This is a genomic window from Photobacterium sanguinicancri, from assembly GCF_002265265.1.
Classification (GTDB): Bacteria; Pseudomonadota; Gammaproteobacteria; order Enterobacterales; family Vibrionaceae; genus Photobacterium; species Photobacterium sanguinicancri.
Map to the genome: position 1 here is coordinate 1 of NZ_NOIF01000011.1, position 51,772 is coordinate 51,772.

The 51,772-nt window shown below is 45.3% G+C and carries 43 protein-coding genes, 1 tRNA gene and 1 pseudogene; 20 read left to right on the forward strand and 25 right to left on the reverse strand.

Annotated features, from left to right (window positions below; translation table 11 throughout):
* The first annotated feature begins 101 nt into the window (after positions 1-101).
* The 6 genes and pseudogenes from pyrB (at position 102) to ASV53_RS03335 (ending at position 5,544) form a co-directional block, all read left to right on the forward strand.
* A complete protein-coding gene (gene pyrB / locus ASV53_RS03310; RefSeq protein ID WP_094956100.1) occupies positions 102-1,031 on the forward strand; it encodes an aspartate carbamoyltransferase in 930 nt (309 codons plus the stop codon).
* Between the two features lie 16 nt (positions 1,032-1,047).
* The gene (pyrI, locus tag ASV53_RS03315) at positions 1,048-1,512 is read left to right on the forward strand and encodes an aspartate carbamoyltransferase regulatory subunit (RefSeq protein ID WP_062691827.1); all 465 of its coding nucleotides are present in this window, start codon (positions 1,048-1,050) and stop codon (positions 1,510-1,512) included.
* A gap of 233 nt (positions 1,513-1,745) precedes the next feature.
* Positions 1,746-2,822: a S1C family serine protease gene (locus tag ASV53_RS03320; RefSeq protein ID WP_094956101.1), complete on the forward strand. Its 1,077-nt coding sequence runs from the start codon at positions 1,746-1,748 to the stop codon at positions 2,820-2,822.
* A 240-nt stretch (positions 2,823-3,062) separates the two neighbouring features.
* Positions 3,063-3,557, forward strand: a complete 495-nt coding sequence (locus ASV53_RS03325) for an arginine repressor (RefSeq protein ID WP_094956102.1) — start codon at positions 3,063-3,065, stop codon at positions 3,555-3,557.
* A 153-nt stretch (positions 3,558-3,710) separates the two neighbouring features.
* Positions 3,711-4,097, forward strand: a complete 387-nt coding sequence (locus ASV53_RS03330) for a RidA family protein (RefSeq protein WP_094956103.1) — start codon at positions 3,711-3,713, stop codon at positions 4,095-4,097.
* Between the two features lie 123 nt (positions 4,098-4,220).
* Positions 4,221-5,544, forward strand: a pseudogene (locus tag ASV53_RS03335) (IS4 family transposase).
* 58 nt (positions 5,545-5,602) lie between these two features.
* On the opposite strand, the gene idi reads toward ASV53_RS03335, so the two are convergent.
* The 8 genes from idi to nudF all read right to left on the reverse strand — a co-directional run bounded on the left by idi (position 5,603) and on the right by nudF (position 14,058).
* Positions 5,603-6,136: an isopentenyl-diphosphate Delta-isomerase gene (gene idi, locus ASV53_RS03340; protein WP_062691819.1), complete on the reverse strand. Its 534-nt coding sequence runs from the start codon at positions 6,134-6,136 to the stop codon at positions 5,603-5,605.
* Positions 6,137-6,238: 102 nt separating this feature from the next.
* On the reverse strand, positions 6,239-6,961 hold the full coding sequence (locus ASV53_RS03345) for a 1-acylglycerol-3-phosphate O-acyltransferase (RefSeq protein WP_062691817.1): 723 nt from the start codon (positions 6,959-6,961) through the stop codon (positions 6,239-6,241).
* 153 nt (positions 6,962-7,114) lie between these two features.
* The gene (gene parC, locus ASV53_RS03350; protein ID WP_094956104.1) at positions 7,115-9,382 is read right to left on the reverse strand and encodes a DNA topoisomerase IV subunit A; all 2,268 of its coding nucleotides are present in this window, start codon (positions 9,380-9,382) and stop codon (positions 7,115-7,117) included.
* Positions 9,383-9,488: 106 nt separating this feature from the next.
* Positions 9,489-11,372 carry a DNA topoisomerase IV subunit B gene (gene parE / locus ASV53_RS03355; protein ID WP_094956105.1) on the reverse strand — a complete coding sequence of 628 codons (1,884 nt, stop codon included), beginning with the start codon at positions 11,370-11,372 and terminating at the stop codon, positions 9,489-9,491.
* Positions 11,373-11,455: 83 nt separating this feature from the next.
* Positions 11,456-12,052, reverse strand: coding sequence for an esterase YqiA (yqiA, locus tag ASV53_RS03360; protein WP_239928715.1), 597 nt, complete (start codon positions 12,050-12,052; stop codon positions 11,456-11,458).
* Positions 12,052-12,876 carry a 3',5'-cyclic-AMP phosphodiesterase gene (gene cpdA / locus ASV53_RS03365; RefSeq protein ID WP_094956107.1) on the reverse strand — a complete coding sequence of 275 codons (825 nt, stop codon included), beginning with the start codon at positions 12,874-12,876 and terminating at the stop codon, positions 12,052-12,054. Before cpdA ends, yqiA begins: the two co-directional genes overlap by 1 nt.
* 106 nt (positions 12,877-12,982) lie before the next feature.
* Positions 12,983-13,429 (reverse strand): DUF1249 family protein, encoded by a 447-nt coding sequence (locus ASV53_RS03370; RefSeq protein WP_083541011.1) that lies wholly within the window; start codon positions 13,427-13,429, stop codon positions 12,983-12,985.
* Positions 13,414-14,058: an ADP-ribose diphosphatase gene (gene nudF, locus ASV53_RS03375; RefSeq protein ID WP_094956108.1), complete on the reverse strand. Its 645-nt coding sequence runs from the start codon at positions 14,056-14,058 to the stop codon at positions 13,414-13,416. The genes ASV53_RS03370 and nudF overlap by 16 nt, the downstream gene beginning before the upstream one ends.
* Positions 14,059-14,346: 288 nt before the next feature.
* On the opposite strand from nudF, the gene tolC reads away from it, so the two are divergent.
* A complete protein-coding gene (tolC, locus tag ASV53_RS03380) occupies positions 14,347-15,648 on the forward strand; it encodes an outer membrane channel protein TolC (RefSeq protein ID WP_094956109.1) in 1,302 nt (433 codons plus the stop codon).
* Positions 15,649-15,760: 112 nt separating this feature from the next.
* Here the strand turns inward: tolC and hldE are convergent, their stop codons facing one another.
* The 3 genes from hldE to ASV53_RS03395 form a co-directional block, all read right to left on the reverse strand.
* The gene (gene hldE / locus ASV53_RS03385) at positions 15,761-17,191 is read right to left on the reverse strand and encodes a bifunctional D-glycero-beta-D-manno-heptose-7-phosphate kinase/D-glycero-beta-D-manno-heptose 1-phosphate adenylyltransferase HldE (protein ID WP_062691807.1); all 1,431 of its coding nucleotides are present in this window, start codon (positions 17,189-17,191) and stop codon (positions 15,761-15,763) included.
* A gap of 86 nt (positions 17,192-17,277) precedes the next feature.
* Positions 17,278-20,160, reverse strand: coding sequence for a bifunctional [glutamate--ammonia ligase]-adenylyl-L-tyrosine phosphorylase/[glutamate--ammonia-ligase] adenylyltransferase (glnE, locus tag ASV53_RS03390; RefSeq protein WP_094956110.1), 2,883 nt, complete (start codon positions 20,158-20,160; stop codon positions 17,278-17,280).
* A 212-nt stretch (positions 20,161-20,372) separates the two neighbouring features.
* Positions 20,373-21,974 (reverse strand): methyl-accepting chemotaxis protein, encoded by a 1,602-nt coding sequence (locus tag ASV53_RS03395; protein ID WP_094956111.1) that lies wholly within the window; start codon positions 21,972-21,974, stop codon positions 20,373-20,375.
* 168 nt (positions 21,975-22,142) lie between these two features.
* Between ASV53_RS03395 and ASV53_RS03400 the strand changes: the two genes are divergently transcribed.
* Entirely contained in the window at positions 22,143-22,973 is an 831-nt protein-coding gene (locus ASV53_RS03400; RefSeq protein ID WP_094956112.1) for a potassium channel family protein, read from the forward strand.
* Positions 22,974-23,082: 109 nt separating this feature from the next.
* Here the strand turns inward: ASV53_RS03400 and ASV53_RS03405 are convergent, their stop codons facing one another.
* Entirely contained in the window at positions 23,083-24,597 is a 1,515-nt protein-coding gene (locus tag ASV53_RS03405) for a CYTH and CHAD domain-containing protein (RefSeq protein WP_062691805.1), read from the reverse strand.
* Positions 24,598-24,783: 186 nt separating this feature from the next.
* On the opposite strand from ASV53_RS03405, the gene ASV53_RS03410 reads away from it, so the two are divergent.
* The 3 genes from ASV53_RS03410 (at position 24,784) to ASV53_RS03420 (ending at position 27,498) form a co-directional block, all read left to right on the forward strand.
* Positions 24,784-25,464: a TIGR00153 family protein gene (locus tag ASV53_RS03410; protein ID WP_062691800.1), complete on the forward strand. Its 681-nt coding sequence runs from the start codon at positions 24,784-24,786 to the stop codon at positions 25,462-25,464.
* Between the two features lie 32 nt (positions 25,465-25,496).
* Complete coding sequence (locus ASV53_RS03415; RefSeq protein ID WP_062691798.1) at positions 25,497-26,765, forward strand: inorganic phosphate transporter; 1,269 nt, start codon at positions 25,497-25,499, stop codon at positions 26,763-26,765.
* Positions 26,766-26,880: 115 nt separating this feature from the next.
* Positions 26,881-27,498 (forward strand): TIGR04211 family SH3 domain-containing protein, encoded by a 618-nt coding sequence (locus tag ASV53_RS03420; protein WP_094956113.1) that lies wholly within the window; start codon positions 26,881-26,883, stop codon positions 27,496-27,498.
* Positions 27,499-27,609: 111 nt separating this feature from the next.
* Here ASV53_RS03420 and ASV53_RS03425 read toward each other — a convergent pair whose 3' ends face one another.
* Positions 27,610-28,515: a general secretion pathway protein GspB gene (locus tag ASV53_RS03425; protein ID WP_094956114.1), complete on the reverse strand. Its 906-nt coding sequence runs from the start codon at positions 28,513-28,515 to the stop codon at positions 27,610-27,612.
* Positions 28,515-30,194: an ExeA family protein gene (locus ASV53_RS03430; protein ID WP_094956115.1), complete on the reverse strand. Its 1,680-nt coding sequence runs from the start codon at positions 30,192-30,194 to the stop codon at positions 28,515-28,517. The genes ASV53_RS03425 and ASV53_RS03430 overlap by 1 nt, the downstream gene beginning before the upstream one ends.
* A gap of 75 nt (positions 30,195-30,269) precedes the next feature.
* Between ASV53_RS03430 and ASV53_RS03435 the strand changes: the two genes are divergently transcribed.
* A complete protein-coding gene (locus tag ASV53_RS03435) occupies positions 30,270-31,508 on the forward strand; it encodes a multifunctional CCA addition/repair protein (RefSeq protein WP_094956116.1) in 1,239 nt (412 codons plus the stop codon).
* A 114-nt stretch (positions 31,509-31,622) separates the two neighbouring features.
* On the opposite strand, the gene ASV53_RS03440 is transcribed toward ASV53_RS03435, so the two are convergent.
* Genes ASV53_RS03440 through folB form a run of 3 tightly spaced genes read right to left on the reverse strand, consistent with a single transcriptional unit; the run spans position 31,623 to position 33,266 of the window.
* Positions 31,623-32,426, reverse strand: a complete 804-nt coding sequence (locus ASV53_RS03440) for an undecaprenyl-diphosphate phosphatase (protein ID WP_094956117.1) — start codon at positions 32,424-32,426, stop codon at positions 31,623-31,625.
* The gene (folK, locus tag ASV53_RS03445) at positions 32,413-32,916 is read right to left on the reverse strand and encodes a 2-amino-4-hydroxy-6-hydroxymethyldihydropteridine diphosphokinase (RefSeq protein ID WP_094956118.1); all 504 of its coding nucleotides are present in this window, start codon (positions 32,914-32,916) and stop codon (positions 32,413-32,415) included. Before folK ends, ASV53_RS03440 begins: the two co-directional genes overlap by 14 nt.
* Positions 32,913-33,266, reverse strand: coding sequence for a dihydroneopterin aldolase (folB, locus tag ASV53_RS03450; RefSeq protein WP_062691788.1), 354 nt, complete (start codon positions 33,264-33,266; stop codon positions 32,913-32,915). The genes folK and folB overlap by 4 nt, the downstream gene beginning before the upstream one ends.
* Positions 33,267-33,526: 260 nt before the next feature.
* Here folB and plsY point away from each other — a divergent pair, with 260 nt between their 5' ends.
* Positions 33,527-34,168, forward strand: a complete 642-nt coding sequence (plsY, locus tag ASV53_RS03455; RefSeq protein ID WP_062691787.1) for a glycerol-3-phosphate 1-O-acyltransferase PlsY — start codon at positions 33,527-33,529, stop codon at positions 34,166-34,168.
* 75 nt (positions 34,169-34,243) lie between these two features.
* Here plsY and tsaD read toward each other — a convergent pair whose 3' ends face one another.
* A complete protein-coding gene (tsaD, locus tag ASV53_RS03460; RefSeq protein WP_062691785.1) occupies positions 34,244-35,272 on the reverse strand; it encodes a tRNA (adenosine(37)-N6)-threonylcarbamoyltransferase complex transferase subunit TsaD in 1,029 nt (342 codons plus the stop codon).
* Positions 35,273-35,466: 194 nt separating this feature from the next.
* On the opposite strand from tsaD, the gene rpsU reads away from it, so the two are divergent.
* The 5 genes from rpsU to ASV53_RS03485 all read left to right on the forward strand — a co-directional run bounded on the left by rpsU (position 35,467) and on the right by ASV53_RS03485 (position 40,247).
* On the forward strand, positions 35,467-35,682 hold the full coding sequence (rpsU, locus tag ASV53_RS03465) for a 30S ribosomal protein S21 (RefSeq protein ID WP_062691783.1): 216 nt from the start codon (positions 35,467-35,469) through the stop codon (positions 35,680-35,682).
* Positions 35,683-35,709: 27 nt separating this feature from the next.
* Complete coding sequence (locus ASV53_RS03470) at positions 35,710-36,153, forward strand: GatB/YqeY domain-containing protein (RefSeq protein ID WP_094956119.1); 444 nt, start codon at positions 35,710-35,712, stop codon at positions 36,151-36,153.
* Between the two features lie 151 nt (positions 36,154-36,304).
* Complete coding sequence (gene dnaG, locus ASV53_RS03475; RefSeq protein WP_094956120.1) at positions 36,305-38,053, forward strand: DNA primase; 1,749 nt, start codon at positions 36,305-36,307, stop codon at positions 38,051-38,053.
* A gap of 93 nt (positions 38,054-38,146) precedes the next feature.
* Positions 38,147-39,991 carry an RNA polymerase sigma factor RpoD gene (rpoD, locus tag ASV53_RS03480; protein WP_094956121.1) on the forward strand — a complete coding sequence of 615 codons (1,845 nt, stop codon included), beginning with the start codon at positions 38,147-38,149 and terminating at the stop codon, positions 39,989-39,991.
* Between the two features lie 180 nt (positions 39,992-40,171).
* Positions 40,172-40,247 (forward strand) — tRNA-Ile (locus tag ASV53_RS03485).
* 193 nt (positions 40,248-40,440) lie between these two features.
* Here ASV53_RS03485 and ASV53_RS03490 read toward each other — a convergent pair.
* Entirely contained in the window at positions 40,441-40,812 is a 372-nt protein-coding gene (locus ASV53_RS03490) for a hypothetical protein (RefSeq protein WP_062691779.1), read from the reverse strand.
* A gap of 385 nt (positions 40,813-41,197) precedes the next feature.
* Positions 41,198-42,199 (reverse strand): hypothetical protein, encoded by a 1,002-nt coding sequence (locus tag ASV53_RS03495; protein ID WP_094956122.1) that lies wholly within the window; start codon positions 42,197-42,199, stop codon positions 41,198-41,200.
* 615 nt (positions 42,200-42,814) lie between these two features.
* Here ASV53_RS03495 and pykF point away from each other — a divergent pair.
* Positions 42,815-44,227, forward strand: a complete 1,413-nt coding sequence (pykF, locus tag ASV53_RS03500; protein WP_062691776.1) for a pyruvate kinase PykF — start codon at positions 42,815-42,817, stop codon at positions 44,225-44,227.
* A 287-nt stretch (positions 44,228-44,514) separates the two neighbouring features.
* The gene (locus tag ASV53_RS03505) at positions 44,515-45,168 is read left to right on the forward strand and encodes a GntR family transcriptional regulator (protein WP_062691774.1); all 654 of its coding nucleotides are present in this window, start codon (positions 44,515-44,517) and stop codon (positions 45,166-45,168) included.
* A 37-nt stretch (positions 45,169-45,205) separates the two neighbouring features.
* Here the strand turns inward: ASV53_RS03505 and ASV53_RS26095 are convergent, their stop codons facing one another.
* The 5 genes from ASV53_RS26095 to leuO form a co-directional block, all read right to left on the reverse strand.
* A complete protein-coding gene (locus ASV53_RS26095; protein WP_048899495.1) occupies positions 45,206-45,337 on the reverse strand; it encodes a hypothetical protein in 132 nt (43 codons plus the stop codon).
* A gap of 306 nt (positions 45,338-45,643) precedes the next feature.
* Entirely contained in the window at positions 45,644-46,141 is a 498-nt protein-coding gene (gene ilvN / locus ASV53_RS03510; RefSeq protein WP_062691772.1) for an acetolactate synthase small subunit, read from the reverse strand.
* Complete coding sequence (locus ASV53_RS03515) at positions 46,141-47,859, reverse strand: acetolactate synthase 3 large subunit (RefSeq protein ID WP_094956123.1); 1,719 nt, start codon at positions 47,857-47,859, stop codon at positions 46,141-46,143. The genes ilvN and ASV53_RS03515 overlap by 1 nt, the downstream gene beginning before the upstream one ends.
* A 651-nt stretch (positions 47,860-48,510) precedes the next feature.
* A complete protein-coding gene (locus tag ASV53_RS03520; protein ID WP_094956124.1) occupies positions 48,511-50,322 on the reverse strand; it encodes an AMP-dependent synthetase/ligase in 1,812 nt (603 codons plus the stop codon).
* Between the two features lie 290 nt (positions 50,323-50,612).
* On the reverse strand, positions 50,613-51,566 hold the full coding sequence (leuO, locus tag ASV53_RS03525) for a transcriptional regulator LeuO (RefSeq protein ID WP_094956125.1): 954 nt from the start codon (positions 51,564-51,566) through the stop codon (positions 50,613-50,615).
* Positions 51,567-51,772 lie beyond the last annotated feature (206 nt).

Below are 51,772 nucleotides of genomic sequence, written 5' to 3' on the forward strand. Positions count from 1 at the left end.
AGCCTCCTTTTTTAAGGGGGCTTTTTTTTGTCTGCTTTTTACTAAAAAGAGAGCAGACAGTGTTTCGTTCGTATATTGAATCAACAGAAGGGAAGAGAGCCATGGCGAATTCGCTGTTCCAAAAGCACATCATTTCCATACCGGAATTAAACCGCAGTGAACTAGAACTGATTGTTGAAACCGCAGGTAAATTGAAGGCAGAACCAAATCCAGAGCTACTGAAAAATAAAGTAGTCGCAAGCTGCTTCTTCGAGCCTTCAACCCGTACTCGCTTATCATTTGAAACCGCAGTACAGCGTCTTGGTGGTACAGTCATTGGCTTCGATAACGGTGGTAACACATCGCTAGCGAAAAAAGGGGAGACACTGGCTGACTCAGTGCAGGTTATTTCTTCATACGTTGATGCATTTGTTATGCGTCACCCACAAGAAGGGGCAGCACGCCTAGCCTCTGAATTCTCTAACGGTGTGCCTATCGTTAATGGTGGTGACGGTGCAAACCAACACCCAACACAAACCCTACTAGACTTGTTCTCTATCTTTGAAACACAAGGTCGCCTAGACAATCTTAATGTCGCCTTCGTCGGTGATTTAAAATACGGCCGTACAGTGCACTCGTTAACACAGGCATTATCGAAGTTCGATAACATCAACTTCTTCTTCGTCGCGCCAGAAATTCTAGCGATGCCAGATTACATCTGTGAAGAATTAGATGAAGCCGGTATCAACTACAGCCTGCACGCCACCATGGAAGAAGTGATTCCTGAGCTTGATGTGTTGTACATGACTCGCGTTCAAAAAGAGCGTTTCGACGAATCTGAATACGCACACATGAAAGCCGCGTACATCCTAACGGCAGAAATGCTGAAAGAAGCGCGCGACAACCTGAAAGTGCTGCACCCACTACCACGTGTGGATGAAATCACGGTTGATGTTGATAAAACCAAACACGCTTATTACTTCCAGCAAGCAGAAAACGGTGTGTACGCCCGTGAAGCCTTACTGGCACTTGTACTAAACGAACAACTTTAAGCAGGAGAGCGCAGTCATGACTAAAGAAACTCAACTACAAGTTGAAGCAATCAAGAACGGTACTGTTATCGACCACATCCCTGCGAATGTTGGCATTAAAGTACTGAAACTGTTCAAAATGCACAAAACAAACCAACGCGTTACCATTGGTTTAAATCTGCCGTCTTCAGCGCAGGGTGCAAAAGATTTGATTAAAATCGAAAACGTCTTCATCAGTGAAGACCAAGCTAACCAGCTTGCGATGTACGCCCCTAAAGCGACCGTTAACCAAATCGAAAACTACGAAGTGGCGAAGAAGCTACACCTAACGCTACCAGAGCAAATCAATGGCATTTTTGAATGTCCAAACAGCAACTGTATTAGCCACGGTGAACCCGTAGACAGTAGCTTTAAAGTGATAACCAAAAAAGAAGACATTCAGCTCAAGTGTAAATACTGTGAGAAAGTATTCTCACGTGAAATCATGACTGAACGTCGCTAAGACATTTTTGCAACGCTAAGCCTTGTATTAACTCTGGGCTTTGCTGCTTAAATACTAAGAAAGCCTGCTCACTTATGAGCAGGCTTTTTTATTCTCATTTCTACCGCACTGTCCCTTTACGCCTATAGCTAGCTTGTTAAAAGCAGCCTGTGATTATTTGAACCACAACGCCTAAGTATTAATAAGCGTTGATACACCGGCTGCCCATAATAATTATTAATAGGCAGACAGCAATGGCACAATTTACATCACCAACAATCAGGCACATTGCCAGGGTCGCTCTTGGTACACTCATCACACTCTCACTGACTCAGTGTATTGCGAGCAATGGCAAGATTGAACATACCGCCTCGCACGAGGCCAACAATATGGTCATTATTGGTGTCCCCATGCTACTCGGGGGGTTCGGTTCTTCCGTCCCCATTAACGAGCAATATCATATTACTGCGAGGCATGTCGCGCAGTTGTCATGGGATCTCGATGTTATTCATCACCCCTATTGTGACTTATCTTTAGTGCGTTCTCGTACCCCTCAAGAATCGATTCCACAATGGGGCTTGATCTACCCAGATCAAGCCGTCAGCCATCAAGGACACTCGCTGCTTGGCACGACAATAAAAGGCGAAGGGAAATACTTACAAGACGTACTGGATACCAATAGTAAATGCTTATACTCCCTGAGCGATGCGCCCAGTATGTCAGGGATGAGCGGCGGCCCGGTCTTTAATGCGCAAGGACAAATCGTTGGGATCACTGTCGCGATACTCGATAACCCTGAAGATATTCAAAATTTACGACAAGCAGATCGGTATACCCAATTTGTTCCTGCCACGTTAATCTTTGATTGGTTAACCCAATTAGGGGTTAGTACCTCATACGCCAGCCCCGAATTAGCGAACATCCGAGTCGCCCCTTACATCGAGAACATTAACACCCCTCATTACCGACTAGGTGTCCAATCACAACCAGCCTCACCGCAAAATGCCTCAGCATTTCAGCTAAGCTCTCAGCCACAAACAACACGTCAGCGTGTGATAGGCCAAACGAATAACCGTGAAGAAAACACCAGCGCGACCATCTCTATTTTCAATCACTACGCCGTCGTACAACATCCTTTATCGTCATCATTAACATCGTCGTCAATCAAACCATTATCTCCCCAAAAAACACCGTATACAGGCACGCATGAAGCAATCATCAATTCACAACAAAAACAAGGAGATAAAGCACAAAAAAGACAAACAAAAACACAACAAGAGAAAAACAGCAATCTCATAAATGAAATAGGGTATAGACCTTCATATTGGTAATGCAACCAGTTCATTATTTTGGTGACTAGCGTCAAACAAACGATGTTATCTAACTGGTATGATTCGTATGCAAGATTATGCAAGGCTTGAATAATCTCGCACACAAAACCTCATAACAAATAAAAGTAACGATTCAGCTCGCTAATGCTGTTGAACTTGCTACACCAACAGAATAACGCTCTGCGCTGAATAGCTACAAGATACGATCTTTGTACCTACTAAAATAATAAGGAGTTGCCCGTGAATGGATACGAATTACACGGCGCGCTAGAGTTGAGTGCATCTGACGAAGACATCATCACAGCATGTAAACGTCTACTGCAACAGCAAAGCTTTTCTACCCAAGATGATATTCGCCAAAGTTTAATCGACATGGGCTATACCGATGTCAGCCAATCAACCGTTTCACGCCTGCTTTCTCGCATGGGTGTAGCAAAAGTACCGAATGCCTACGGCAAGAAAGTCTATTGCTTAACGGTTGAAAACGAACCCGTTCAAGTGGGATCTTCAATCGCATCACAGATTGAATTTATCACCCATAACCAACTGGTCGTGGTCGTAAAAACACACCCAGGTGGCGCGCAGTTAGTCGCACGTTTAATTGATGTTCAACCGCATGCTGAAATTCTTGGCACTGTGGGGGGCAACGATACCGTAATGGTGGCGCCAAAAGATATCAACCGCATAGATGAATGTGAGAAAGTCGTTAAAACACGTTTAGGTATTCCTGCTTAAATTCTCTTTCTCGATTGAAAATCTTTGACCTCAAGCAGTGAGAGTTGCTAGCCTCTAGACTCTCAACTGCTCAATACCAAGTTGATCACACACCAGCTCTGCTGCAATGACATTTCGCTTGGTATTACTTTGATATTTATTTAAGGATTTTCAATGACTCAAGTTCTACATACCGAACAAGCACCAGCAGCAATTGGCCCTTACGTACAAGGTGTTGACCTAGGTAATATGGTGCTAACCTCTGGCCAAATTCCAGTAAACCCAGAAACAGGCGAAGTGGCAGATGGCATTGCAGAGCAAGCACGCCAGTCACTAGACAACGTCAAAGCAGTCGTTGAATCATCTGGCCTGAAAGTCGCTGACATTGTAAAAATGACAGTCTTTGTAAAAGACCTCAATGACTTTGCAGCAGTAAATGACGTGTACGGTGCGTTCTTTGATGAGCACAATGCACCATACCCAGCGCGTTCTTGTGTAGAAGTTGCACGTCTGCCAAAAGATGTGAAAATCGAAATTGAAGCAATTGCGGTTCGTAAATAATTACGACTTCAGCATTCAATAAAAAAAGCTGCCAATGGCATAATGCCGATCAGTTAAGGATCAGTTGAACGATCCTATGAGGCTGACATAATCCGGAATCAGTTACTGATTCCGGATTTTTTTATGCAACTTTCAGACGCTCTTGCTTCCGTTTCCCTTAACAGCCGAACTGACTTTCAAAGTCTTGCTGACGTTCTCGATCCAGCTCTAATCGAACAAGGGTTGAATCAAGCTGGAGTTGCAACTATTCGTAGACGAAAGCTACCGATGGAGTCCATGGTTTGGGCTGTAATCGGCATGGCTCTCTTTCGTAAATTTCCTATGCGTCAGCTACTTAATCAACTAGATATTATCCTTCCTGATGGTAAACCTTATGTTGCTTCAAGTGCCGTAACTCAAGCGAGACACAAGCTTGGCAGTGATGCTATCAGATATACTTTTGACCTAACTCAGTCTCATTGGCACGCCCAAGTTAATCACCCAACATGGTGTGGGTTGACATTACTTGGAGTTGATGGAGTGGTATGGCGAACTCAAGATACAGAAGATAATACTCAAAGCTTTAGCCGCACCTCAAACCAGTCCGGGAAAGCTACATATCCGCAAGTTCGTATGGTGTGTCAGATGGAGCTGACAAGCCACCTTCTTACTGCTTCTTCATTTGATAGTGTTTCAGTTAGCGAAATGGTCTTGGCTGAAGATTTGATTGAGAAAACACCAGACCATAGCTTAACTTTGTTTGATAAGGGTTTTTACTCATTAGGACTATTATCCCGATGGAGAAATACAGGTACAGAACGACACTGGCTGTTGCCTTTAAAGAAAGGAACTCAATACCAAGTTATTCGCAAGTTGGGTCGACAAGATGCATTGATTGAGTTGACTCCTAGCCGACAAGCTCAGAAGAAGTTTCCAGATTTAGAAGAAACGGTTCAGGCTCGTTTAGTAACAAGAACAGTCAAAGGGAAAAAAGTCGAAATATTAACGTCTATGACTGACCCTTTACGCTTTCCATCATCAGATTTAGTTGATTTATATAGCCATCGGTGGGAAATCGAACTTGGCTACAGAGAGATGAAGCAATACATGTTAGACAATAAGTTCACGCTACGAAGCTTGCAGCCGGAATTAGTAAGACAGGAACTTTGGGGGATCCTTCTAGCGTATAACCTCCTGAGATATAAGATGGTATTGATGGCTAGTAGTTTAAAAGGAGTCTTCCCCAATCAACTCAGTTTTCATGGAGCGGCATTGCATATTGTTCATGAGTTAACACAGCTGCCATTTGTGACACCTGGGAACATACCGAAACAAGTAATGGTACTAGAAAAGATCGCGAAGCAGTTTATTTTACCTGCAAGAAGGGAACGAAGTTACCCCTAGAGTACTGAAGTGCTCAAAAAATCGATATCCCGTTAGAAAAAACAATGCCGCTCACGTTAAGTGAACGGCATTAGCCAATGGCAGCTTTTTTATTATTCTGAATAACGGTACCTTCAGCACCACTAAGCGGCATGCGCTAAGGTTAATTGCCATACTTGCGAAAACCATGCAGTGAAGATCGAAGGCGTATTATCTAATGCCGCAATCACATCCGACTCAGGCCACCAGCGATATGCCATGACTTCATCCTCACTGGGATCAAGTTGGATTTGGCCACACTTCGCAATCAAGACATGATCCAATTCATGCTCGACCAATCCATTATCAAGCTCGGCACGGTATAAAAACGTCGCCACATCTTGCAATGGGATCGACCCTACCACTCCCATCTCTTCCCGAAGACGGCGAAGGCCCGCATCGATGAAGGGCTCATTTTGGCGTGGGTGAGAACAACAGGTATTGGTCCATAGCCCGCCGCTATGATACTTCCCCATGGCTCGCTGGTGCAGTAGGTATTCTCGCCCTTGCTCACCATCACGATACAACAGAACAGAGAAAGCTAAATGTAATTGGCCATCATAGTGGGCCTGCATTTTCTCTTGCAGCCCTATTGGTTCACCTTCAGGCGTTACAAGTACCACTCGCTCTTTCTTCATTCTATAGCCTTAGCAAATCTTTACGTTTCTTTCTTATTTTAAGACAAAATAAAAAGGACAAGCCGAAGGCTCATCCTTTTAATTGTTTGTATGCGCTGAAAATTACGCTGAACGTTGTGCGATCTCTGCATTCAACTGTTCAATTTTATCTTTCATTTGATTACGGCTGGTCTCAGAGAGATCACGTACATCTTCTTTCGACAGACCGTCTGTGGAAATAGGAGGCATGACTTCAACAATCACAACACCGTTATTCCAACGATTCAACTTAATGCTTTCCGTCGAACTACACACAACGGGCACAACAGGCACATTCGCACCTATCGCGGCATGAAAAGCACCAGTTTTAAATGGCAGCAAACCACGGCCACGAGAGCGAGTTCCTTCTGGGAACATCCAAATTGAAACATTTCTCTGTTTGATCTTTTCAACGATCTGACCAATGGTGCCCACCGCCTTGCTGCGGTTTGCGCGATCAATCAGAATATTACCGGTGATCCAGTAAAGCTGACCAAACAATGGCATCCACACTAAGCTCTTTTTACCCACAGTCACGGTGCGCGGCATAATCGCGCCAGACACAGTAAAAAGATCATAGTTATTTTGGTGGTTAGCAATATATACGCTGGATCCTACATTTTGAGCACCGTCAGCATAACGGATCTCAAGTTTAATCCCTAAGATACGTGCCATTTTGCTAAATTGGCGGCCACAGGTATATACGTGTGTTGGATTACGAGGGCTTAATAGGCAGTAGCCACAGCCAAATACAAACATGAATACGGCAAAAAGTGCCATGGCGATCATGCGGAACAACAATATCATTGATATCTCCTCAGCGTACAAGCGTTCGCTAGTATACTTAGGCAACAGGAAATTACACCCCTTTTCAGCACCAATCAGAAAAAACAAAGCCCTCATCACTGAGGGCTTTATTGTCATTGCAAAACGCGTATCGATATTACATCGCGGACACGATTACTCGCCGTTATTATTGGTTTCTGGCGCAGAGATTTCCATCTCAGTCACGCGCTGTAAACCACGTGGTAGCATCGCACCACGACGACCACGTTCACCACGGAAGTTATCTAGATCCGCGGGCTTCAAGCCAAGCTTACGCTTACCTGCATGCAACGTAATATGGCTATTCGCAGGTAAGATAATCATGTGTGCCACCATTTCCTCACGTGCTTTCGAACGCGCAGCTGGAATGTTGATGATCTTATTACCTTTACCCTTGCTAAGCTGTGGTAAATCTTTCACTGGGAACATCAACATGCGCCCTTCATTGGTAATCACCAATACATCGTCGCTATCAAGATCTGTGACGGGCTGTGGCGGTAACACCAGTGAATTCTCAGGCACAGTCAGTAGCGCTTTACCATTACGGTTCTTCGATACCATGTCGCTGCCTTTACAGATAAAGCCGTAGCCTGCATCTGAACTCATCAGCCACATCTGATCATCTTCCGACATCAAGACTTGGCGCACATGGCTACCCGCTGTCAGGTTCAAACGTCCGGTGATCGGCTCACCTTGACTACGTGCCGATGGCAATGAATGCGATTCCAGTGCGTAGCTTCGACCGTCAGTCCCCATAAAGATCGCTGGCTGGTTACTCTTACCACGTGTATGTGCGAGGTAATTATCACCCGATTTATAGCTTAATGTTGATGGGTCAACATCGTGGCCTTTCGCGTGACGGATCCAACCTTTTTCAGACAGCACTACAGTGATGATTTCACTTGGGATCAAATCACGTTCGGTCAGTGCTTTTGCTTCTTCACGCTCAACCAATGGCGAGCGACGATCATCACCGTAATGCTCTGCATCGGCAATAATTTCTTTTTTAATCAGGGTGTTTAAACGGCGTTCTGAACCTAGCAGTTTTTCTAAGTAATCACGCTCTGTCGCTAATTCGTCTTGCTCAGCCCGAATTTTGATTTCTTCTAACTTCGCCAATTGACGCAGTTTAATTTCTAAAATCGCATCCGCTTGGATTGCTGACAAATCAAAGCGCGACATAAATTCCGCTTTGGGATTATCTTCGGTACGGATAATCTCAATCACTTCGTCAATATTAAGGTAAGCGGCTAATAAGCCTTCCAGAATATGTAGGCGAGCGAGTACCTTATCTAGACGGTACTGTAAACGACGGCGTACTGTCGAGCGACGGAACTCCAGCCACTCACCCAGAATCGTCACTAACCCTTTCACGCGTGGACGACCATCAAGACCCAGCATGTTCAAGTTCACACGGAAACTTTTCTCAAGATCGGTCGAGGCAAACAAGTGATTCATCAACTGCTCACAATCGATACGGTTAGAGCGTGGAACAATCACGATACGCGTTGGGTTTTCATGGTCAGACTCATCACGTAAGTCTTCAACCATAGGGAGTTTCTTAGCTCGCATCTGGTTTGCAATCTGCTCTAGCAGTTTTGCGCCAGAGGTTTGATGCGGCAATGCGGTGATCACAATGTCACTGCTTTCTTTATGCCATACCGCACGCATCTTGATGCTACCACGGCCAGTACGGTACACCTTTTCCAGATCGCTCTGGGGGGTGATAATTTCCGCTTCGGTTGGGTAATCAGGGCCTTTCACAAACCCCATTAGCGCATCCAGTTCCGCTTTTGGATTATCAATCAAATGCACCACAGCATTCGCCACTTCACGGGCATTATGCGGTGGAATATCGGTCGCCATACCCACGGCAATCCCCGTCACACCATTCAGTAAGATATGAGGTAAACGTGCAGGCAGCATTTTAGGCTCGTTCATGGTGCCATCAAAGTTAGGCACCCAATCGGCTGTGCCTTGGCCTAATTCAGCCAATAGCACTTCAGAAAAACGAGAAAGGCGTGATTCGGTATAACGCATTGCAGCGAAAGATTTCGGATCATCCGGCGCACCCCAGTTACCTTGGCCGTCAACCAGCGGGTAGCGGTATGAGAATGGCTGCGCCATCAATACCATCGCTTCGTAACATGCCGAGTCACCATGTGGGTGGTATTTACCTAATACATCACCGACAGTACGTGCCGATTTTTTATATTTAGCGGTCGCTGACAAACCAAGCTCAGACATCGCATAAATAATACGGCGCTGTACGGGTTTAAGGCCATCACCAATGAAAGGTAAAGCACGATCCATGATTACGTACATGGAGTAATTAAGGTAAGCGTCTTCAGTAAACTTCCTAAGTGGAAGCTGTTCAACGCCATCCATTGAGACATCAGTCATCGTCGGTAATCCGTTTAAATCTTACTTTGAAGGCCAGTAAGCACAATGCCACCAGCCTCCATAAATCGTTATTGTGGGTAACCCCATCTGAAAGCAACGCTATCCGTTACACTTCAGCCATATCGCCTTTGTCTTGCAACCAGTGACGACGGTCTTCTGCACGCTTTTTGCCCAGCAGCATATCCATCATTTCATTGGTTTGGGTATCGTCATCAATGGTTAATTGCACCAAGCGACGGGTATTTGGATCCATGGTGGTTTCACGCAACTGCAATGGGTTCATTTCGCCCAGACCTTTAAATCGCTGGACGTTAACCTTGCCGCGCTTACTGCTCAGACGCTCTAGAATGCCGTTCTTCTCGCCTTCATCAAGGGCGTAATACACTTCCTTGCCTAAATCGATACGGTACAGTGGCGGCATCGCTATGAAGACGTGACCAGCACGTACTAGCGCTTCAAAGTGCTTCATAAACAAGGCACACAACAAGGTCGCAATGTGAAGACCATCGGAATCCGCATCGGCAAGAACACAGATCTTACCGTAGCGTAAGCCACTTAAATCATCGCTATCTGGGTCGATACCCAGCGCAACAGAAATGTCGTGCACTTCTTGCGACGCCAAGACTTGGTCAGCAGAGACTTCCCAAGTATTCAGAATTTTACCACGCAGCGGCATGATCGCTTGGAACATACGGTCACGGGCTTGTTTCGCAGAACCGCCCGCCGAGTCACCTTCCACTAAGAAAAGTTCGGTGCGGTTTAAATCTTGCTGCGAACAATCGGCAAGCTTACCCGGCAAGGCAGGACCTGATGCGATTTTTTTACGGACCACTTTCTTGCTGGCACGCATGCGGCGGTGAGCATTAGCAATACACACTTCCGCTAACTGTTCTGCAATTTGCGGACACTCGTTCAACCAAAGGCTAAAGGCATCTTTGACCACACCCGATACAAACGCGGCACATTGGCGTGACGACAAGCGTTCTTTGGTTTGACCGGCAAACTGTGGGTCTTGCATTTTTACCGACAGTACGTAAGCACAACGTTCCCAAATATCATCGGCTGTCAGTTTTACACCACGCGGTAGCAAGTTACGGAATTCACAAAACTCACGCATGGCATCAAGCAAGCCTTGGCGTAAACCATTTACGTGCGTACCGCCTTGAGCCGTTGGGATCAAGTTGACGTAACTTTCGGTGATCAGTTCACCACCTTCAGGTAACCATAATAGCGCCCAATCAGCCGCTTCTGTTTGTGCACTGAACACACCAGTAAACGGTTCTTCTGGCAATAAAGTGTAACCTTTTACACCTTCTGCTAAGTAATCTTTTAGGCCATCTTCGTAACACCAACGAATGGTCTCGTCGGTATTTTTATCGGTGAAAACAATCTCCAGCCCTGGGCACAAAACGGCCTTGGCTTTTAAATTGCTTTTTAAGCGAGTGGCTGAGAATTTAGGGCTATCAAAGTAGCTGCCATCAGGCCAAAAGTGGACACTTGTCCCTTTTGCGCGGCGGCCACAAGTACCAATGACTTCCAGCTCTGAAACTTTATCACCATTTTCAAAGGCAATTTGATACACCTGACCATCACGTTTAACCGTGACTTCCACGCGCTTCGATAAGGCGTTTACTACCGAGATACCTACCCCGTGCAAACCACCTGAGAACTGATAGTTCTTGCCAGAGAATTTACCACCGGCATGGAGCTTACAGAGGATTAACTCAACCCCTGACACCCCTTCTTCAGGGTGAATATCGACAGGCATACCACGCCCATCATCGGTAACTTCTAAGGATTGGTCCGCATGGAGAATGACTTCAACTTTGCGGGCATGGCCGGCTAATGCTTCATCGACACTGTTATCGATAACCTCTTGACCAAGATGGTTAGGGCGTACCGTATCAGTGTACATGCCGGGACGGCGGCGTACTGGCTCAAGGCCATTTAGAACCTCTATGGCTCCAGCGTTATAGCTTTGATCTGTCATATCACGGAAGTTTACGAGAAAATTTTGGCAACAATAGTCAGTAACCCCAGCTCAGTTGTCAAGCTGAGGTCGTTATAATCGGCTCAAAGGCCAAGAAATTGAATGATGTCGGCAGGAAAGCGTTCAAATCCAACGAAGCTATGATCTCCGTCAGGTTCAATCGTTTGTTTACAGTCGGCATATTTAGTCACGGCTTGGCGATAATCAAGTACTTCATCGCCTTCTTGCTGTAGCAACCACAATTGTTGTGGCTGTACTACACGCGCAACGTCTATCAAGCGTAGTTCATCCATATGATGAGGCTCTAAGTAATAGCGCTCATCGGTGTACGGGTTCACTTGCTCACCTAAAAAGTCAGCTAATAAATCATACGGGGTCACCGCAGGGTTCACCAACACCGCGGGGTATTGGTAACGATCATTCAACCAAGTGGAAATATAACCCCCCAATGAACTACCCACCAAACCAATACGATAGTCTTTCGCTAACGCTTGCACCGTATTATCGATGAACTCAGCGGCTTGCGCGGGGTAACACGGCACCTGAGGGATCTCTACTCGAATATCAGGACGATACTGACGGCAGTAATCCAGCATTTGCTGTGCTTTCAACGATTTTGGTGAACTGTTAAAGCCATGGATATACAGCAACAACGGCTTTTTTTGTGGTGTTTCCATCATTAGTATCCTGCTTCGTCGAATTGTGGCGCAAACTGCGGCCCCTGCACGCGAGACACTTCTGTACGAATATCACCGTTAGCGTAAAGCTCTAAATAACGCCAACCTGGGTTGACTTGGTCAAGCGCAAAGTCATTCGAATCTGGCAAAAATTGAATACACGTAGATGGCGTTGCGAGCACGCGTACATTGCGATACATACGATCAAGTTCTTGATGAATATGACCACACAACACCGCTTTCACTTGTGGGTACTGATCTAATACATACCACAGCGCTTCGTTATTATGTAATTGATGTTGATCCAACCAGTAACTTCCCGCTTCTAACGGGTGGTGGTGCAATAATACCAACGCATGACGCTCTGGGTGGGCACTTAATGCGCTGTCTAGCATTTCAAGTTGTGCCGAGCTCAAGGCGCCATGTGGTACACCTGGTACTTGGCTATCGAGTAAAATAACTTGCCAATACTCGCCCGCAAGTACCTGCTCGCAAGGTTTAATCTGCGGCGAAGGCAACACGGAGCGCATGGTCGGTTGGTAATCATGATTACCTGGAAGCCAAAAACAAGGTTGTGTCCAACGGCTAATGCCGTCAGCAAAGCGTTGGTAGGAGTTTTCGCTGTGATCTTGAGAGATATCTCCCGTTGCTATAATCGCATCAAATGGACGCGCAGCATCGTCTACAGCATCTAACACTGCATGAAAACTTTTCTTTGTTTCTATGCCTAATAAGCTTCCTGATATGTCATTAAATAAATGCGTATCAGTAATTTGAAGCAAGACAACCTTATCTGGACCTTGCTGAGGCAACGTATACGTCTGCAAAATCGTTTAAATCCTGTAATGTCTCAATGTATGTACGGGTAACCACGAGAGGAGCTGCCACTCATTGTCCCAATCTAATTTTTTAATGGTAGCAACCAATAGAATATCAACAAACCGATCGTTTGCTGATGCCGTTTTTCAGGCAATAAGCTAACCAATCCCCAAGAAAGCGGTTAACTTGATGTTTTTCATCTTGTTGATGCATTCGCATATTGGGGTAATCATACCTTGGCTTCAAGCGCGAAATCTGCTGCGCTGAACACACTTCTGCGACTCGCGCATCGTGATATAAACGAATAATTAGGTGCGGATGCATATAAACAGGAAGGGATGCTTCGTCGTGTTGAAGCAGCTCAATCACCGTGGTATAGCGCGTTGACTCAGTAATGGTTATCGAATATTCATGACCAAACACGCGGTACACACAGCAGTCCCCTACCTCATCAGATTTTGGTAGTAATGGAAGCAGCTTCGCATAGTTGGTTTCATACAAGCGCATGATACCCGCGAGATCAACGGTATAACGGTTCTTCAAACTTAATCCTTGCACCATTGCTGTTGGAGACGTAAATGATTCAGCTGCAACCATTGTAGCGCAATGATAGAAGCTGCATTTTCTATTTTACCAGATTCTACCCATTGATAGGCTTGCTCACGCGAAACAACGTGGACACGAATATCTTCACCCTCTTCAGGTAAACCATGAATACCCGATGCAAGCTGGCTTTCAACGCGGCCAACAAAGACATCAAGAGTTTCAGAACAACCACCAGAACTGGCAAGATAGCGGGTGATTTTCTCCACCTCATGTACCTCGATGCCTGCCTCTTCGTGGGCTTCACGACGGGCAACGTCTTCTGATATTTCGTTTTCTTCAATCATGCCTGCAACCATTTCAAGTTGCCATGGTTCACAATCAGCGGCTAATGCACCAATACGAAACTGTTCGACAAGCACAACCTGATCATGTTTCGGATCATACGGTAATAGCACCGCAGCATGACCGCGTTCAAACATTTCACGATTGAGTTCTTCACTCCAACCGCCAGAAAAGAGTTTATGTTTGAAGGTGTAAGACACCATTTTGAAGAAGCCCTGATAAAGCGGCTTTGTTGACAAAATTTCGACATCATCCTTGGTATACACTACCTGCGCTGACACTTTTGTGGAATCTTTGCTCATGTTTGTGTTCTCCTTTAGCACTATTTTTCCACTCAAGTTGAATATCAGCAATGATTTTATTCAACATTTTTGATAATTATTGTGATTTTATTTAAGTCGTATAAATTTTTATATCGCTTACAATCTTATACAGTAATATCAATGATGTGATTCAAGCTTTAAACCAGCAGTTTCACACTAAAATAATGATTCTAAGTAAAATAGCGAATTGATCAGTTTACTGTCAGCATTCTTTCGTTACACTGATCGCTTGCACTATTTTGACTGTCAGGACCAGGAAAGGCATCCATGAAAAAATTGCTCCCACTCTTTATGAGCGTAGCCCTAGGTAGCATCAGCCACTCTGTATTGGCCGATGACCTTGCTGAAATTTACCAACAAGCAAAACAAAATGATCCGCAACTATTAAAAGCAGCGGCGGATAAAGACGCATCATTTGAAGCAATCAATTCATCGCGTAGTTCTTTACTGCCACAGATCAATTTGAATGCGGGTTACAATGCGACTGAACTTTCAGATAATAGCGCGTCAAATGATAACGGCTTTAATGCGGGTGTAACCCTTAGCCAATCCATTTACAACCGTGCTAGCTGGGTAAACCTCGACATTGCTGAAAAGCGTGCGCGTCAAAGTGATGCATCGCTAGCCGCAACACAACAAGGTTTAATCCTGCGTGTTAGCCAAGCATACTTTGATGTGCTTAAAGCTATGGACGATCTAGAATTTGTTCGAGCTGAAAAAGCAGCCGTTGGCCGCCAGCTAGAACAAACAAAACAACGTTTTGAAGTAGGCCTTTCTGCTATTACTGATGTACACGATGCGCAAGCACAGTACGATACAGTACTTGCCGATGAGATCTTGAAAGAAAACGCGTTAACCAACAGTTATGAAGGTTTACGTGAAATCACAGGTCAAGAGCACACTAACCTTAATATTTTGGATACTGCACGCTTCTCAGCTAGCCGTCCACAATCTAAAGTGCTGCAATTGATCCAAGACGCTGAAAAAGAAAACCTATCACTACTTACTGCGCGTATCTCACAAGATATCGCACGTGATAGCATTTCATTAGCTGAATCTGGTCACCTACCAACGCTTGGTTTTGATGCAGGTTACAACTACAACGAACTTGATCCGTCTTCATCTGATAACGGTAAATTAACGGCGGGTATTCGCCTTGATCTACCGGTGTACAGCGGTGGCAAAACAAGTTCTGATGTGAAACAAGCACAATTCTCGTACGTGTCAGCAAGTGAGCAACTTGAAGGCTCTTACCGCAGCGTTGTTAAAGATGTTCGTGCATTCTACAACAACATCAATGCCTCTATTGGTGCACTTCGTGCTTACCAACAATCTGTTATTTCAGCGCAATCTGCACTGGAAGCAACAGAAGCAGGTTTTGAAGTCGGTACCCGTACCATTGTTGATGTACTTGATTCAACACGTCGTCTATACGATGCGAACCGCCAACTAGCGAACGCTCGTTACGATTACATCCTAAGCCAACTTCAGCTAAAACAAGCTGTCGGTTCGCTTAACGAGCAAGACGTGACTGATATCAACACAGGTTTGATCAAAGCAAAGAAGTAATTCTGAGCTTATAGCCGCCACTTTTTGGCAGCGATATCGAGATACAAAAAAAGCGCCCATCGGCGCTTTTTTATTCCCCGCAAATCAGCCTATCTCAATAGGCCAGCGGCGATTAACCTCGACCACCACGGATCGCTTCAATAATTTCAGTGGTTGAACAACCATCTTCGAAGTTCAGCACTAGCACTTCACCACCTGCCGCAATCACTTCTTGACCACCCGCAATTTCTTCAGGTTTGTAATCGCCACCTTTCACTAAGCGTGTCGGTAGGATTTCACTGATTAAACGCTGTGGGGTTTCTTCGGTAAAAGGAACCACCCAATCAACCGCACCTAAACCCGCCAGAACAGCCATACGACGATCTTCTGGGTTGACTGGACGACCTGGGCCTTTCAGCGCTTGTACCGAAGAGTCTGAATTCACCGCTACAATTAGGCGATCGCCCAATTTTGCCGCTTCGTTCAAGTAAGCAACATGGCCGGCATGAAGAATATCGAAACAACCATTGGTCATTACCACTTTCTCGCCACGTGCACGTGCAGTCAGTACCGCTTGTTTTAGCTGATCTTCTGCAATCACACCAAAACCGCTATCTTGGCTTCCATGGATTGCATCGGTAAGCTCAATCGTCGACAACGTAGATGTGCCTAGCTTAGCAACCACAACACCTGCCGCTGCGTTAGCAAGCTTACATGCATCAGACAATGATTTCCCTGCGGCAAGCGAAGACGCTAGTACCGAGATAACGGTATCACCAGCACCTGTCACATCATAAACTTCTTGCGCTTGGGTTGGCATATGCAGCGGCTCTTGGCCACGCTGTAGCAAGGTCATACCGTGCTCACTACGCGTTACCAGTAGCGCTTCAAAATCGAATTGCTCCATCAAGGCAAAGCCTTTCTCAACGATATCGGCATCGCCATTTACTTTACCGACAACCGTTTCAAACTCAGATAAGTTTGGTGTCAGTAGTGTTGCACCGCGGTAACGTTCAAAATCAGCCCCTTTCGGATCGATAAGAACAGGTACACCCGCTTTACGTGCCATTTGGATCATGGTTTGCACATGCTCCAGGGCGCCTTTGGCATAATCAGACAAAATCACTGCTTTCACTTGCGACAGTGATTGTTCAAGGCGTGGCATAATCAAATCAGGGTCCACATCATGGAAGCCTTCTTCGAAGTCTAAACGGATCAGCTGTTGACCACGGCTCATCACTCGTAGTTTGGTGATGGTTGGGTAATCTGGTAGCGAAACAAAGTCACAACGTACTTTGAGTGACGATAACTTTTCAGTTAGCGCTTTCGCTTGCTCATCGATCCCGGTTAAACCCACTAAACGTGCGTGACCACCCAGTGCTGCAATATTCATAGCAACGTTAGCTGCGCCACCTGGACGTTCTTCAATCTGATCGACTTTTACCACTGGTACTGGCGCTTCTGGCGAAATACGCCCTGTAGGCCCATACCAGTAACGATCTAGCATGACATCACCAACAACGAGCACATCTGCTTGATCATAATCAGGAAGAGTCAATTTCATTTTTATCTCCGGGAAAGTGAAAACTGCGAAATAGTATCACAAAGCAAAAAAAGCAAACACTCACCCAGTGCTTGCTGATCATTAAATTATTCGGCTAACGTATCCGATCCATCGCTGTTCGCCAAGTATTGTTGCCATACTTGGCGAACTATCGCTCTTTCAGCACTAAATTGCTGCTCATCAACATACGCGGATTGCCCCAATAAGTTTAAACGATGAATGGCATCACGCATCGCACAATAAGCTGATTTTATGGCCGTCACTTGTTCTGGCGACATTTGTTCATGTTCAGCCATCGTATCAAATATACGTACATTATCAGACCACCGCGCTAACGCAGGATTATCATAAGCATGTTGTAAGACTAAATATTGGGCAATAAATTCAATATCCGTAATACCACCTTCATCTTGCTTCAGATCGAACAACCCGATTTTTTTACTGCCTAGGTGATCACGCATCTTATGACGCATTTCAATCACCTTCTGCCGTAATGTTGCTTCTTCACGCTCTTGCGTCAAAGTATGTTGGCGTACTAAGGCAAAGCCTTGCTGTAACTGTGCATCACCGTAAATTAAACGGGCCCTTACCAGTGCTTGATGCTCCCATGTCCACGCTTCTTGTTGCTGGTACTCATCAAATGCTTCTAAGGTACTCACCAACAAACCGGATGCGCCCGATGGACGTAATCGTATGTCTACTTCGTACAACACACCTGAGGCGGTTCGAGTCGAGAACAAATGCACAATACGCTGGGCTAGTCGCAAGTAAAACTGACGACCATCGATCTCTTTCTTACCCGTGGTGTTCACATTGGCAGGGCAATCGTGCAGGAAGACTAAGTCTAAATCCGATCCATAACCGATTTCCCAGCCCCCTACTTTGCCATAACCGATAACACCAAAGCCTTTACCATCGCGCCCTTCTAAGTGGCTTGGGATTCCATATTTTTCGGCCATCTGCAGCCATGCTTGATTAACGACGGCTTCGACAATCGCTTCCGCTAAGAAAGTTAAGTGATCACTCACTTTCATTAATGGCAATGCACCTGCGATGTCAGCCGCAGCAATCCGCAATAATTGGGCTTGCTTAAACTGGCGGATCGCTTCCATCTGTTGCTCCATATCCTCTTCTGGAATACGGGCAAGGTACTCGCGCAACTCTTCGCGATACTGATGGAGTGGCGTTGGGTTATATAAGTGCTGCGGATCAAGCAGCTCATCTAACAAAATCGGATACTGTGCTAATTGCTCCGCCACCATAGGGCTGGCTGCACATAAGCGTACCAGTTGATCGAGCGCCGCGGGATGCTCACTTAATAATTCAAGATAAGTGGTACGTGTCGCGATGCGGACAATCAGCTTGGTTACTCGCCCCAAGACTTGCGCGGCATCGGGACGATTAACAATACGGCTGAGTACGCACGGCATTAGAGTCGCTAAGACTTCACGTCCTCGCGGCCCTAGGGTGCGTTTTGATAATTCGGCTTTCATCCCCAGCAAGGTACTGGTTTGTTGGGCAGGATCATGCACATCAAGTTCTGCAAAGATAGACAGTAACACCTCTTCATCTTTACTCATCGCCCACAGCTCTTGATATTGTGGGCCGGCAACACAAGCGCTGTCACTGTCATCCTCATCGCTACCTACGATCGCGTCAAAGACATGGTGAACATCAGCCATGTGCTGCTCAGTGCTGGCTAATAACTGTTGCCAACCCTCAAACCCCATCGCAATCGCGAGGCGCACTTGATCCAGTGGCTTATCGGGCAAAGTTTGGGTTTGCTTGTCGTCTATTGCCTGCAGTAGGTTTTCAAGCTTGCGTAAGAAACAGTAACCGCGTTCTAAATCATCAACTTGCTCAGGCGGTAAGAAGCCTTGCTGCTTAATGGCTTCCAGCGTTTCGAGCAAACCTCGACCACGTAAACTGGGTTCACGTCCACCACGAATAAGCTGAAAAGACTGAGCGATAAACTCCACTTCGCGGATCCCACCAGCCCCGAGCTTGATATTGTTACTGAGGCCACGACGGCGCACTTCACTACTGATCATCGACTTCATTCGACGCAAAGCTTGAATCGCACTGAAATCAATATAACGACGGAACACAAACGGGCGCAGCATCTGACGCAATTCTTGATACTGGCTAAAACTTTCACGCCCCATCACCCGCGCTTTAATCATCGCGTAGCGTTCCCAATCACGCCCTTGTTCTTGGTAGTAATCTTCTAATGCTGCATAGCTCATGACCAGTGGACCACTGTCACCAAATGGCCGTAAACGCATGTCGACCCGATAGCAAAAGCCATCGAAAGTGGGTTGATCTAGCGCTTTTATTAAACGTTGGCCTAAGCGAGTGAAAAATTGGGCATTGGCGATACTACGACGCCCGCCCTGTGTTTCACCGTTTTCAGGATACGTAAAGATCAGATCGATATCAGATGAGAAGTTCAGTTCGCCACCACCCAGCTTCCCCATCCCCAGTATCAACATCGGCTGCGCTTCACCTTCAGCGTTGGTTGGCGTGCCCCATTCCGCGCAACATTGTTGATACAGCCAATGGTAAGCTTGCATGATTAACGCTTCCGCCAGCATGGACAAGTGATTCAAGCTATCGGGCAGGGTTGATTTTCCCATGAAATCGCGCCAAGCAATCCACACCATTTCTTGGCAACGAAAAGCGCGAAGTACTCGCATGAGTCCCGCTTCATCATTGACACGGTTTAATTGTTCAGCCAGTTGGTCACGGTAATTGTCACAACGAGATTCATCATCAATGTGCTCAGCAAGCCAAGGTAGCAGACGGGCATCACGCACCATAGATGTACTGATAAAATCGCTAAAACCAAGCGCTTGCATCAGTTCCGTTTTACGTGACGCCGGCCACTGTGCTAGCGCATCAGGGTGAGCATTGTGGAGTTTGTCCCACGCTTGGGTTGATGCGGTTTGCAAAAGCTCATTGTGATTCATGACTCGTCCTCGCCCTGTTCCTTGTGAAATTTCGATGAAGCCTCTTGGTATCGCTACTCGTCATATGTCAGCGAAAAACGATACCAAGCAGGATTCAGTTACTTCGTTAGCTTGGTATAAAATACCACAGCTATTCGCCTGAGAATAAGATAACAAAACGCCCGCAATGGCGGGCGTTAAATCAGAGTTTCTATCTGTTTTTTGAGCAAGCGTTAAACATGGAACGCCTGAATTTTTTTCTCTAATTCTGTCGCTTGCTCTTGCATGATATCAGAGGTTTCCGACAACTCAGTCACAACCAACACCGAGGCTTCTACCAATTCACGCACATTACTCAGGTTTTGGCTCATCTCTTCCGCGACAGAGCTTTGCTGCTCGGCTGCTGAAGCAATATGGAAATTCATGTCATTGATGTTAGTGACTTGCTCGACTATTTTATCCAACTCACCCCCAGCATTCGTTACCAACTCAACACCTTCTGCAGCTTCAACCACACTTTGTTCCATCAGCGAAACCGCTTGTTGGGCACTGTTTTGCAGCTGAGTGATCATATCTTGAATTTCAACGGTCGCCGTTTGAGTTCGCTGTGCAAGGTTACGTACCTCATCGGCAACCACGGCAAAACCACGGCCCGCATCACCAGCACGTGCCGCTTCAATCGCAGCGTTCAATGCCAGCAAGTTGGTTTGTTCAGAAATACCTTGAATAGTCACGATCACGCTACTGATTTGTTCAACACGGCTTTCAACTTGATTCACCGCACCAGCGGATTGACTGATATCTTGTGATAATTGGTTAATCGTACCGATAGTTTCTGAAACAAAGCGCTGGCCTTGCTCCGCTTGTTCAGACGTACCTTCCGTCGCATTCGAGGCTTGGCGTGCATTATCTGCCACCGTTTGAACGGTAGAAGTCATCTCACTCATGGCAGATGCCAGTTGATCAATTTCCGCAAATTCTTCTTGTGATGATTCTTTGGTCTCCACCATGCTGATCGACATCACTTCCGCCAAGCCTGACAGCTCAGAAGATGCTTCGCGTTGATTACAGATCACATCACGCAGTTGTACTCGCGTTTGCTCAAGTTCACGCGCTAAATCACCATATTCATCTTTACATTCCATGATGATAGGTTGTGATAAATCACGCTGAGCTAAACGCTTAATGCTCTCTGCAAGGTAGTTGATTTGGCGAAGCATAATGCTAGAGCCACCCAATAGAATGACCATAAAGGAAACAATCATCAGGCCGGTTTGCCATGCCACTTGAAGTAAATAATCGCTGTAGTAGTGATCAGCTTCAGAAGAAGGTTGCGACGCGACTAAAACCCAATCCTGATTAGGCATAGTGACCGCATGTTCAAATCGCTCCCCCTTACTCAATACAATATCACCCGAGCCTTGTAGCTGTGATAAGTAACCAGACAGCGCTCCGCCTTGGTCCATTTGGCTATTCAATTGATTTATAGCTCGAGCCGTAGGGTGACCAAATACCGTACCGGTATCACGCTCGACCAAATACAAGTAAGCCCCTTCTCCCCAGCTATTTTCTTGTGAGAGAATGGCGGTTTCAGCCAGTTTTTTTCCGTTATCTCCCTGCGCAAGCAGCGATGTTAATAACGCAACATTGGCACTGGCGACCTCTTTTGAGCGCTCTTGCTGGATCTTGACCACACTTTGATAAAACGTATTGGCATCCCACAATTGCTTACCAATCAATAAGACGGTACTGAATACCATCAGTAGTACTAACTTAGGGACTAAACGGATATTAGTGATCCCTTTTTCCCATGGCTTAAAAACCAACGTTGCCATTCTTAATCTCCCTATTTAATAAGCTCGCGAAACCCGGCTACTGATGCGTTATAATATTGTTCACAATAAGAAATCACGCTGGGTATTCACTCAAATGCCGTGACTATACTTTCACAAGCTAGAATATTGCGACCATCTTATATGTCGGCAGCTAATAGGGAAAATTGAATGTCTAAAAAAGTCGATGTCATCAAACATGAACTCAATCCTATGAGTTTGATGTCACTGGTATTATCGATTGTGTCGTTGGCCATAGTCACGAGTCTTATCTTTATTCCAAAGACAGATGATGTTTATACGCTGCTATTTGGTATTGATACCTTCATTTGCCTGTTCTTTTGGTTCCAACTACTTACTGATTTATTCAGAAGCAAGCAAAAATGGGCCTACCTCAAAGTGCACTGGATCGACTTTGTCGCCAGCTTACCCATTATTGAACAAGTCCGTTTTGCGCGGGTGATTCAAGTTTTCCGGGTGATGCGCTTGATCCGATCGAGTAATCAGATCCTCCATTACATTCGCAGTAACCGCCGTGAAGCCACCGTCGCCTCGATCTTTTTACTGTTAACCTTATTAGTAACGGTTGGTTCGGCGCTAATGCTCATGATTGAAGGGGATATTCCTGAATCCAACATTCACAATGCCAGCGACGCGCTGTGGTGGGTCTTTGTCACTATTTCGACGGTAGGCTACGGCGACCACTACCCTGTGACCACGCTGGGCAAGATTTTAGCGGCAGTGATTATTGTTTGTGGTGTGGGGCTATTTGGTATGGTGGCAGGTTTGGTCAGTTCGATGATTTCCGATCCTGGCAAACTGAAACATGAAAAAGAACAAGAGCACTTACATCAGCAAGAATGGAAGCAAATGCTAGACATACAGCAGCAATTACTCATGCGATTAGAACAATTGGAAAATCGGCTCCCCCCCCATCAAAATACTGCAGATACAGAAATGCCCAAAACAGTAACGGATGTAAGGCATCCGAAGGAAAGTTAATAAGTAGAGCTACATTTGCAGCCAAAACAAAAACGCCGCCAGTGTCATTGCACTGGCGGCGTTCTATTAACTATTTCACTCGTATTTGGTGTTAAATACGCTGTCAGCGCTAAGGCCAATACGGTGATAGTTCAATCCCAATTTGACGCGTTTGGTCCATGGCATGCAATAACGACTCTTCGTGACGCTCTAGCCATTTCTCCATTTGTACCAAATCATCACCTTGGTGTTCAGCCAACAAGATACGGATAGGTTCAAGCTGGCGTAAATCTTCTATGCCACTCAATAGATCAAGCCAAGGCATTCTAAAGCCTGCACGTTTGTCTTCATCGTACAGGCTGGCAAAACACAAACCGCTCATCAAATTACGAATCAAGCGAGGTTGTTGATCGCAATACTCGATACGACCTAATTGACGTTTCGCTGGGAAGACATCTTGCAGCTCTTGCCAAGAACGCGTAAGCGTTGCATCAGCGTATTGCTTAACACTGCCTGACAACTTAACTCGCCCCTTATCATCAAGGAACGGCTGCCAGCCTCGACTTAAAATCCAACGACTTAAATCAAGTAGCAAGTTGCAATAACGTGATGACTCCATCAGAGCCAGCATAGCTTCTTCATTGGGTAATGTTTCTTGCTGCTCGCACAGTTGCTTCATCAGCACTTTCTGCGCATTCAGTTTACGCAGTGCGTACCCTTTATCCGCCAGCAGTTGTTCAATACTGGCCGCTTCTTCTAGCCACTCTAGCTCGCCTTCAAGCCATTGCAGTTCTTGACGCAGTAATGCACTTGCCCGACGCGGGATCATGCCACCAAATAACACGAATACCTGACGAATCAAACCTAGTGCTTGCTTGATTTGAATTAATGCGTTGGCATCTTGGCGTTCAGCATAAATCTGCTCATGGCGATGCCAATGTTCTAGCGCATACTCAAGCGTATGGATAAATACCGTTTCAACCGATTCATCAGCACGTAATGGCATGAAGTCCATCGTGGTGATTTCATCCCCTTGATAGCCTGCCGCTAATCGATAGCCGCGGGCGGCTTTGCTCAAACTACCCAGGCGCATTCCACCTTCAGTGCACAGTTCACGCGCTAACGTAAACAAGGCATCGGTTTGACCCGACTTCAGTTCTAGCTCTACTTCACAAATAGGATCGCTTAAACCATTTGTGCTGACATCACCTTGATCAAAAGCCAATTCAATTTGGCTGCCATCAGGCATTGCAATCAGCCATTGCTGACGCTCAAAGTCAGTTGAAAAAAGAGGAGAAAGCTGTTGCTGAACATCAGCAACGACAAAAGACTCAGGCCATGCATCAGCGGGATGCAAAGTGAGATCAGGATCAGTGCCATTGGTTTCAGCATTGTATTCTGGGCGTTGGTGCAAACCTGCTACCACGCGTCCTGCTGTCTTCAATGTCTGAACAAACACATCATCAATACGACGGACCCGAAGGCCAATATCATGCTGGCGAAGAATTTGGTCTGGGGTGTCGAAGTAAATGTTCCCTAACATTCGACTACTTTGTTGCAGAATTTTCGCTTGTGATATTTTGCTCAACAATTGACTCGAAAATTCTGGTGAGACGAAAAACTTCAGTTCTATCTCGGTTTCCATATGGGTACCTATAAACAGTGGCAAACCAAGGATATTTCCTTATCCGCTCGGGGGCAAGTGAGAAATATCAACAAAACCTTGATCAAAATGGGTTCCCCTGCCGAAACTTATACGTTACCATTCGCGCCTCTGTGACCATCGCTCAAGATTTAGCCATATCGTAGGCACTCTTTAGGTTGATCGGCTATGCCAGTAAATACAATTATGGGGCTCTTTGCTAAATCCCCAATCAAACCACTGCAACGTCACGTTACTCGCGTAAATGAATGTTGCGAACTGCTTGTTCCATTCTTCGAGGCATGTAATGCCGGAGACTGGGAAAAGGCATCGATTACACGTGAGCAAATCTCGCAACTTGAAAAAGAAGCGGATGTGCTGAAGCGTGAAATTCGCCTTAAGCTTCCTCGTGGGCTTTTCATGCCAGTAGATCGTACTGATATGTTAGGTCTTCTTACCCAACAAGATAAACTTGCTAATTTGTCCAAAGATATCGCTGGTCGTGTCTTAGGGCGTCAGTTACAAGTTCCTTCTACAATGTACCCTGATTTTCTCGCGTACGTTCAACGTTGTTTAGACGCTGCCGAACAAGCACGTCGTGTGATCAACGAACTGGACGAACTTCTTGAAACAGGTTTCAAAGGCAGAGAAGTGACTTTAGTTGCGGAAATGATTAATCAGCTTGATGTTATTGAAGATGACACCGACAGCATGCAGATCAAATTACGACAACAACTAATGGCCATCGAAGACCAATACAGTCCGGTGGATATCATGTTCCTGTATAAGATTCTCGAGTGGGTTGGCGGTATCGCTGATCAGGCACAACGTGTCGGCTCGCGACTAGAAATCATGCTATCGCGTTCATAAGCGAAGAGAATTAACAAAAACAAGGTTTTACAATGGAAATCCTGGCTAATTACGGCACCATTCTTATTTTGGTGGCGGCTATCTTTGGTTTTATGATGGCAATCGGTATTGGTGCAAATGACGTTGCCAATGCAATGGGTACATCTGTCGGTTCAAAAGCGCTTACTGTTAAACAAGCAATCATTATTGCAATGATCTTCGAGTTTGCAGGTGCATACCTTGCCGGCGGTGAAGTTACCGATACGATTCGTAAAGGGGTTATTGAAACATCTCTCTATGCTGCTCAACCTGAAGTGTTGGTATACGGCATGATGTCAGCGCTACTTGCTGCTGGTACATGGCTATTACTTGCGTCTTACATGGGTTGGCCGGTATCGACAACTCACTCAATCATCGGTGCTATCATCGGTTTTGCGTGTGTGTCTGTTGGTACTGAAGCTGTAGATTGGGCTTCTGTTCAAGGCATTGTAGGCAGTTGGTTGATCACTCCGCTGATCTCTGGCTTGTTTGCTTACATGATTTTTATCAGTGCTCAGCGTTTGATCTTTGATACCGATAATCCACTCGTAAACGCTAAACGTTTTGTACCTGTTTACATGTTTATCACTGCACTTGTTATTGCATTGGTAACCATCAAAAAAGGTCTTAAACACGTTGGCCTTCACCTTTCAAGTGGTGAAGCTTGGATGGCTTCTATTGCCGTTTCAGCTGTCGTTATGTTTTTAGGCTATGTCTACATTGGCCGTAAATATACCGACGATGGTAGTTCAGTGGACAGCAATGGCTATGCCGGCGTTGAACGTGTATTCAGCTTACTAATGGTTGTAACCGCTTGTGCGATGGCGTTTGCACACGGCTCAAACGACGTAGCTAATGCGATTGGTCCTCTATCTGCTGTTGTTTCCACCGTGGAAAACATGGGCGAAATCACAACGAAAAGTTCGATTGCATGGTGGATCCTTCCACTAGGCGGTATCGGTATCGTTGTCGGCCTTGCGACCATGGGCCACAAAGTAATGGCAACTGTTGGTACAGGTATTACTGAACTAACACCAAGCCGTGGCTTTGCCGCTCAGCTAGCAACAGCGTCAACTGTTGTATTGGCTTCTGGTACTGGCTTACCAATCTCAACCACACAAACACTTGTTGGTGCGGTATTGGGTGTTGGTTTTGCGCGTGGTATCGCGGCACTTAACCTAGGTGTAGTACGTAACATCGTTGCATCTTGGGTTATTACCCTCCCAGCAGGGGCATTACTTGCAGTCATTTTCTTCTACGTAATGCAAGCCATCTTCGGTTAATTAGTGGCACAGGTTCAAAAGAGGGAGGCTTTGCCTCCCTCTTTTCTTGCACCTTGCGCGTAAAATTTTTAGTATCGGAACCAATATTGTATTCAGGCTCCTCAAGGATCAAATCGTGAAGCAACTAATCAGCTTATTATTACTCGCTTGCGCTGTGGTGACTGCCCCAGCACATGCGGAACAAGTACGTTATATCTCTGACGACTTGTTTACTTACATGCACAAAGGCCCAAGCACACAATTCCGTATTATCGGCAGTGTGAATGCTGGCACTAAGGTTTCACTACTGGAAACCAATAAAGACACAGGCTATAGCCGTGTTACTGATAGCCGCGGCCGTACAGGCTGGGTGAGCAGCAAATTTATTTCACGCCAAGTTGGCTTGAAAGACCGTGTACCTGCCCTAGAGAAAGAGCTGACAAAAGTGAAAGCCGCTCTAGCAGAAGCAGTGAAATCAAGTGACGAGCAAAATGCGGGTCTGAAAAATTCACTGACACTACGTAACGACCAAATCACCGAGCTTGAAACACAAAATACCAACCTGAATGATCAGCTAATGACGTCTCAGGCTGAAATTCGTGAGCTTCGTGCCAAGATCGATACCCAAAAAGATGACCTGCTAATGCGCTGGTTCACTTACGGTGGCATGGTTGCTGGTGTTGGTCTGTTACTTGGTTTAGTACTGCCACATTTAATCCCTCGTCGTCGTAAGAGCAACAACGGCTGGGCATAATACTGACGAGCTTCAGTAAACAAGACAAAAAAGGGTAGCCATTGGCTACCCTTTTTTTTCACTCAGCCTGCATCACTCGCTTAGAACACGTCATGCATGACCTTCATTCGATTACCATTCCGATAACGCAGGCATCGCAATATGGTATTTTTCAAAATCCAATACGACTTGGCGTGGCTCGATACTGTGCAATGTCACCCCCGGTGCAACTACATCCCCTTCAAACACCTCGCGTCCATTCACTTTCACCCAGCGGCTTTTCGCACTCGACGAGTAAATATGCGTCTGTAAATTCATGGTCGGTAAACGCTGCTGCACATCTGCTGGTAAATCACCAATCGCCATAACCACTTTTGCAGCCTGCTGACTTGGTGGCGGCGTTGTAGCTCGCTCCGAGGTAGCACGTAAGGTCGAGCTATCTACTGAAGGTGAAGGTGAAGCAGTATCAAAACCTTGATGTGCATCTGTTGCCGCAATCGCAGATTGCAGCTGTTCGGCAAGTTCAGGCGACAAACCTGATAAGTCTAAGCTCTCCAGCCCCCAGCCGTCGCGGTTAGGGTCACGAGGCTCTGCCGAAATAACTCTTGGCTCACTCAGCGCTGCACGTGCCTCAGACTCACTCGGCAAGTGGCTCTTATTGCTGACAGCGACAGACTGCGGACGATTCCAGTTAGGATCGGGTAAGGCTTCGGTGATCAATTCTGGATAAGGTAGAAAAGTAACATCAGACAACACATCATGCTGAGTGTTCGTCGTAGCAAGGTGAACGTCCACAACCGCTTTATGCTCTGACTCTTTAGCCTTGCTAGCAACAAAGAGACCTGAGGCTGTTAAGTGGGGCCACAACACAGTGTATCCGAGCACAGCGACGATAGGTAGAGCAAACAATGCCATACTTCCCCATCCTCGGTGTGACGTCAGCACGGCCTTCTCTGGCGCATAGGCAAGCGTGTTAGGGGCTGATTGCGCCTGATAGCTCTGTTCAGACTGAGCTATCGCGGTAAATAACTTCGACATTAGCTTTCTCTCGGCTGTAATGTTGGCCCTGGTAAATTTAAGGCGGCATCAATCATCATCAATGTTTTTGGCCCGGCAATACCATCCGCAGAAAGACTTTGAGACTGCTGGAAACGGCGTAATTTATCCAGCACGCTCTGATCAAAGCGATTATGCGTCGCGCTCGGCTCCCCCAATAAGAGGCTTAATTGTTGATTGAGCCATTCCACTCGTTCACCGCGCTGTCCAAAGCGAATGCTGGTCTTATCCCCCAGTGGAGGGCGCCATAACAAGGTATAGCCACCTTGCCAGTGACGAGCAAACCACGCATGGCTCACCGCTATACGCTGACCGCCAACCAGTAACTCAACCTGCTCACGCGAATAACGATAAAGTACCGCGAAATAGCGTCCAAATTCCTCGCTGTTCATGCTGATTAGCGCAGGACGATTGATCAGGGTTAATCCACTGATACTCGCCGTTATATTTGTCGACTTGTCTTGATAGCAAGATAAATACAAACGCTGACTCGTCGTGCAATTAGCTTGGCTTGGTGATGTATCGTAACCCCATAGTCGATATAAGGTTTGCATGGCATCCCGCTCGCTCCTACTTTGTGCAATTGCTTGCTCGAGCAGCGTGGCTTCTGACTTGATCTGAATATTCGCTAAAGGCTGAGCTGTCGATGGTAAAACTTGCGCCGTCGTGACGGTATCATCCGCCACCGTCAGCCAACCTTGTTGCTGAGCAAACCAATAGCCCCCCAGCGCAACGGCAATGCCTAACGTTAATACCGTTAGACTCTGCGTTATTGTATTGGGTGCAGGGTGACCCGGATCCTTACGCACTTGTTGCGTTGTAGGCGCCGCTCCCGTCGATGCCCCCACAGGAAGGTGCCAACTTAATACATCGTCACAAGCACGACTCATTAATGCTTTAGACACCTGCTGAGTGCTTTGTTGGTGCGCCAACTGCATCGCCTTATCACACACCAAGTTAATTAAACGTGGTATCCCTTGCGTTCGCTTAACGATCACAGCAATAGCTTGATCATCAAATACGGCAAACAAACAATTAACTGCACGCAATCGATAATGCACATACTCACAAACCTCTTGTTCTGTTAACGCTAACAAGTGATAACGTGAGGTGATCCGCTGTGCTAACTGACGCAAGCGTTCTTGCTGCAACAGTTGTTGTAATTCTGGCTGCCCAATCAATACCACTTTAAGCAGTTTACGGCTTTCAGTTTCAAGATTAGTCAACAAGCGCAGTTGCTCGAGCACCTCTGGCATTAAGTGCTGTGCTTCATCGATCAATAGCAGTGTTTGACGGCCTTCACTGTGATTACTCAATAAATGCTTATAGATGGTATCTGTCAGCACTTTGTAACTGGCTTCCACTGGGTAGGTTAACCCTAGTTCATCACAAATGGAGGCTAACAACTCCTGCGCCGAAAGCGCAGGATTTAAAATCACGGCAACTTGAGTATCTTGTGTCAAACGAGCGATAAGGCCACGTAATACTGTCGTTTTACCTGTGCCGACTTCCCCTGTTAGCAGCCCAAAACCACCACCGTCAGTTAAACTATTGAGCAAATGTGTAAGCGCTTCTCGGTGACGATCACTAAGGTAAAGAAATCGTGCGCTAGGCACAATTGAGAAAGGCGCCTCAGTTATACCGAAAAAATCCTTATACATGCTTTATACTCTGATACCGATAACAAAAATGATTCTATAACGATAAATCGCATAGTTACATGATAGGAGCTAGATTTGCAGACATATCTTGTTGGAGGTGCGGTACGTGACGCACTTCTCGGTCTAACAGTCATAGACAAAGACTGGGTTGTCGTCGGAGCAACCCCAGAACAAATGATCGCCCAAGGCTATAGCCAAGTCGGCAGTGACTTTCCCGTTTTTCTGCACCCGAAAAATAAACAAGAATATGCGTTAGCGCGTACCGAGCGCAAGTCTGGCCAAGGCTATACTGGCTTTGTCTGCCACGCGGCACCAGATGTGACTCTGGAACAAGATTTAATGCGCCGTGATCTTACTATCAATGCGATCGCTCAGGCGAATGATGGCACCTTGATTGATCCTTACAATGGCCAAGCTGATATCGCCAATAAATGGCTGCGTCATGTCTCGCCTGCTTTTATCGAAGACCCATTGCGTGTACTGCGTGTCGCGCGCTTTGCTGCTCGCTTTGCTCACCTTGGTTTTCACATTGCACCAGAAACCATGGCTCTCATGCAAGAAATGGTCGTGAACGGTGAACTCAATACACTAACCCCTGAGCGTGTCTGGAAAGAGTGGGAAAAATCGCTCGGTTACACCAATCCAGAAGTGTTTCTAACAGTACTGCGCCAGTGCGGTGCATTACACGTTATCATGCCTGAAATTGATGCCCTCTTTGGGGTTCCTCAGCCAGAGAAGTGGCACCCTGAAATTGACTGTGGTATTCACACGCTACTGGTGGCTAAGCAAGCCGCCTTACTCAGTGAAAGCCTTATTATTCGTTTTTGCGCCCAAGTACACGACTTAGGCAAAGCGCTAACACCCGAGAGCGAATGGCCAAGCCACAAAATGCACTGTCACACAGGGCTCAAAGCGATAAAGCAACTTTGTCAGCGCCTACGCGTACCCAACGATTACCGCGATACAGCCTTAATGGTGTGTGCGCAACACACCAAAATCCATCGCGCCGATGAGATGCGTCCTGATACCTTCATTAAGATCTTCGATCAAATCGATGCGTGGCGAAAACCAGAAAGAGTCATGCAATTGGGGCTATGTTGCCGTGCCGATGTCCGTGGCCGTACAGGCTTTGAGAACGATGCTTACCCTCAAGCCGATTTACTCATGCAATGCTTTGACGCCGCCGTTGCCGTGGCAGTTAAACCCATTGTAGACGCAGGTTTCAAAGGCAAAGAAATCAAAGAGCAATTAGCCATTCAACGCAGCCAAGCTGTTGACGTCGTGCTGACTCAATACCGCCAAGCAGCAAACTAACGACCTTTGATACTGTAATCTCTTTAATGCCTTTAATATCCGAAATATCGAAATAAAAAAGGCTCAAACCTTCGCAGGTTTGAGCCTTTTTTAGTGTCTCTGTTTGTGCATTTGCTATTGCATCAATAAAAATGCAAACAAGCCGGCACCCAGTAGAAGACGGTAAATTACAAACGGTAGCATGCCTAAACGTGTCACTAGCTTCAAGAACACATGAATACAGGCGTATGCACTGACAAACGATACCACCAGACCAATACCTAAACCGCCAAAATCAATCGGTGCACCGCTAGTCACTAACTTCAAAGTTAAGTAACTACCCGCCAGTAGAATAATCGGGATCGACATCAGGAACGAGAAACGGGCTGCCGCTTCACGGGTAAACCCTAAATGTAGCGCCGCTGTCATGGTTGCCCCTGAACGCGATGTGCCAGGAATAATGGCAGCCGCTTGCGCGAGACCAATAAACAAGGCTTGCTTCCAACCCGTTTGGTATTCATTCACTTGCTGAGTCGCACGCTTATCCACCCACCAAAGTAACAGGCCAAAAATAATCGTCGTGCACGCAATCACCCACGCGGAACGTAGGTACAGCTCAATGAAGTCTTTCATCAACAAACCGAAGAGACAGGCAGGGATCGTCGCCAATGCGATCATCCAAGCCAGTTTCGATTCAGCACTGCGATGACCTTTAAAAATCGACGCAACCCAAGCTGATAACAACGCGACCACTTCCTTACGGAAATACAAGATCACCGCAGCTAACGTACCAACATGGACGGCAACATCGAATGCAAGCCCCTGATCTGCCCAACCAAAAACTTGAGAAGGTAAAATTAAATGCGCCGAACTTGAAATCGGCAAAAACTCGGTTAACCCTTGAATAAGCGCTAACACAAAAGCTTCAAAGTGACTCATGAGATCCCTCAAAAATAACATCTACAGGCCATAAAGCCTGCTCAGTTCCAAACTCATTCCATAGCTGCAATATGGTGCGATCCTCCCCTGGAATTTTCATATCAGGAGCGATCTCAGCCATTGGCCATAAAACAAAAGCAAATTTATAGATATCTGCGCGAGGTAACGTCGGCAAGGAATTTTGTTGAACATTACCGTACAACAAAATATCTAAGTCTAACGTTCGGCTTTGATTTTTCTTCGCATCGGGTGCGCGACCATAATCCAGCTCTAGCTGCTTTAAAGTCTGCTGCAATACCGACAACGACAAAGACGTCTCTAACGCTACCACGCAATTATAAAAATTTGGGCCACTAAACCCAACAGGCTCCGCTTCAAAAATACGGGACACTTCAAAATGTACACCTAACTTTTTCAGCTCAGTCATCGCCACATGAATATGATGCTCACGCTCGATATTGGAACCTATGCTGATAAAAGTTCGTGTCACTTTGTGCCTCGTTCAATTTGAACGCCAACACCACCCGCATTGGCGACAGCGGTAGGTTTGGTCACACGAACACGCAACCATGGCACACCAAATTGCGTCATCAATAACGAGGCAACTTCTTCTGCCACACGCTCTACCAAGAGAAAACGACCGTTCTGAATGTGTGCTGTAACCGCTTCACTCACCGCCGCATAATTTAGGGCATAGGCGACATCATCACTATTGGCGGCAGGACGGTTATCGTGAGCCATCTCCAAATCCAATACCAATTTCTGTTTAATTTCCTGCTCCCAGTCATACACTCCAATAGTGGCGATAACTTCGAGTTGTTCGATAAATACTGAGTCCATGTTCAATCGCTAATTTTGTTAGAGGTCGGATACCCAATGTGAGCAAAAGCGCGTATTATCAGGTCGTAATCGTCAATAAAAATGACATTCACTCTCCACTTCGCTCATCGCTGAGCATATCAAGCACTTGCCGAGTAATAGCAGTGGTGTGAGAGGTGAAGAACTATATCACAGGAATGAGTCACTACGATGAAACTCAGTGATCATTATCATTCAACTAAAGTGACAATGAACATGTTGTTGGCTAGCAGGATGTAACCATGACGCCATTAATACTTTTGATCATTATTGGGGCCTATTTACTAGGGTCGATTTCTAGTGCGGTATTAATTTGTCGACTCTTTGGCTTGCCTGATCCTCGTGAATCCGGATCTGGAAATCCAGGAGCTACCAACGTTTACCGCCTTGGTGGACGCAAAGCTGCCGCGCTGGTATTGGTATGCGATATTCTTAAAGGCATGATCCCAGTTTGGATCAGCTATTTCCTTAACGTAAATCCCTTTTTACTGGGCGTTATCGGCATTGCCGCCTGTCTGGGCCACATCTATCCCATCTTCTTCCACTTTCGTGGGGGTAAAGGGGTGGCAACGGCACTAGGTGGACTCGCGCCAATTGGGTGGGATCTTAGCGGCATGTTAATTAGCTGCTGGCTGTTAGCTGTGTTGGTAACAGGCTATTCATCACTCGCTTCGCTATTTACTGCATTAGCTGCACCACTGTTTACATGGTGGGTAAAACCAGAATACACCATGCCTGTTGCCATGCTCTCGTGCTTAATTGTTTTGCGCCATCACGACAACGTGAAACGCTTACTTGATGGTAATGAGACCAAAATTTGGCAAAAAATCAGTCAAGGCAATAAAGCTGAAGCCGAGAAAAAAAACAAAGTATTGGATGACTAAATCACTTTTGTTGCTCAATAAAAAAACGGGCTGATTAGCCCGTTTTTTGGTATCTGCATATCTCTAAGATAGCGATTATTCAGTATCTGCACCAATAGGCTTTAACTGATCAATCGGCCAACGAGGGTACGCCTTCACAGCCAGATCCATCGTCTCTTGATTCTTCAAGCGCTGCATACCCGCGTAAGCAATCATTGCACCGTTATCAGTACAAAACTCGGTTCGTGGGTAGAAAACTTCACCTCGTAGGTTAGTCATCAGCACTTCAAGTTGTTCACGCAGATATTTATTCGCGCTCACACCACCAGCAATGACTAGACGCTTGTAACCCGTTTGCTTAAGCGCACGCTTACATTTGATCGCCAATGTATCAACAACGGCTTCTTGGAATGCAAAGGCAATATCTGCACGCGTTTGGTCATCATCATCGTTTGCGCGAACCGTATTGGCTGTAAACGTCTTCAAACCTGAAAAACTAAAATCTAATCCAGGGCGATCTGTCATCGGGCGTGGAAACTTAAAACGACCTTTTGTGCCGTTTTCTGCCAATTTCGCTAAACGTGGACCACCAGGGTAATCAAGTCCCATCAGCTTGGCGGTTTTATCAAACGCTTCACCGGCAGCATCATCGACAGACTCACCTAGAATTTGGTACTCACCAATGCCTTTTACATCCACCATCATGGTATGACCGCCAGACACTAATAACGCGACAAACGGAAATTCTGGTGGATTATCTTCTAGCATAGGCGCAAGTAAGTGCCCTTCCATATGGTGAACCGCCACCGCTGGAATTTCCCATGCGTAAGCTAGGCTACGGCCAATAGTAGCACCAACCAGTAACGCCCCCACAAGGCCAGGGCCTGCGGTGTATGCGATACCGTCTAGATCATCATGGGTAAGACCCGCACTAGCCAACGTTGCCTTGATCAATGGGATCGTTTTTTTCACGTGATCGCGTGATGCCAATTCAGGAACAACACCGCCATAATCAGCGTGTAATTTTACTTGGCTATACAGCTCATGAGCCAATAAGCCTTTTTCATCATCGAAAATTGCAATACCTGTTTCATCACAGGAGGTTTCGATGCCCAGTATACGCATAACAACCTCTATACTAGTTAGTAACTGGTGGTAATTATGGGCATGTTACCGCTGTTGACAAAAATTAACCAGTTCATGGTTGCAGAATGCTTTACAAATGCCCCTAGATCAGATTAGAATTTCGCACCATTTTTAATCAGCTGACTCATTACGATTGTCAGCGTTAAACCGAATCACTCAGAGGTGAGTATTACATGCCAGTAATCAAAGTACGTGAAAACGAACCGTTCGACGTAGCACTACGTCGTTTTAAACGCTCTTGTGAAAAAGCAGGCGTTCTTTCTGAAGTACGTCGTCGCGAGCACTTCGAAAAGCCAACGACAGTACGCAAGCGCGCTAAAGCAGCGGCAGTTAAGCGTCACCTGAAGAAATTGGCTCGCGAAAACGCGCGTCGCGTTCGTCTGTACTAATCTAACGATTATCAGAAGGAACGTGATATGACTCTGATTGAACGTCTAAAAGACGAACAAAAAACGGCAATGAAGGCGAAGAATAAACCTCGCCTTGGTGCCATCCGCCTTGTTATGGCAGCAATCAAACAACGTGAAGTTGACGAAAAGATCACTCTTTCCGAAGACGACGTGATTGGTGTACTAACCAAGATGGTGAAGCAACGCCGTGACTCTGTTGTTCAATATGAAGCAGCGGGCCGTCAAGACCTTGCTGATGTTGAGCATGCTGAAATTGCAGTCCTAGAGGAGTTTATGCCTCAGCCACTAAGCGACGACGAAGTTGCCGCTTTACTGGATGAAGCTATTGCTGCTACTGGTGCTGCAGGTATGCAAGACATGGGTAAAGTTATGGGCGTATTAAAGCCTCAAATTCAGGGTCGTACTGATATGGGGAAAGTTAGCCAATTAGTGAAAACTAAACTAGGTTAAAACTCCCCCAGCTCTGCAACAAGCCGTGCTATCCTTTTAGGAATGCGCGGCTTGTCTGTATTCTAACCCTGTATATTTCAAGTAAAAATAAAACACTCAATCACCATTTCCTGGTGGTATTTCACCCGAAGAAGTAGGTTTAACACGTTGTATGGCAGGAAAAATCCCTCGTTCGTTTATTGATGATCTCATCGCACGTCATGATATTGTCGACGTGATTGACGCACGAGTGAAGCTAAAGAAGAAAGGGAAAAACTTCGGTGCCTGCTGTCCTTTTCACAACGAAAAAACCCCTTCATTCTCTGTCAGCCAAGAAAAACAGTTTTATCATTGTTTTGGCTGTGGTGTGCACGGCAATGTGCTCGATTTCGTCATGGAATTCGATCGCTTAGATTTTGTTGATGCCATTGAAGAGCTTTCATCGCAACTTGGGTTAGAAGTACCACGAGAAAATGGTGGCGAACCATCCGGTCCACGTACCGCGGAAAAGCGCAACCTGTACGATTTAATGGGCCAGATTTCCCAGTTCTATCAATCTCAGCTTCGTGCTGGAGATGGCAAAATTGCGATCGATTATTTAAAAGATCGTGGTTTATCTGGCGATGTAGTCAAAAAGTTTGGTATTGGCTATATTCCCGACCAATGGGATTTAGTTCGTAGCCGTTTTGGCCGAGATAACAACGCACAAGAAGCGTTAGTGACAACAGGCATGTTGATCGAAAACGACAACGGCCGTCGTTACGACCGTTTTCGTGGTCGCGTCATGTTCCCGATTCACGATCGCCGTGGCCGCGTAATTGGCTTTGGTGGACGAGTATTAGGTGATGGTACACCTAAATATCTTAACTCACCCGAAACACCAATATTTCATAAAGGCCGTGAACTGTACGGCTTGTACGAAGTCATGCAAGCTTACCGTGAACCTGAGCGCCTGCTGGTTGTTGAAGGTTATATGGATGTGGTCGCGCTAGCTCAGTTTGGTGTGGACTACGCTGTTGCGTCCTTGGGAACAGCAACAACGGGTGAGCACATGCAAACCTTATTTCGCCAAACAGGCACGGTTGTTTGTTGCTACGATGGTGACCGCGCTGGCCGCGATGCTGCATGGCGCGCAATGGAACAAGCTCTGCCATTTCTTACCGATGGTCGCCAATTGAAGTTTATGTTTTTACCCGATGGTGAAGACCCTGACTCCTATATTCGTCAATACGGTAAAGAGGCGTTTGAACAAAGCGTTACCGATGCAATGACGTTGTCAGACTTCATGTTTAACTCGCTGATCCAGCAAGTCGACACCAGCGCACGTGAAGGTAAAGCTAAATTAAAAACACTCGCAGCCCCTTTGATTGAGAAAGTGGCAGGCGAAACATTACGTCAATACTTAATCAATACGCTAGGCTATAATTTAGGGTTACCACCCGATCAAATTCGCATTGAATTAAAACAAAATGTGGCCGATAAACCTAAAAAGCCGCAGCAAGAAATTAAACGCACACCAATGCGAGAAGTCATTGCACTGCTAGTTCAGAACCCAAATTTTGTTAACACGCTCGCATTTGATACCACGACATTTGAAGGTATTGATATCGCGGGACTAAATTTATTGTTGTCAATAGTTGATAAGTGTCGCGCGCGCCCCAATATAACTACAGGCCAGCTACTTGAAAACTGGCGAGGCAGTAAAAGTGAAGCCATGATGGCACGATTAGCCGCATGGGAACTGCCGTTGTTGGATAACGAAGACAACACACACGATGTATTTTTAGACGCATTGGATAAAGTTTTTGACCAGTGTGTCCGACAGCAAATAGAAAAGTTGCAGGCTAAATCGAATACTATCGGCTTATCAGTCGAAGAGAAGCGGGAATTGCAGTTGTTGTTGCTCAATCGTCCCGGCTAATATTTAGCCAACAGTTTAGAAGTTTGTTATAATTAACGGTTTGCATTTCTGCATTCTACTATTCTCACTCAGACCCGAAGTTGGATATCGTCTATGGAGCAAAATCCGCAGTCTCAGCTAAAGTTACTTGTCGCGAAAGGCAAAGAACAAGGCTATCTGACCTACGCCGAAGTAAATGACCACCTACCGGAAGACATCGTAGATTCCGATCAGGTTGAAGACATTATTCAGATGATCAATGACATGGGTATTAAGGTAGTTGAAACTGCCCCTGATGCCGATGAATTGATGATGACTGAAGATAATGCAGATGAAGACGCCATCGAAGCTGCGGCGCAAGCATTATCTAGCGTAGAAAGCGAGATCGGCCGTACAACTGACCCAGTGCGCATGTACATGCGTGAAATGGGTACAGTCGAGCTACTGACTCGTGAAGGTGAAATTGATATCGCCAAACGCATTGAAGATGGTATTAACCAAGTTCAGTGCTCTGTTGCCGAATACCCTTCTGCGATTGCTCACCTACTCGAGCAATTCGACAAAGTTGAAGCCGATGAACTTCGTCTTACTGACATCATTTCTGGTTTTGTTGACCCGAACGATGACGGTACAACAGCACCAACTGCAACCCACATTGGTTCAGAGCTAAGCGAAACTGAGTTAGAAGACGAAGATAAAGATCTTGAGAATTCTGACGACGACGAAGACGAAGAAGAAGAAGACACAGGTATCGACCCTGAGCTTGCTCGTGAAAAATTCATGGAGCTACGCACGTCTTACGAAAGAATGGCAACTGCGATTACGACCAATGGTCGTCATCATGCAGATACTGAAACTACCGTTCAAGAATTGTCTGAAGTCTTTAAGCAATTCCGTCTGATCCCAAAACAGTTCGATAAGCTTGTAAGCTCGCTACGTGCGTCAATGGATAAGGTACGCACTAACGAGCGTCTTATCATGCGTATGTGTGTTGATAACTCTAAAATGCCGAAGAAAACTTTCGTAAACCTATTTTCAGGTAACGAGTCTTCAGCTGAGTGGATCGACGAAGCACTGAATGCAGGTAAACCTTACTCTGAGCGCCTAAAAACGTACGAAGAAGATCTTCGCCGTGCCGTATCTAAGCTAAATATTCTTGAGAAAGAAACTGGCCTAACGATCGAGCGTATCAAAGACATCAGCCGTCGCATGTCTATCGGTGAAGCGAAAGCACGCCGTGCGAAGAAAGAGATGGTTGAAGCGAACTTACGTCTGGTTATTTCTATCGCGAAGAAATACACCAACCGTGGTCTACAATTCTTGGATCTTATTCAGGAAGGTAACATCGGTCTGATGAAAGCGGTTGATAAGTTTGAATACCGCCGTGGTTACAAGTTCTCGACTTACGCAACGTGGTGGATCCGCCAGGCAATCACTCGTTCAATCGCTGACCAAGCACGTACCATCCGTATTCCGGTTCACATGATCGAAACGATCAACAAACTGAACCGTATTTCACGTCAGATGCTACAAGAAATGGGTCGTGAACCGTTGCCGGAAGAATTGGCTGAACGCATGCAAATGCCGGAAGACAAGATCCGTAAAGTACTGAAGATTGCAAAAGAGCCAATCTCAATGGAAACCCCTATCGGTGATGACGAAGATTCACACCTAGGTGATTTCATTGAAGATACAACGCTTCAGCTACCGATGGATGCCGCAACAGCGACTAACCTACGTGGTGCTACAAACGAAGTGCTAGCTGGCCTAACACCTCGTGAAGCTAAAGTTCTGCGTATGCGCTTTGGTATCGACATGAACACTGACCACACGCTTGAAGAAGTAGGTAAGCAGTTTGACGTAACGCGTGAGCGTATTCGTCAAATCGAAGCGAAAGCGCTGCGTAAACTACGTCACCCAAGCCGCTCAGATGTTCTACGTAGCTTCCTAGACGAGTAAGTTCTACTTATTCATCGCTAGTTAGTTATTCAAAAAAGCGAGCTTATCAGCTCGCTTTTTTATTGCCTGTAATAACCTACCAATCAAGCCTCTACATCTTAAGTGTTGAAAAAGCACACAATTTAGCCAAGGAAAGCTATAGACAAGCGATCCTGCATCCCATATAATTTCTCGCACACTGGCCCCTTAGCTCAGTGGTTAGAGCAGGCGACTCATAATCGCTTGGTCCCCAGTTCAAGTCTGGGAGGGGCCACCAAATATAGAAAGGCCGAAGCGGTTAATAACCACTTCGGCCTTTTGCATTTCTGACATCTGTATTTCACATCTGTCGCTTGGTATACGCCTTAATCAACTCAGCCAAATCTTAGTCCAGAATGCTCTCTTCAAATAATAGAAGAGGGTAATCAACTTACCCTCAATAAGCCTTAAGCAAACATGAAGCGCTGTACTTAAATCTCTTTCATGGCTGAAACAACAGAAGGATCATTGATCAGATTAAACAACAGGCTCTTAGCTGAAGATCGCTGAGCATCAGATAAAACCTTCTTAGGGTTCTCTCTTGATTGCGTCAGTATGTTTTTGACAAACTTACTATTTGTACCGGAAAGCTCATACACAAATCTGAGTGTGTCTAGCAACTCCCCCTGAGGTAAACTATAAACCGCCATTTCACAGCTAAGGTTATCCATGGAAAGTAAGTTATTCACTATCTCTTTACGTTCCGCATTGAATTTTTCTTTTGCTATATAGGCATCAATTAAAGTCTGTACTCTCTCAGCGATAGCGACAGGTACTTCCATAGTTTTAGTTTCATGAGTCATTGCTGATTCTCCTGCTCTAGCTGACATTGAATCACTGGGTAATGCTGATGCTCATAGGCTTATTTACCCACAAGCCCAGCAATCTAGGGATATTTCACTCCAGACAACTTTAGACTAATCGCCCTCTACTTCTCAACCCCTTTCAGTGACCTAAGTGTACTTATTCACAACACTTAACCTGAAGCCACGAAAAACACCTAAACATAACAGCACTTTTCAATCGACGCATGGTTATCGCCTTACCTTCTAGCGACTCATTTTATTATCTTCGCGCCTATGAAGTGTCTTACCAGAACACAAAATAGAAAAAGGCCGAAGGGACTGTAATCCTTCAGCCTTGTTATTTTAGATGATTGTCTCTATTTACTGGTTTTTATACAACTCATTACTTATTGACGAAGAACCACTTATCCATAAAGTCATTTAGTGGTTTAAAGGCAGGACTAGCCCAGCTCACATCTGTCGCTTTACCTTCGCCCAGCTTGCCACTATTGGTAAAAGCAGCTCCCTTGGAACCTTTTAATTCACCAGCAGGCGTATTCTTTCCAGGCTCAACCTTGTACTCATAAACCGTCCCCAGCAGTGCACCAGGGTTAAGGTTCAGTTTAACGGTATGCACCATATCAGGCTTACCATTAGCAATATCATTACCTTCATCATCAATACTTGGTTTGGCGGGGTCGTCTGGGTGACTCAAAATGCATTTACTCGGTGTATCAACCGCACGATCTGCGCCTAACTGCTGATTCCCATAATTACACTCATTAAAGGTCAAGTATTCAGCTGCACCAGCTTCACTTTTTTTAGCTTTTAAAATACGCTTGAACTCCCCATAGGCAGAGGTCAATTCTGAGCCGACCGCAGAGTTACTATTACCATCAATGTAGTAATCATATACCTGCATCATCTTTTGGTAGGTTGTTGGGTATAGCGTTTCATCTTTACCTTGGTTGGTGTAAATCAACTCAATCCCTTCAATGGTGAGCCCTTTTACCTTCTGGCTGTTTAAAGCGAGAACAAACTCACCTAAAGGCCCGTTCAACTGCGCCTCACCTTCAACAATACCAATAACAGTACGTTTATTGGCAAACTGTTTACGTACCTCGTCATGTGCCCACTCCATCATGTTCTTCACTCGCTGAATAACACGTTGCTGCTGTGCATCTGTCGTCGCCTTATTGACTTTAAGAATATAAATCCCTTTCTCAAAGTGGCAATTAGGCACATCAGCTTTCACTGAGCAATTTTCCACCGAAGAATATACATTGACCTTAGTGGTGGTTGGTTTTGTTGGCGTTGGATTATTGTTGTTAGAATCGTTAGCACCACCACAACCAGAAAGGGCGGAAGCAATAACTACTGCTACTGTCGTACGGCTTAAATACATAAAAGTCCTTGTTATAAAAAGAGTGATACACCTATGGGTCATTTATCTTTTTTTTTGACCCATCACTTACAAGCAGAATATTACTACAATACAAACCCATAAAAAACACTGTTGTTTTGTGTGATGTATTACCGACTCCACCCAAAGATCCGAAGTAATAAGCAAGCATCCTTAAAGGCTTAAGAAAGATAAGTTTGAAAAAAAGCACCACAATTGATAAATGACAAAACTTTTTTGTTGGAGTTGGGCATAATCAGCCACCTCTTTGTGAAATGTTGATTAACGTCACAAGGTGTTAATAGAATGAAACCCTGCTATAATCCTCCACTTGTTTGAGTGCAGCTTTTATGATTGGGATGATTGAAAGTTAACCTATTTTTAACGCAGTTCTGTATTTTATGTTTCGTTACACAAGCAAGTACAATGCTTGTGTAACGCAATATTTTTGTAACACTTTTGCATTACTACAGTTTTTAACGATAGTAAGTTTCGTTTATTTGAACTGCCTCTCGTTTTGTAGTCATTTTTCAACATATTTGATCACTGACTTTCATGTATAACACTGTGGTTTTTTAAATTTCCCTTGGGTTTAAGTTTTTCCGGAGAGTATCCTCAATGAAAAAGACCAAAATCGTATGTACGATTGGACCAAAAACAGAATCAGTTGAAATGCTTACTAAACTAGCTAACGCTGGTATGAACGTAATGCGTCTTAACTTCTCACACGGTAATTTCGATGAGCACGGTCAGCGCATCCAAAACCTACGTGACGTTATGGCTGAGTCTGGTAAGCCTCTAGCTATTCTGTTAGATACTAAAGGTCCTGAGATTCGTACTATCAAACTAGAGAACGGTGAAGACTTCCCTCTAGTTGCTGGTCAAGAATTCACATTCACAACTGATATTACAGTTGTGGGCAACCAAGATCGCGTTGCTGTGACTTACCCTGGTTTTGCGAAAGACCTTCAAAAAGGCAACACTATCTTGGTTGACGATGGTCTAATCGAGATGGAAGTACTTGCAACAACTGAAACTGAAGTTAAGTGTAAAGTACTTAACAACGGTGACCTAGGTGAGAACAAAGGTGTTAACCTACCTGGCGTTTCTGTAAACCTTCCAGCACTATCTGAAAAAGATAAAGCTGACCTTAAGTTTGGTTGTGAGCAAAACGTTGATTTCGTTGCTGCATCTTTCATTCGTAAAGCATCTGATGTAATCGAAATTCGTGAGCTTCTAACAGCTAACGGCGGCGAAAACATCCAAATTATCTCGAAAATCGAGAACCAAGAAGGTGTTGATAACTTTGACGCTATTCTTGAAGCTTCTGACGGCATCATGGTTGCTCGTGGCGATCTAGGTGTTGAAATCCCAGTTGAAGAAGTTATCTTCGCGCAGAAGATGATGATCGAGAAGTGTAACCGTGCACGTAAAGTGGTTATCACTGCAACTCAAATGCTTGATTCAATGATCAAGAACCCACGTCCAACACGCGCAGAAGCGGGTGATGTTGCTAACGCAATCATGGATGGTACTGATGCAGTAATGCTTTCTGGTGAGTCAGCTAAGGGTAAATACCCTATCGAAGCTGTAACTATCATGGCTCAAATCTGTGCACGTACAGATTCAGCACTTAAAGCAGAGCTAGGTTCTCGCCTAGATAGCTCTCGTCTACGTATCACTGAAGCGGTATGTAAAGGCGCAGTTGATACTTCTGAGAAGCTAAGTGCTCCACTTATCGTTGTTGCAACTGAAGCGGGTAAATCTGCACGTTCAGTACGTAAGTACTTCCCAACTGCAAACATCCTAGCAGTAACAACAAACACTAAAACAGCTGCACAACTTGCACTGACTAAAGGTGTTACACCTGTTGTTGTTGATTCAATCGACAGCACTGATGCATTCTACGGTCGCGGTAAAGAGCTAGCGCTTGAAACTGGTCTAGGTGCTAAAGGTGATATCGTTGTTATGGTTTCTGGTGCTCTAGTACCATCAGGCACTACAAACACAGCATCTGTACACGTACTATAAGCCTAGCTTTTTGTACAATCAGATTTAAATGGGAGCCTTATGGCTCCCGTTTTTTTATCTGTTATCTTTGACGTTATCATCGCTGAACCCTCGCTCGTCCTCACATTTCAAATGTTTGCTTATCGCTCTAATTTCATATAAAACATATACTTTCAACTGCGCGCTTGATACCCAACAGGTATATACCGCCCTGTGATAGCCTAATTTGCCGTACAATGCATAATAATATCCCTTTGCTTGCCACTGGCATGACATAGAGGGAATATAAAACTCATAAGAGGAATTTTGTGTCTAGCCCAACTTTGACCAATCAAGTCACAGAGGTGATTCGACAAGACATCTTGCTCGGCGAACTAGCGCCCGGCCAAAAACTTGTTGTTGCCGATTTAAAGCAACGTTATAACGTTGGTGCATCTCCGATCCGAGAAGCTTTAGTCCAACTATCTTGGAAAAAGTTTGTCCGATTCGCTCCTCAAAAGGGATGCTGGGTTTCCCCTATTTCTTTAGCTGAACTCGAAGATTTATTTGAGACTAATTTGGTACTTTCTCGTGTGCTGATCGAGCGAGCAATCCAAAATGGTGATGAGGCATGGGAAATCAATATTTTGACAAGTTACCATAAACTCAGCCGGATCAACCCAGCTGAATCTGAAGTGGATTTTGTCGAGTGGGAACAACGCCACAGCCAATTTCATTTAGCACTGTTAGCGGGAAGTAACTCCCCTATCATGCTCGATTTATACCGTGAAGTGTATGACCAAATAGAGCGCTATCGTCATATTTGGGTATGCCGTTCTCGTGATTATCAAGAACGCTATCATGATAATGGTGAACATGAAGCTATGATGAAAGCAGTGCTGAATAAGGACACCGAGCAAGCATTAACCTTGCTCAATAGTCATTTCCAACGGGCCGTTGAAATGATTAAAGCCTATCTGTAGGTCTGATGTTATAGCTCGATCGGGCGATCGAGCTTCATCACCAACCAAAAATATCTCTGTGATGGGTATTTAGTAGCAGCACCACCAGCAAAAAATATATCGCACTGACATTAAACCCCAGCAATAAAGCGGTTAACGCCGTTAAGCGTACTAAGAATTTATTGATCATTGTTACTACTCCACCAGCGAGTATCCTTTCACTTTGATCGTACCGCATCCTAATAATTAACCTATCCGCGCTGCTCTATATCGAACCTACGACTTTAGTCGATATAAGCACTTTATCGCCCGTACAAAAAGAGACGCTAGTTTACGCCCTTTCTTGTGTTGTGCGAATTTTAACCTTCTACAACTTTAGTCTAATACTACCGTCATAAATTTGCTAAACAGAAATAGCACCCTCTCAATCGCTCAAAACCAACCAACAAAAAAAGCCACCATCGTTGGATGGTGGCTTCGTGAACGTCTTTTATAATTAAGCTTTTAGCGCACGCTCCCCTCGAGCTACGCCAACCACACCACTGCGGGCAACCTCAATAATCTCTGTCGCTTCACCAACGGCAGAAATAAACGCATCAAGCTTGTCACTCGTTCCTGCAAGTTGAATGGTGTAAATCTGAGTCGTCACATCAACAATCTGCCCACGGAAAATATCCGCGGTGCGTTTCACTTCAGCGCGAGCAAAACCACTGGCCTTTACCTTCACCAGCATCAGTTCTCGTTCGACATGTTCGCCTTCCGTCACATTGCTGACTTTCAGAATATCGATCAGTTTATGAAGCTGTTTCTCTATTTGTTCCAGCGCGGCATCATCTTCCACATTGGTGGTGATATTCAGTCGGGATAATGTTTTATCATCCGTCGGGGCTACGGTAAGTGATTCAATGTTATAACCACGCTGAGAGAACAAGCCAACAACACGTGATAATGCCCCAGATTCATTTTCTAATAATACTGATACTATCCTGCGCATTATGTTCTCTCCGTTTTACTTAACCACATTTCACTCATTGAGCCACCACGGATCAGCATCGGGTAAACGTGCTCAGTTTCATCCACACTGATATCAATGAAAACCAATTTATCTTTGAGCGCCAGTGCTTTTTCTAACTCACCTTCCAGTTCTTTCGGATCCGAGATCCTGACACCTACATGGCCATAAGCTTCAGCAATAGCAGCAAAATCAGGCACTGAGTCCATATAAGAATGTGAATGGCGCCCTTGGTAGATCATATCTTGCCACTGTTTTACCATCCCCAAGAAGCGATTATTCAAATTGATAATTTTCACTGGGATATCGTATTGCAGCGCTGTCGATAGTTCTTGGATATTCATTTGAATACTGCCATCACCTGTGACGCAAACCACTTCGGCATCAGGCAAGGCAAACTTAACGCCCATTGCTGCAGGTAGACCAAATCCCATGGTGCCTAAACCACCAGAATTAATCCAACGACGCGGTTTATCAAACGGATAATACAAGGCTGCAAACATCTGATGCTGGCCTACATCTGAGGTGACATAAGCATCACCATTGGTCAGGCGATAAAGAACATCAATCACTTGTTGTGGTTTGATACGATCACCCGAAGCATCGTAGTTTAAGCACTTACGGCTACGCCATGTTTCGATATCCGCCCACCAGCTTGCAGCCGCATCCTGATCATTCGTTGCCTCTTGATCGGACAATAGTTTAAGCATGCAATTAAGGATCGTATCAGCTGAACCTACAATTGGAATATCCACAGCAATTGTTTTCGATATTGAAGATGGATCGATATCGATATGCATGATCGTTGCATTAGGACAGTACTTTTCAACATTATTGGTCGTACGGTCATCGAAACGCACCCCAATCCCAAAAATAAGGTCGGCATTATGCATGGCCATATTGGCTTCATAAGTACCATGCATGCCTAGCATTCCTAAGCAGTTTTTATGAGTCCCCGGGAAGGCGCCTAGACCCATAAGGGTATTAACAACAGGAATGTTTAGCGATTCAGCAAGGCTCAGTAGTTGCTCACTACAGGCTGACATAATTGCACCACCACCCACATATAGCACGGGCTTTTTCGCCGCTAATAAGGCTTTAAGACCGCGCTTAATCTGCCCTTTATGACCTTGAGTGGTTGGGTTATATGAGCGTAGTGAGATATCTTCTGGGTACTGATATGGGTATGTTTCCGCTGGATTCAGCATGTCTTTAGGGATATCAATAACCACAGGCCCAGGACGGCCGCTCGCGGCAATATAAAAGGCTTTTTTGATGATCGCAGGAATATCTTCAGGCTTCTTAACTAAAAAGCTGTGTTTCACGACAGGACGAGAAATACCCACCATGTCACACTCTTGGAAGGCATCATTACCAATAAGATTACTCATCACCTGACCAGAAAAGACCACCATGGGAATGGAATCCATATACGCCGTTGCAATACCGGTAATCGCATTAGTAGCACCAGGGCCTGAAGTCACAAGGACAACCCCCACATCTCCAGTTGCACGGGCATAACCATCAGCCATATGAACCGCGGCTTGCTCATGACGTACGAGGACGTGCTCTATATCGCTTTTTTCATGCAGTGCATCGTAGATATCGAGCACCGAACCACCAGGGTATCCAAAGATGTGTTTTACGCCTTGATCGATCATTGAACGAACAATCATATCGGCGCCGGACAACATTTCCATATTTCTTGCCTCCAGGTCAGTGTGACCAGCCTATATAGCTAATTCTTCCAACTAAGCTGCGATTCTCACCACAAGACACTGGTATGAACATCATGTCTTCATACGCCTGCTTGATTTGCGATATATCGGCTCGCTGTGCATTACCCTGTGATTGATGACGTAATCCATTAACGACAAGACAAATACAGGGTGCCAAATAAATAATTAGCTATATGGGCTGATACAACATAGTTAGGGCTTACTTTTAGCCTAAAGTGAATTTTTCGCGCTATGTTTCCGCTTAATCTGATAACAGATAACGGACAACCGTAATAACTGTAACGTTTTATTAGCATTTAAGTCTATGCGCAAAAGTCACTATGCGTTATTGCTCTACCATTAATAAAAATTCATCGAAATCATCTGGGTGTGGCTGTGTTGAATGGTGTTTATCGCTAATAAATACGCCATACGCAGAGTATGCTAATTATAAAATAGCGGCGTTACGGGAAAGCGATGGCAGATCGTATTGCTGTAGCAAGATAAACAGCGGGGAGTGATAAGCAGAAAAATGGGGGGCAAGTAGAAAAAGAAAAGGAGCACAAGGCTCCTTTTCAATAGGGGATTTTCAGTTGCGTCTCCACTGGCATTAGCAGTATTGCAACCTACTGACTATTTAGCTTTTTTGTGACTCTCTTCGTACATGCGTTCAATTTCTTGATGGTAACGATCATGAATCACTTTACGACGCAGTTTCTGCGTTGGCGTCAGCTCACCTTTATCCATCGAGAAGGCTTTTGGCAACAAAGTAAACTTCTTCACTTGCTCAAAACGCGCTAAGTCTTTTTGTAGCTCAGCGATACGTTGATCAAGGAGTTCTTTAATTTCCGTTTTCTTCAGTAGGTCGATGCGGTCTTTATATTTAATATTCAGTTCGCGGGCATGCTCTTCCAGCGATTCAAAACACGGAACAATCAATGCAGACACAAATTTACGCGTATCAGCAATAACCGCAATTTGCTCGATAAAGTGGTCTTTACCAATTTTACCTTCAATCACTTGTGGTGCAATGTACTTACCACCCGATGTTTTCATCAGCTCTTTGATACGATCAGTAATATATAAATTACCCTCAGCGTCAAACTCACCAGCATCACCGGTTTTCAAGAAACCATCTTCAGTGAAGTTGTTTGCGGTCTCTTCCGGCATTTTGTAATAGCCGCGCATTACCATTGGACCACGGACTAAAATTTCGTTGTCTTTGCCAATTTTCACTTCAGCGCCTGGCATAATCACGCCGATAGAATCAGGATTAAAGTTATGATCACTCCAGCATGAAACAGTCGCTGTGGTTTCTGTCATGCCGTAGCCCAGCTTCACGTTAACACCGATAGCATGGAAGAAACGGCCAATGGTTGGATCCAGCTTCGCGCCACCACATGGCATGAATTTTATCTGACCACCAAGCACGTCACGGAGCTTAGACAGCACCATTTTATCTGCCAGCTTATGCGCACGCTTCAACATCGCTGAAGGTTTGCGATTCTCTTGATGGCATGCAGCCATACGCGCGCCCATGTTCACAGCCCAAGTAAAAATCAATTTACGGTGGAAAGGAGCTTTAGCGACTTTTTCATATACAGAAGAGTAAATTTTTTCATAAACACGCGGTACTGCCGCCATTACATTTGGCTTAACATCCGCTAGAGCTTCACGCACTTTATTGGTATCGCTTAAATAACAGTTCACCCCACCACGGTGCAATACAAAGAAAGTCCAAGCACGTTCAAAAACATGTGATAGCGGAAGAAAACAAAGCGAACTATCGCCTTCATCTAACGCTAAGTTCGTATCATGGCTCTCTAATTGCGAGGCAATATTGGTGTAATCCAGCATGACGCCTTTCGGTGTACCAGTCGTACCCGAGGTGTAAATGAGTGTCAGCAAATCGTCCATTGCGATGTTATCAAGACGCTCAGTTAATGCATTTTCTGCTTCAATTGAGTGTTCAGTAACAAACTCACTTAAACGGCTAACTAATGGGTGATCCGCTAATATAACGTCATCACACATCACAACAATGTGCTCTAGCTCAGGGCATTGTTCTGCAATTTGCACAGCAGCATCATGCTGAGCTTGCTCACCAACAAACAGGATACGCATATCTGCATTGTTAATGATGTACGCAGCCTGATCGGGCGTACTGGTTGGGTAAATCGGCACGGTTACCGCGCGACAGTACAAGGTTGCCATATCTGCAACTGTCCAGTTCGGCATATTATTGGAGAAAATACCGACCTTGTCTTGTACGTTTAGGCCTTTGGCCAACATTGAAATAGCAAGTTCTTGGATCTGAGCACCAAACTCAGACCACGTGATATCTTGCCATTCATCGGCAACCTGATGACGTAAAGCAGCACGGTCACCCAGACGAGCAATCTGTGTGCGGATACGATTTACTAAATGAAAGTCACGTTTACCCATAACAACCCTGATCTTTTAGCTTACACATGTAAGCTTAACTGAGGTGCGAAGTTTACCTTTGATGGTAAAAAAGGCAACCACTCGCCTTCAAAATTTACTGATTTTGTTGCATCTATCTCACTCTAACCCCTGACCACTACAGGGCTGATACGACTTTTTAATACATTTCATACAAATGTAAGAAAGTAAGACAGCTCAGCAAGCACGTTACTAAAAGAAAGCCCGTTTGTTCCATATAAAACAAAAGCCAGCAACGCTGGCTTTTATTCATCAATAAGCAAAGTGAGTACTTAGGCATGATTGCCACAGATAGACATCAGTTGATCACGCATCCAGATGTGACCTTTGTCTTTTTGTGAAGACTCGTGCCAGCTCAGGTAACCGCTAATGCTTGCCGCTTCAAATGGTAAATCCAGTATCTTTAATTCTAGATTATCAGCAACAGACTCCGCCAACCAACGTGGAGCCACGGCAATAAGATCAGATTGACCAACAACATACATAATGTTGCTCAAGCTCGCGCCTTGGTAAGCTTCTTGGTAAGAGTTATGTTTATTATAAATATGGTCAGCAAACATCTTCACACCAGGCATCGCTTTTAGCAGTGCGTGTTTTTCAGAGGCGAACTGAGATTCAGACACGCTGTCGCTCAAACGCGGGTGGTTTTGCGCGGCAATCACCACAAGCTCATCGCGGAATAACTCTGTACTGCAAAAACCCGCTTCGTCGAAACGTACGTAATCAATCACAAAATCGATTTCTTGGTAACGCATCTTTTGCGTTAGCTTCGCATCAAATTCAGCTTCAAGTTGCATGCGCAGATTCGGCGCTTGCTCAGTAACGGAGCGTAAGATATGCGGGGCAAAACGCATATCAGATGGGCTGCATAGAGCTAACTTAAAGGTACGCGTTGATGTTTCAGGCGAAAAGATTGATGAAGGTAGTTCGTTTTTTACCAACTGCAGTGCTTGGCGCATAGGGCCAAATAATTGCTTGGCACGTTGGGTCGGTTGAATGCCGCGACCATGGCGAATAAACAATTCATCATTAAACATCACTTTTAAACGCGCAACCGCATTACTAACTGCGGGCTGAGACATGCCTAAGTTATGTGCCGCTCGTGTGATGTTCTGTTCTTGCATTACGGCATCAAACACTGTGAGCAAATTAAGATCTACACTACGTAGGTTTGACTCCATTTTATAACCATCAACAGAGTGAATAGCTGAACTTCTGCGTGTCATTTTTTAGCCTCAATTTTGAATGAATATGAGCGTTATATTTGAGATGGTCATCAATACTAAAAAACAACCACACTTAAAAATCATTACATCCCATCGTTGGGATGCGCTCAGTATTGTCCAAACAGATTGATGAAACCAATAGGCTAACAACACGGTTAATCGCAATTAACCACACAAAACATAAAATCAGAATATAAATTATTTAA

What these genes read in the sequence shown, in the direction of transcription:
- ASV53_RS03330 (WP_094956103.1), top strand. Translation starts at nt 3,711, where the DNA reads ATGACTCAAGTTCTACATACCGAACAAGCACCAGCAGCAATTGGCCCT.
- ASV53_RS03345 (WP_062691817.1), bottom strand. Translation starts at nt 6,961, where the DNA reads ATGATATTGTTGTTCCGCATGATCGCCATGGCACTTTTTGCCGTATTC.
- ASV53_RS03520 (WP_094956124.1), bottom strand. Translation starts at nt 50,322, where the DNA reads ATGGGTAAACGTGACTTTCATTTAGTAAATCGTATCCGCACACAGATT.
- ASV53_RS03405 (WP_062691805.1), bottom strand. Translation starts at nt 24,597, where the DNA reads ATGGAAACCGAGATAGAACTGAAGTTTTTCGTCTCACCAGAATTTTCG.
- pyrB (WP_094956100.1), top strand. Translation starts at nt 102, where the DNA reads ATGGCGAATTCGCTGTTCCAAAAGCACATCATTTCCATACCGGAATTA.
- leuO (WP_094956125.1), bottom strand. Translation starts at nt 51,566, where the DNA reads ATGACACGCAGAAGTTCAGCTATTCACTCTGTTGATGGTTATAAAATG.
- ASV53_RS03415 (WP_062691798.1), top strand. Translation starts at nt 25,497, where the DNA reads ATGGAAATCCTGGCTAATTACGGCACCATTCTTATTTTGGTGGCGGCT.
- hldE (WP_062691807.1), bottom strand. Translation starts at nt 17,191, where the DNA reads ATGAAATTGACTCTTCCTGATTATGATCAAGCAGATGTGCTCGTTGTT.
- ASV53_RS26095 (WP_048899495.1), bottom strand. Translation starts at nt 45,337, where the DNA reads ATGATCAATAAATTCTTAGTACGCTTAACGGCGTTAACCGCTTTATTG.
- ASV53_RS03440 (WP_094956117.1), bottom strand. Translation starts at nt 32,426, where the DNA reads ATGAGTCACTTTGAAGCTTTTGTGTTAGCGCTTATTCAAGGGTTAACC.
- ASV53_RS03470 (WP_094956119.1), top strand. Translation starts at nt 35,710, where the DNA reads ATGACTCTGATTGAACGTCTAAAAGACGAACAAAAAACGGCAATGAAG.
- glnE (WP_094956110.1), bottom strand. Translation starts at nt 20,160, where the DNA reads ATGAATCACAATGAGCTTTTGCAAACCGCATCAACCCAAGCGTGGGAC.
- ASV53_RS03320 (WP_094956101.1), top strand. Translation starts at nt 1,746, where the DNA reads ATGGCACAATTTACATCACCAACAATCAGGCACATTGCCAGGGTCGCT.
- ASV53_RS03495 (WP_094956122.1), bottom strand. Translation starts at nt 42,199, where the DNA reads ATGTATTTAAGCCGTACGACAGTAGCAGTAGTTATTGCTTCCGCCCTT.
- ASV53_RS03400 (WP_094956112.1), top strand. Translation starts at nt 22,143, where the DNA reads ATGTCTAAAAAAGTCGATGTCATCAAACATGAACTCAATCCTATGAGT.
- ASV53_RS03430 (WP_094956115.1), bottom strand. Translation starts at nt 30,194, where the DNA reads ATGTATAAGGATTTTTTCGGTATAACTGAGGCGCCTTTCTCAATTGTG.
- idi (WP_062691819.1), bottom strand. Translation starts at nt 6,136, where the DNA reads ATGAAGAAAGAGCGAGTGGTACTTGTAACGCCTGAAGGTGAACCAATA.
- rpsU (WP_062691783.1), top strand. Translation starts at nt 35,467, where the DNA reads ATGCCAGTAATCAAAGTACGTGAAAACGAACCGTTCGACGTAGCACTA.
- ASV53_RS03490 (WP_062691779.1), bottom strand. Translation starts at nt 40,812, where the DNA reads ATGACTCATGAAACTAAAACTATGGAAGTACCTGTCGCTATCGCTGAG.
- ilvN (WP_062691772.1), bottom strand. Translation starts at nt 46,141, where the DNA reads ATGCGCAGGATAGTATCAGTATTATTAGAAAATGAATCTGGGGCATTA.
- dnaG (WP_094956120.1), top strand. Translation starts at nt 36,305, where the DNA reads ATGGCAGGAAAAATCCCTCGTTCGTTTATTGATGATCTCATCGCACGT.
- yqiA (WP_239928715.1), bottom strand. Translation starts at nt 12,052, where the DNA reads ATGATGGAAACACCACAAAAAAAGCCGTTGTTGCTGTATATCCATGGC.
- parE (WP_094956105.1), bottom strand. Translation starts at nt 11,372, where the DNA reads ATGACAGATCAAAGCTATAACGCTGGAGCCATAGAGGTTCTAAATGGC.
- tolC (WP_094956109.1), top strand. Translation starts at nt 14,347, where the DNA reads ATGAAAAAATTGCTCCCACTCTTTATGAGCGTAGCCCTAGGTAGCATC.
- plsY (WP_062691787.1), top strand. Translation starts at nt 33,527, where the DNA reads ATGACGCCATTAATACTTTTGATCATTATTGGGGCCTATTTACTAGGG.
- rpoD (WP_094956121.1), top strand. Translation starts at nt 38,147, where the DNA reads ATGGAGCAAAATCCGCAGTCTCAGCTAAAGTTACTTGTCGCGAAAGGC.
- pykF (WP_062691776.1), top strand. Translation starts at nt 42,815, where the DNA reads ATGAAAAAGACCAAAATCGTATGTACGATTGGACCAAAAACAGAATCA.
- folB (WP_062691788.1), bottom strand. Translation starts at nt 33,266, where the DNA reads ATGGACTCAGTATTTATCGAACAACTCGAAGTTATCGCCACTATTGGA.
- ASV53_RS03515 (WP_094956123.1), bottom strand. Translation starts at nt 47,859, where the DNA reads ATGGAAATGTTGTCCGGCGCCGATATGATTGTTCGTTCAATGATCGAT.
- ASV53_RS03410 (WP_062691800.1), top strand. Translation starts at nt 24,784, where the DNA reads ATGCCAGTAAATACAATTATGGGGCTCTTTGCTAAATCCCCAATCAAA.
- parC (WP_094956104.1), bottom strand. Translation starts at nt 9,382, where the DNA reads ATGACTGATGTCTCAATGGATGGCGTTGAACAGCTTCCACTTAGGAAG.
- ASV53_RS03395 (WP_094956111.1), bottom strand. Translation starts at nt 21,974, where the DNA reads ATGGCAACGTTGGTTTTTAAGCCATGGGAAAAAGGGATCACTAATATC.
- nudF (WP_094956108.1), bottom strand. Translation starts at nt 14,058, where the DNA reads ATGAGCAAAGATTCCACAAAAGTGTCAGCGCAGGTAGTGTATACCAAG.
- tsaD (WP_062691785.1), bottom strand. Translation starts at nt 35,272, where the DNA reads ATGCGTATACTGGGCATCGAAACCTCCTGTGATGAAACAGGTATTGCA.
- ASV53_RS03370 (WP_083541011.1), bottom strand. Translation starts at nt 13,429, where the DNA reads ATGGTGCAAGGATTAAGTTTGAAGAACCGTTATACCGTTGATCTCGCG.
- pyrI (WP_062691827.1), top strand. Translation starts at nt 1,048, where the DNA reads ATGACTAAAGAAACTCAACTACAAGTTGAAGCAATCAAGAACGGTACT.
- ASV53_RS03425 (WP_094956114.1), bottom strand. Translation starts at nt 28,515, where the DNA reads ATGTCGAAGTTATTTACCGCGATAGCTCAGTCTGAACAGAGCTATCAG.